31 protein-coding genes, 1 pseudogene and 1 other annotated feature are annotated in these 40,822 nt (G+C 28.4%); of the genes and pseudogenes, 26 read left to right on the forward strand and 6 right to left on the reverse strand.

The window, feature by feature from the left end; genetic code table 11:
• Together ACRCYC_RS13730 and ACRCYC_RS13735 are read left to right on the forward strand one after the other, a co-directional pair.
• Positions 1-407: pseudogene (locus ACRCYC_RS13730) on the forward strand (hypothetical protein); the annotation flags it as partial.
• Between the two features lie 10 nt (positions 408-417).
• Positions 418-1,875, forward strand: a complete 1,458-nt coding sequence (locus ACRCYC_RS13735; RefSeq protein WP_438619701.1) for an LlaJI family restriction endonuclease — start codon at positions 418-420, stop codon at positions 1,873-1,875.
• A 180-nt stretch (positions 1,876-2,055) separates the two neighbouring features.
• On the opposite strand, the gene ACRCYC_RS13740 is transcribed toward ACRCYC_RS13735, so the two are convergent.
• Entirely contained in the window at positions 2,056-2,364 is a 309-nt protein-coding gene (locus ACRCYC_RS13740; protein ID WP_438619702.1) for a phosphoribosyl-ATP pyrophosphohydrolase, read from the reverse strand.
• A gap of 135 nt (positions 2,365-2,499) precedes the next feature.
• On the opposite strand from ACRCYC_RS13740, the gene ACRCYC_RS13745 reads away from it, so the two are divergent.
• From ACRCYC_RS13745 to ACRCYC_RS13760, 4 genes are all read left to right on the forward strand, one after another.
• Positions 2,500-4,476 carry a DEAD/DEAH box helicase family protein gene (locus tag ACRCYC_RS13745; RefSeq protein WP_438619703.1) on the forward strand — a complete coding sequence of 659 codons (1,977 nt, stop codon included), beginning with the start codon at positions 2,500-2,502 and terminating at the stop codon, positions 4,474-4,476.
• Positions 4,477-4,509: 33 nt separating this feature from the next.
• Entirely contained in the window at positions 4,510-5,055 is a 546-nt protein-coding gene (locus tag ACRCYC_RS13750) for a hypothetical protein (protein ID WP_438619704.1), read from the forward strand.
• A gap of 82 nt (positions 5,056-5,137) precedes the next feature.
• Positions 5,138-5,500: an HIT family protein gene (locus ACRCYC_RS13755; RefSeq protein ID WP_438619705.1), complete on the forward strand. Its 363-nt coding sequence runs from the start codon at positions 5,138-5,140 to the stop codon at positions 5,498-5,500.
• A 175-nt stretch (positions 5,501-5,675) separates the two neighbouring features.
• Positions 5,676-6,722 carry a YHYH domain-containing protein gene (locus ACRCYC_RS13760; protein WP_438619706.1) on the forward strand — a complete coding sequence of 349 codons (1,047 nt, stop codon included), beginning with the start codon at positions 5,676-5,678 and terminating at the stop codon, positions 6,720-6,722.
• A gap of 202 nt (positions 6,723-6,924) precedes the next feature.
• Here ACRCYC_RS13760 and katG read toward each other — a convergent pair whose 3' ends face one another.
• Positions 6,925-9,108 (reverse strand): catalase/peroxidase HPI, encoded by a 2,184-nt coding sequence (gene katG, locus ACRCYC_RS13765; protein ID WP_438619707.1) that lies wholly within the window; start codon positions 9,106-9,108, stop codon positions 6,925-6,927.
• A 284-nt stretch (positions 9,109-9,392) separates the two neighbouring features.
• On the opposite strand from katG, the gene ACRCYC_RS13770 reads away from it, so the two are divergent.
• Positions 9,393-11,321, forward strand: coding sequence for an FUSC family protein (locus ACRCYC_RS13770; RefSeq protein ID WP_438619708.1), 1,929 nt, complete (start codon positions 9,393-9,395; stop codon positions 11,319-11,321).
• Positions 11,322-11,392: 71 nt separating this feature from the next.
• On the opposite strand, the gene ACRCYC_RS13775 is transcribed toward ACRCYC_RS13770, so the two are convergent.
• Positions 11,393-11,866, reverse strand: a complete 474-nt coding sequence (locus tag ACRCYC_RS13775) for a DUF4825 domain-containing protein (protein WP_438619709.1) — start codon at positions 11,864-11,866, stop codon at positions 11,393-11,395.
• Between the two features lie 217 nt (positions 11,867-12,083).
• Here ACRCYC_RS13775 and ACRCYC_RS13780 point away from each other — a divergent pair, with 217 nt between their 5' ends.
• Entirely contained in the window at positions 12,084-12,941 is an 858-nt protein-coding gene (locus tag ACRCYC_RS13780) for a hypothetical protein (RefSeq protein ID WP_438619710.1), read from the forward strand.
• Between the two features lie 61 nt (positions 12,942-13,002).
• Here ACRCYC_RS13780 and ACRCYC_RS13785 read toward each other — a convergent pair whose 3' ends face one another.
• Entirely contained in the window at positions 13,003-13,509 is a 507-nt protein-coding gene (locus ACRCYC_RS13785; RefSeq protein WP_438619711.1) for a tryptophan transporter, read from the reverse strand.
• Positions 13,510-13,651: 142 nt separating this feature from the next.
• Positions 13,652-13,865 (reverse strand) — a binding site (T-box leader).
• Positions 13,866-14,044: 179 nt separating this feature from the next.
• Here ACRCYC_RS13785 and ACRCYC_RS13790 point away from each other — a divergent pair.
• The 5 genes from ACRCYC_RS13790 (at position 14,045) to ACRCYC_RS13810 (ending at position 21,031) form a co-directional block, all read left to right on the forward strand.
• Positions 14,045-14,782, forward strand: coding sequence for a LytR/AlgR family response regulator transcription factor (locus ACRCYC_RS13790; protein WP_438619712.1), 738 nt, complete (start codon positions 14,045-14,047; stop codon positions 14,780-14,782).
• 158 nt (positions 14,783-14,940) lie between these two features.
• A complete protein-coding gene (locus ACRCYC_RS13795; RefSeq protein WP_438619713.1) occupies positions 14,941-16,359 on the forward strand; it encodes a carbon starvation CstA family protein in 1,419 nt (472 codons plus the stop codon).
• Between the two features lie 251 nt (positions 16,360-16,610).
• Complete coding sequence (locus tag ACRCYC_RS13800; RefSeq protein WP_438619714.1) at positions 16,611-18,035, forward strand: carbon starvation CstA family protein; 1,425 nt, start codon at positions 16,611-16,613, stop codon at positions 18,033-18,035.
• A gap of 206 nt (positions 18,036-18,241) precedes the next feature.
• Positions 18,242-19,951, forward strand: coding sequence for a methyl-accepting chemotaxis protein (locus ACRCYC_RS13805; protein ID WP_438619715.1), 1,710 nt, complete (start codon positions 18,242-18,244; stop codon positions 19,949-19,951).
• 324 nt (positions 19,952-20,275) lie between these two features.
• A complete protein-coding gene (locus ACRCYC_RS13810) occupies positions 20,276-21,031 on the forward strand; it encodes a L,D-transpeptidase family protein (RefSeq protein ID WP_438619716.1) in 756 nt (251 codons plus the stop codon).
• 120 nt (positions 21,032-21,151) lie between these two features.
• Here ACRCYC_RS13810 and ACRCYC_RS13815 read toward each other — a convergent pair whose 3' ends face one another.
• Positions 21,152-22,273 (reverse strand): AI-2E family transporter, encoded by a 1,122-nt coding sequence (locus ACRCYC_RS13815; RefSeq protein ID WP_438619717.1) that lies wholly within the window; start codon positions 22,271-22,273, stop codon positions 21,152-21,154.
• Positions 22,274-22,463: 190 nt separating this feature from the next.
• On the opposite strand from ACRCYC_RS13815, the gene ACRCYC_RS13820 reads away from it, so the two are divergent.
• The 3 genes from ACRCYC_RS13820 to ACRCYC_RS13830 all read left to right on the forward strand — a co-directional run bounded on the left by ACRCYC_RS13820 (position 22,464) and on the right by ACRCYC_RS13830 (position 27,168).
• Positions 22,464-24,239, forward strand: a complete 1,776-nt coding sequence (locus ACRCYC_RS13820; RefSeq protein WP_438619718.1) for a BglG family transcription antiterminator — start codon at positions 22,464-22,466, stop codon at positions 24,237-24,239.
• A gap of 114 nt (positions 24,240-24,353) precedes the next feature.
• Complete coding sequence (pfkB, locus tag ACRCYC_RS13825) at positions 24,354-25,271, forward strand: 1-phosphofructokinase (RefSeq protein WP_438619719.1); 918 nt, start codon at positions 24,354-24,356, stop codon at positions 25,269-25,271.
• Positions 25,272-25,275: 4 nt separating this feature from the next.
• Positions 25,276-27,168 carry a PTS fructose transporter subunit IIABC gene (locus tag ACRCYC_RS13830; RefSeq protein ID WP_438619720.1) on the forward strand — a complete coding sequence of 631 codons (1,893 nt, stop codon included), beginning with the start codon at positions 25,276-25,278 and terminating at the stop codon, positions 27,166-27,168.
• Between the two features lie 50 nt (positions 27,169-27,218).
• Here the strand turns inward: ACRCYC_RS13830 and ACRCYC_RS13835 are convergent, their stop codons facing one another.
• Positions 27,219-27,785: a hypothetical protein gene (locus ACRCYC_RS13835; protein ID WP_438619721.1), complete on the reverse strand. Its 567-nt coding sequence runs from the start codon at positions 27,783-27,785 to the stop codon at positions 27,219-27,221.
• A 335-nt stretch (positions 27,786-28,120) separates the two neighbouring features.
• Between ACRCYC_RS13835 and ACRCYC_RS13840 the strand changes: the two genes are divergently transcribed.
• From ACRCYC_RS13840 to ACRCYC_RS13885, 10 genes are all read left to right on the forward strand, one after another.
• Positions 28,121-30,739 carry a cation-translocating P-type ATPase gene (locus tag ACRCYC_RS13840; protein WP_438619722.1) on the forward strand — a complete coding sequence of 873 codons (2,619 nt, stop codon included), beginning with the start codon at positions 28,121-28,123 and terminating at the stop codon, positions 30,737-30,739.
• 82 nt (positions 30,740-30,821) lie between these two features.
• Positions 30,822-31,733, forward strand: a complete 912-nt coding sequence (locus tag ACRCYC_RS13845) for a hemolysin family protein (RefSeq protein ID WP_438619723.1) — start codon at positions 30,822-30,824, stop codon at positions 31,731-31,733.
• Between the two features lie 139 nt (positions 31,734-31,872).
• Positions 31,873-32,964 (forward strand): DUF871 domain-containing protein, encoded by a 1,092-nt coding sequence (locus ACRCYC_RS13850; protein ID WP_438619724.1) that lies wholly within the window; start codon positions 31,873-31,875, stop codon positions 32,962-32,964.
• A 63-nt stretch (positions 32,965-33,027) separates the two neighbouring features.
• A complete protein-coding gene (locus tag ACRCYC_RS13855) occupies positions 33,028-33,174 on the forward strand; it encodes a hypothetical protein (RefSeq protein WP_438619725.1) in 147 nt (48 codons plus the stop codon).
• A 149-nt stretch (positions 33,175-33,323) separates the two neighbouring features.
• Complete coding sequence (locus tag ACRCYC_RS13860) at positions 33,324-34,667, forward strand: M20 family metallopeptidase (protein WP_438619726.1); 1,344 nt, start codon at positions 33,324-33,326, stop codon at positions 34,665-34,667.
• A gap of 123 nt (positions 34,668-34,790) precedes the next feature.
• Positions 34,791-35,567 (forward strand): EFR1 family ferrodoxin, encoded by a 777-nt coding sequence (locus tag ACRCYC_RS13865; RefSeq protein WP_438619727.1) that lies wholly within the window; start codon positions 34,791-34,793, stop codon positions 35,565-35,567.
• A gap of 203 nt (positions 35,568-35,770) precedes the next feature.
• Positions 35,771-36,463 (forward strand): polyphosphate polymerase domain-containing protein, encoded by a 693-nt coding sequence (locus tag ACRCYC_RS13870; protein ID WP_438619728.1) that lies wholly within the window; start codon positions 35,771-35,773, stop codon positions 36,461-36,463.
• Positions 36,464-36,475: 12 nt separating this feature from the next.
• On the forward strand, positions 36,476-37,144 hold the full coding sequence (locus ACRCYC_RS13875; RefSeq protein WP_438619729.1) for a DUF4956 domain-containing protein: 669 nt from the start codon (positions 36,476-36,478) through the stop codon (positions 37,142-37,144).
• 10 nt (positions 37,145-37,154) lie between these two features.
• Positions 37,155-38,666: a CotH kinase family protein gene (locus ACRCYC_RS13880; RefSeq protein ID WP_438619730.1), complete on the forward strand. Its 1,512-nt coding sequence runs from the start codon at positions 37,155-37,157 to the stop codon at positions 38,664-38,666.
• A 15-nt stretch (positions 38,667-38,681) separates the two neighbouring features.
• On the forward strand, positions 38,682-40,754 hold the full coding sequence (locus tag ACRCYC_RS13885) for a hypothetical protein (protein WP_438619731.1): 2,073 nt from the start codon (positions 38,682-38,684) through the stop codon (positions 40,752-40,754).
• The last annotated feature ends 68 nt before the right edge of the window (positions 40,755-40,822 follow it).

A 40,822-nucleotide genomic window follows, 5' to 3' on the forward strand; every position in this document is an offset into this window, starting at 1 on the left:
TAGGTAAAAACAAAGAAAAAGTTAAGTGGAATGAATTAAGAAATAAAATAAATGATAAATTAATAAATCTTAACATAAATGAGGATAAATTATTAGGACCATTCTTCTTAAATTTAGAAGAACTACAAAGTGAAGAGAAGTTTGATAGAGCATTTAAGAGTAAGTTATTGATGTATTTATATGAAGATGTATTAAGACATAAAAAAGACGAATTTTTCAAAACAAGTCAAAATAGAAAATTAAATACAAGTACATATTCGAAACTAGTTAATTCATATGATGAATTTGGTGGAGATGTATTTGATTTTGAATTAGTATATGAAATACAGGAAAGTAATTATACTAAAGAAAATGTAGTTGGAAGTGGCCATACACATGTTGCAGATACTGAAGAAAAATACTTGTAGGAGCATGAAGATGAGCAAAGATAAAATAAAACATATTTATTTTAAGGAATTATATAGGTACACAAAGAATGAAATAGTTAATTTATTAAAAATAGAGTTAAATGAAACTCAGGAATTAATAGATAAATTAAGGCTAAAAGGAATAGTTAAAGAATATAACCCGAAAAAGATAGATGAATCTGAATACGAAGAAGATATGGAATATACAGATAGTGTTAAATATGAGAAAAAGTATTATTTTGATTATGTTGGCGTGATTATTTACAATAATATTGTAATAAAATGTTATCCTAAATATGTTAAGGAAGAAAATAAAGAAAATTGCTTGAAAACAATACTTAAAGTAATAAGAAAATACGGTAAAAATGAAACTATCTTAGAAAGTATGAATGGCGAGTCAGAAGATTTAGAGTTTAATTTGCTTTCAGTTATATTATTTATATTATATGATTTTACAGAGAATGGAGTATACTCTAATCATAAAGATATAATTACAATGAATGGCGATGGGGAAATTGATTGGGATAAGACAATAAATGATACTTATGCGATAATGAATAATGGTAAACCACTATATTTAGATTTTTATACAAGAGACTCTATAGATGACCAGTATAACTATTTTAGACAGCTTCACATGTATGTCATTACACAATGTTCAAAAATTATAAAAGAAGCTAAATTAGATAAATTATTTTCGTTACCAGTTTTTGAATTTGAAGTACAAGAACATAGATTTATGGATGATGAAGAGGTACTTAACAATATAGAAAAAGAACTAAATATACAGTTCATAACTAGAAAACAAATGTTATTAAACACAATACATACATTTATATCACGAAGAGAATCTATATCGATTGGACAAGGATTGAGCTTCTATGGCACTAAAAGTTTTAACCTAGTATGGGAGCAAGTATGCAAAAGTGTATTAGATGATAAGCTAAATGAAAAATTAAAGGATCTTGATTTAGAGTTAAATGAAGAATTTAAAGATAAAAAGAGAAAAACTTTACTTGAACTTATAGAAAAACCTTTATGGATTCCGTTATCAGATAATAATAAGAAGCATAAAGGTAGAGGTACATTAAGACCTGATATAGTTAGTATATATGAAAATGATTCTAGAAAATATTTTATTATATTTGATGCTAAGTATTATAATATAACTTTTGATATAGATGGTATAAGTGGAAATCCTAGAATTGATGATATAACAAAACAATATTTATATAATTTAGCATTTAAGGATTTCATATATAAACATAAATTTGATGTACATAGAAATGTATTCCTGTTCCCTGGAGATATAAAACAAATAGAGAATTTAGGTAACGTAAAAATGACTATGTTAGAAGAACTAGGATTAAATAGTATAATGGCTATTAAATTACCAGCAGAGTATTTATATAATATGTATCTTAATGGCAATAAAATAGATATTATTAAAAAATTTAAAATTGTATAACAAATATGTAAATATTAATGGATGAATATAAATGGGTAACTAAAAATATGCAACTATTATACAATAGTTAAAAATATAAAAATAAAATAATACATTATATGCATAATATGCATAAAAAGTAGATTAAATCAGTGAGAAAATATAGTTATTTAATCTACTTTTTTATGATGAAATTAAATATTAATAAGTTCTCTTCAAAACTAAATTATCATCAAACCCACCACGAGCATTTTTCTTTTCATTTCTCCTACCCAAAACCTCATCCTCACTATACCCATACTTACCCCCAATAGCAAACAACACCTCTAAACAATCAGCAATCTCATCCAAATTCTTATCCTCCAAAAGCTCACCAACTTCCTCATTAAGCTTCTTATAAAGATACTCTAAAGCCACATCATCACCAACAACCTCAACCTCACACTTATTCCCACAAGACTCTATAATCTCAGGAATCCTATCCCTAACCAACTTATCAAAAACCTTCATAAAAACACCTCCAAAACATAATCATACCTAAAATTATAAAACGTCATATATCCTTTGTCAAAACATGATAAAATATAAAAGTAAAAATATGTAAATAATAATTAATTATATATACAAACAGAAAGGATAATAGGTATGAACTTAAACTGTATAACAGGCAACAATGACCATTTGTACAAACACATAAAACAAAGCTTACACACAGCTAAATCAATAGATATAATAGTATCATTTCTAATGGAAAGCGGAGTAAAACTAATACAAAAAGACCTAGAGGAAATAGCCAACAAAAACATACCTATAAGAATCCTAACAGGAAACTACCTAAACATAACACAACCATCAGCCCTATACCTAATAAAAGATATACTAGGAGACAAGGTTGATTTAAGATTTTACAACGACACAAAAAGAAGCTTTCATCCAAAAGCCTATATGTTTGAATTTGAAAAAGGAGGAGAAATCTTCATAGGATCATCCAACTTATCAAAATCAGCACTAACTAGTGGACTTGAATGGAACTATAGAATAGATCAAGAAAAAAACTTAGAAGACTATAAATACTTTAAATCAATGTTTGAAGAATTATTCTACAACGAATCAATAATAGTGAATGATCAAGAACTAGAAAAATACTCAAAAACATGGAAAAGACCGAAAGTTTATTCAAATGTAGGAATTGACGATTTTAACAAAGAAACTAAAGAAGAAAGCAATGTAATTAGTATATTCGAGCCAAGAGGGGCGCAAATAGAAGCTCTTTATGAACTAAAAAAAACTAGAGAAGAAGGAAATGATAAAGGTTTAGTAGTTGCAGCTACGGGAATAGGTAAAACTTATTTAGCATCTTTTGACAGTAGAGATTTTAACAGAGTTTTATTTATAGCTCATAGAGAAGAAATATTAAAACAAGCTTATCAAACATTTAAAACAATAAGGTTAGATAAAAAAATTAATAATGAAACTATACAATTAGTTAATGAAAATACTCAAAGCTATGACTATTTACAAAATCAAAATAAAGAAAAACTTATAAATATAGCAGAAAATATACCTACTTCAAACAATAAAGAAGATAAATTTAACATGGGATTTTTTATGAACTCAAGAAGAGATAATGATAAAGATATTATATTTGCATCAGTACAAAGCTTAGGAAAAGATGAATACTTAAATGAAAAATACTTTGCAAAAGATTACTTTGATTACATTGTCGTTGATGAGTTTCATCATGCAGTATCTAAAAACTATCAAAATATAATCAACTATTTTGAGCCTAAGTTTATGCTAGGATTAACAGCAACACCAGAAAGATTAGACAACAAAGATGTATTTAGTGTATGTGATTATAATACTGTTTACGAAGTTACTTTAAAAAATGCTATTGATAAAGGATGGTTAGTACCTTTTAGATATTACGGCATTTATGATGATAGTGTAAATTATGATAAAGTAGAGTACAAAAATGGAAAGTACAATACTAAAGAATTAGAACAGGCTTTAAATATAAATAATAGAGCAGATTTAATATATAAACATTATAAAAAGTATAAATCAACTAGAGCCTTAGGTTTTTGTACAAGTAAAGCTCATGCTGAGTTTATGGCTAAGTTTTTTAGTAATAATGGAGTTAAGGCTTGTGCAGTTTATAGTGGAAACGAAGGAGAATACAATGAGGAAAGATTCGAAGCTCTTAGAAAGTTAAGAGATGAAGAAGTCCAAGTTATATTTTCTGTAGATATGTTCAATGAAGGGTTAGATATAAAGAGCATAGATATGGTTATGTTTTTAAGACCAACAGAAAGCCCAACCGTATTTTTGCAACAATTAGGTAGAGGGCTTAGAAAAGATAAGAATAAGAATTATTTAAACGTACTTGATTTTATAGGTAATTATAAAAAAGCTAATTTAGTTCCATATTTGCTAACTGGACAAAGTGTAGCTAGAGAAAAAGGAGCAGTTGATACTTTAAGTGAAGAAAATTATCCAGAAGACTGTTTTATAGACTTTGATTTTAGACTTATTGATATTTTTGAGAAAATGAGAAAAGAAAATCAAAAGATAGAAGATATTATAAGGGAAGAGTTTTATAAAATAAAAACTGATTTATGACATGTTCCTTCAAGGGTAGAGATGTTTACTTATATGGATGATGATATATATAGAAATATGAAGAAAAAGTCTAAGATAAATATTTTTAAAGATTATATGAAGTTTTTAGATGGTGAAAATGAGTTAAAAGAAGATGAAGAAGTTATTAAAAATAGTATAGGGTATGATTTTATAAAATTTATTGAAAATACTAGTATGAGCAAGACTTATAAGTTACCCGTATTGCTAGCTTTTTATAATGATGGAGATATGAGGCTTAGGGTAGATGATGATGATTTATACAAGTCATTTAAGCATTTTTATAATAAGGGATCTAATGCTGTAGATATGTTAAGAGACAAGTCTACTTATAATTTTAAAAATTGGAAAGAAAAGCAGTATGTAAGCTTGGCTAGAAAGAATCCAGTATATTTTTTATGTAAGAGTAGTGATGAATTTTTCTATTTGGATGGAGAATATGTGTGTTTAAATGAGGAGTTAGGCAAGTTTTTAGAAGAGGAAGCCTTTAAATTTAATGTTAAGGATGCAATAGATTTTAGAACTAAGGAATATTATAAAAATAGATTTGAAAATAAGTAAAATAAAAATTTGAAACGGTGTCGTGAAATACGACACCCACCCTACCTCGTGTTTCGCGAGAAGGTCAAGAAAGGAGTAATTTATGAGTTGTATATTTTGCGAAATAAAAGATTATATATTAGAAAATGAACTAGCGTATGCCATATTTGATAAATTCCCAGTAAACAAAGGGCACATGCTATTTATCCCAAAACGCCATGTAAAAGACTTCTTTGACATAACAAAAGAAGAAAGAGAAGCAATCTGTTCTCTTATAGATAAAGGTAAAAAACTACTAGATGAAAAATACTCACCAGATGGATACAACATAGGAGTAAACTGTGGGGAAGTATCAGGACAAACAGTAATGCATGTACATGTTCACCTAATACCAAGATACACAGGAGATACAAAGTGCCCAAAAGGTGGAGTAAGAGGAGTAATACCAGATAAAATGAAATATTAGAAAAAACATTAATAAATCTTTACTAATTTTAACTATATAAATTTCATATACACAAAATTAACAAATAACCATATGTCGAAAAATGAAATAAAATGTATTATGAAAGTTGTTTCAAGAATTATGCATATAATGGTAAAATTATTGGAGCGCAAAATTAGGGAGGATTTATCAAAATATGAAGAAAAGATTAGTAATATTAGCATCAGCACTTATGATATTTAGTCAATCACTAGCAGTAGACGCACACTCTGGGAGAACAGATTCATCTGGAGGGCATAAGGATAATAAAAATAAGTCAGGACTAGGATCATATCATTATCACTGTGGAGGAAACCCAGCACATCTACACAACAACGGTTGCCCATATCAAGGTGGAGGATCAGAAGGAAATACTTCAACAACTGAATCAACAGGAAGCACGCCTAAAACTCAAGTACCAAGTGGACCATCAAAACAAAGTATAGTAGATAAAGGCTCAAATAATGGATACAATGATGGATATGCAAACAATAGTAACAATGAATATTCATACTCAGGGAGCTACGAGCAAGAATATAGAGAAGCATACAATGAAGCTTTTTCTAAAGGTAGAGAAAAGTTCGAATCAGAAAAAGTAGAAGCAGAGCAAAAAGGATATAATGATGGAAAAGAAAACAAACATGATAATATATATAAGCAAGAGACAGTAGTAAAATCATATGAATCAAGTTTTGTTAAAGGAAATGAAGAATATAAAAAAGCAAAGATGGAAGAATACAAAGCACTTGGGATAAAAGATTGTGAACAAAATATAGTAGATAGAACTTTTGAGAAAGATGTTGATCCTACTTATATAGATGCATATAAAAAATCTTATGAACAAAAACATATAGAGCTTAAAAATGAAGAGTTTAAAGAAAAAGGTTACAATGATGGAATTATAAATAAACATAATAACAATATAGACTCAAAATACATAACTAGCTATGAAGATGGATATAAATCTGGTAGTGAAGAAAGAACAGAAATACTAGATGCAAGTTTCAATCAAGGATATGACGGTGAATCATTAAATTATGATGCAAAGTTTGAACCAATCAAATCTGAAATAGAAGCTAAGTATAACGAAGGTGCAAAAGAGAATAAAAAGAATACAGCACTAGGATTTGGAGCTTTAGGAGTTACAGGTGTAGTAGGTGTTGGAGTTGTCAAAAAAGTTAAAAGTAAAAAAAGAAATAAATAAGATATAGTTAGATTTTGATATACAGAAGGAGTAACAAAAAATGTTATGAATTCTATACAATTAAAATGACTATAAATTATTTGTAAAGGCAACGTATATCTAAAACACAGATAATAGTTAACCAAAAGTTAAAAATTCAGACAAACACTAAAAAAGAGGATGTAGATAGATTTGCATAAAAACAAATCTACCTACATCCTTTTTAATGATTCAACACATCAAACCTATCAGCATTCATAACCTTACTCCAAGCACATATAAAATCCTTTAAAAATTTAACCAAAGATCCTTCACTTGCATAAACCTCTGAAATAGCACGAAGCTGAGCATTAGATCCAAAAACAAGATCAACTCGACTCCCTTTCCACTTCAACTTACCAGTTAATCGATCACGACCATCAAATACTTGCTCACTAGAAGAAGTCGGTTCCCAAACCGTATTCATATCCAAAAGATTTACAAAAAAATCATTTGTAAGAACCTCTGGTCTATCTGTAAAAACACCATACTGAGATTTTTTATAATTAGTATTTAATACACGCATACCACCTATCAAAACTGTCATTTCAGGAGCAGTCAAAGTTAAAAGCTGTGCACGATCAATTAACAACTCTTCAGCACAAACTGAATAATCAGATTTTATATAATTTCTAAACCCATCATATTTTGGCTCAAGTACAGAAAATGACTTAACATCAGTATATTCCTGAGATGCATCTGTACGCCCAGGAATAAAAGGAACAGTAACCTTATATCCTGATTTTCTCGCTGCCTTTTCAATACCTACACATCCTCCAAGGACAATCAAATCTGCCAAAGAAACCATTTTAAAAGAACTAAAATCTGACTTTATTTTTTCAAAAACTTGTAAAACATCATTTAACTGTTCAGGCTCATTAACTTCCCAAGATTTTTGAGGTTCAAGACGAATTCTAGCTCCATTTGCACCACCACGTTTATCAGATCCTCTAAATGTAGATGCAGATGCCCAAGCTGTAGAAACAAGTTGAGATACTGATAATTTAGAATCTGAAATTTTCTTTTTAAGATATTTTATATCATCTTTATTAATAAGTTCATAATCAACTTCAGGGACAGGGTCTTGCCATATGAATTTTTCACTAGGAACCTCTGGACCAAGGTATCGTGATGTAGGTCCCATATCACGATGTGTCAATTTAAACCAAGCACGTGCAAAATCAGATGACAATTTATCTGGATTGTTTAAATAGTTTTTTGCAATTTTATTATATATAGGATCATAGAGAATTCCTAAATCAGCAGTTGTCATCATAGGGCGATGTTTCTTTGATGGGTCATGAGCATCTACAATCAAATCTTTTTCATCTACATCTTTAGCTAACCACTGATACGCTCCAGCAGGGCTTTTAACCAACTCCCATTGATGTTTAAACAATGTTTTTAAATATCCCATATCCCATTTTGTTGGATTTGGTTTCCATGCACCTTCAATTCCACTACTGATTGTATCAATGCCTTTGCCTGTTTTATAGCTATTTTTCCAACCAAGTCCCTGCTCAGAAATACTCGCATTATCTGGGGCTGGCCCCACATATGTAGCAGGAGCTGCACCGTGACATTTGCCAAATGTATGCCCACCAGCTATAAGGGCCACAGTTTCATCATCATTCATAGCCATACGAGCGAATGTTTCTCTAACATCCTTTGCAGATCCAACTGGATCAGGTTTTCCATCAGGCCCTTCTGGATTAACATAAATTAATCCCATTTGAACCGCAGCAAGTGGATTTTTAATTTCATTTGTATCACCAATTTTATTAGTTCCAAGCATTTGATCAGTTGATCCCCAGTAAATATCCTTTGGTTCCCAAATATCTATACGACCACCCGCAAATCCAATTGTTTTAAGCCCCATTGATTCAAGTGCACAATTGCCTGCTAATATCATAAGATCTGCCCATGAAATTTTATCACCATATTTTTGTTTGATTGGCCAAAGTAGTCTACGAGCTTTATCTAAATTAACATTATCAGGCCAACTATCTAATGGTGGAAATCTTTGAGAGCCATCACCTGCGCCACCTCGACCATCACCTATTCTATAAGTTCCGGCACTATGCCATGCCATACGAATAAATAGTGGTCCATAGTTGCCAAAATCTGCTGGCCACCAATCTTTTGAATCTGTCATTAAATTATATAAATCTTTTTTTAGAGATTCAAAATCAATTTTTTCAAATTCTTTAGCATAATTAAAGTTACTTCCCATTGGATTGCTCAAGTTTGAGTTTTGGTGAAGAATATTTAGATTTAATTGATTAGACCCGCAATTTTTATTGGAGTTTACAGATTCTGGTATAGTTTTACTGGATCTTCCAGTAACTGGACATTTCATTTGAACCATCTGATTATATCCCTCCTTATACTTTATAAAATTCAAATATGAATTGTTTAAATATCCATATTTCATTACATAATATGTAAATACAATATTGATTATGAACTATTTACAGTAAGAAGAGATGTACTTATGTTTGAACATTTTTAATCAAATCAAAATATTTAAAAAAAATAGAAAAATTTAAGGGAAATACAAAGTGGGTATATACTAGAAAAAAATACAAAAAAGTATTATAATTGTTTTATACTAAAATATTTTTAATTTAAACATTGAAGGGGATTATGTAAATGAGCATTAACAAGAAAAAAGTTTTACCTACAACTATAATGTTTTTAGTCATAGTAGGAGTAATAGTAAGTTTCAAATCTGCATTCGGGGCAGACAACACACTAGTTGGAGTAGCAGGAGTTACAGCAGCACTATCTTTAATGGGTACAGACTATACCATAAACCCAATAAAAAACACACTATACTTTATAGGAATAGAAGTAGGTCTAGGAATAGCAGCACACATAGCATCAACAAACGCTATACTAGGATTAATAATAACTTTTGTAGTAATATTTTCAATACTATATACATTTACCTACAATACTAAAAAACCTACATACGTAGCATTTACCTTAGGATATCTATTTATGTTATACACACCAGTAAGCATAAAAGAACTACCAACAAGACTAGTAGGTTTAGCATTTTGTGGATTAGCAATAATGGCATTACAAATGTTAGCAAACAAAAACAAATTACAAAAAGAAACTAAAAGTACTATAAAAAGTTCTATAAAATCTATAAATGAACAAATAGACTTAATGATAAACAATGAAAAACTAGACATAGTAAATGCTTTAAACAATGATACATACAAAAACATAAAAAATATAGTATCTGGTATATATAAAAGAATAGATAAAAATATAGAACTACCAACAAACATAATGGAATCTTTTTTCATGTGCAACTTTTTAGAAAGTATAAACTTAACTTTAGGAAAAATTAGAAACGACAAAAATTTTGACAAAGGTTATGAAGAATCATTAAATAAAATTAAAACTATATTAAACGACATAGAAAAATTCTCACAAGAACAAATGACAAATGATGAAATTATAAAAAGCATAATAAATTACTTACAAGAAAACAAAGAAATTAACTCAAAACACTATTTAACATATGAATTACAAGATGCAGCAAGTATTTTAAAATATGACTTAGAAGCTATAAAAAATGAAAGTATAGAAAATGTTCATAAAAAATACTTCACAAAAGACATATTAAACAACTTAAACGAGTTAAAAAATAACATGCACAAAGACTCACTTAAATTTACATTTGCACTAAGAGGAGCAATAGTAACAGGTTTAGGGGTATTTGTAGTGAGCGCATTTAATTTAGAATATGGTAAATGGTTAGTATTCAGTTTATCATCTATAGTTCAACCATACCTTGAAGCAAGTAAAACAAAAGGAAAAGAAAGAATTATAGGAACTATAATAGGATTAATATTATTTGAAATACTATTTTCTATAGTAAAAGATCCATCAGGAAGAACAATGATAATACTTATAGTTGGATACACAAGCAACTATCAAACAGTATACAAAAATCAAATGATATGCAACACTATATCAGCACTAGGAGCAGCAGCAATGACAGCTAATATGGGAACTGTATCTATAAATAGAATAATATTTGTATTAATAGGTACAGGATTAGCAATACTTGCAAACAATTTAATACTACCATACAAAATGAGTGATATAACTAAAAAAGAAGTAAATAAAATCATAAAACTTAATGAAGAAATACTAACTAAATTATACAACTTAGGAAGAAGCAATTTAATATTAGATGATGAAGTAAAAGAAATGTTAATAGTAAACGAACTTGCAATCAAAAAAGTAGATGCAAATAATGCAACATTATTATCTAAAAACATAGATGACTTTTTATATAATCAGCGTATATTTTCAAATGAATTACGCTTTTTAATAAACAACGTAAAACAACTTAAAAAAATAAGCAAAACAGAATTAGAACTGTGTTATGACATAGACTTACTACTTAACAAGCAAAATTCAAAAGAAGACACAGTAGAATTTTTAAACAACATAAATGAAAGTGCTAAAAAATTAATATTAATAGATGTATTAGAATTAAAAGACAACATACTAAATTCAAAACAAATATCAAAATGTATTACACAAGAACTATAAATATTAAAGCAAAAAGCTAGGTATGAACATATTCATACCTAGCTTTTTTTAACATCTATTTTAAGTAAGTTTTAACTAGTAGCAAATTCTTTCCAAGATTGTATATCATTAAGTATTTTATCAAAATCAGATCCATACCATTTTTCAATATCTGATTTTGTATAAGTATAAACATTTTCATTAATATTAAAATTTATAACATGAGCGTTTTCCACAAGTGAAAACATAACCAAAGCATTTTTTTTAGAAAAATCTTTTGAATTTAAATCCTCATAACTATTAAAATCATATTTTATATTTATTTCATAAGGTTTTTTATCAGTTTTTAAACTAAATCCTTCGTTGAAATTATTGCCTGGTAAATTATATATAATATTACCAACAGCACTATTATCGCCTACATAGGAATTATCAAACTCAATCAAATTACACAATTTAACCTCACTCATATTACTTATATCATTAAAAATACTAGCATTATCTATACTCTCACAACCAACTAAAAATAAGAAGCTTAGCATTAAGGGTATAATAAATTTAATCATTTTAATAATTCACCTCCTACTACAATTATATACAATATTTAACAATTGGGAATACGTTATGTTTAAAATTTACAAAATAATAATTAAAGATTAAACCTTAGCAATAACAACAATTACAGGCATATGGAAAAAATTTATAATTTATGCAAGAATCGACAAATTACGAAGTGCTACTTATGTATAATATACTTGATTATACTATTGGAGGAATTATTACATGAAGATCAACAAAATTATAGGATTAACACTAGGACTTATACTAATGGTTTCACTAGCAACTGGATGTTCAGATAGTGGTGAAACTAAAAAATCAGAGGAAAACAGTACAACTTTAAATCAAAAAACATCTAAATCACCTATTTCAGTAAAAGATATTGAATTTGTAGACTACAATATATTAGAACCAGATTCAGTAGGAAACAGATACTTTGAAACAAAGTTAAAAAACAACTCAGATAAAACTATAACTGGAATAACTGTAGAATTAGAACTAGACAATGGAGAAGATGCATACTTATCTACTTACGATACAATCAAGCCAGGGGAAACTAGTTCAAAGATAGAGTGTTTTGCACCAAAGACAGGTAAAGAAGAAGATATGAAAGCTAAAAAGATAAACTTAGTAGTATTAGATGAAGATAAGCAATTATACATAGATTATGATATTAAGTTAGATAAATATAGTGTAGTAGAAGGTGAAGTTGAAGAAAGTATAGACTCGCCAGTATTAGTAAATGACATTGAATTTGTAGATAAAAAAATATTAGAACCAGATTCAATAGGAAATATATATTTTGAAACAAAATTTAAAAACAATTCAAAAGTTCCAGTAACTAGCGTAACTGTAGAATTGGAATTAGATAATGGAGAAGTAGTATACTTATCAACATATGACACGTTACTTCCAGGAGATACAAGCTCTAAAGTAGAATGTTTTGCACCAAAAACAGGAAAAGAAGAAGATATGAGAGCAAAGAAGATAAACATAGTTGCATTAGATAAAAATAAAAAAGAAGTATATATAGATTATGATATAAAGTTAAATAAATACACAGTAATGGAAACTGTACAGTAATTATGAAAAAAAGCTTACTACATACTTAAAGTAAGCTTTTTTTATTTTTAATTTATTTAATTCAAAATGAAGAAGTTCTTTTAAGTGATAATTTAACTACTTTATATAAAAATAATCCTGCAAATAAATTAATGATACAAGCTGGAACAACCACAGTTAAAAACAAAGGCAAAAATGGAGCAGGAAGCCCTGCTATAATTTTAGCAAATCCTAAAAAAACAAAACCACTAATTAAAGTACCAATAGGAAGAATAATAAAAGGCAAAAATTTATCCTTTTTATTAAAAAGCAATATCAAAATATAAACACAATTAGCAGTAACAACCTTATCTAAAATATTGGGAAGCTGTCCTCCGGGAAATTTTGTAGTCAAAGCAGTAAACACACCAGTAACAATTGCACAAACCATACAAATTTTATAATCTTCTTTATTTAAAAGCATAATTACAAACAACATAGCCAAAGCAAAATCAGGTTGCATAGGAAGCCCCAAAGCTGGAGTGACTTGATGAAGTATAAGCCCTATAGCTAAAAGTATTGAATTTAATGTTAATTTTTTCGTTTTCATAATTTAAAATCCTCCTAAAATTATTTAATATTTTATAAAAAACCAACCAATGAGAGTCATCACCTTTACCTAAATCAACAGTTCACAACATCAAAATCACCTCCTTAAATTAAAAATTGCAATAAAAAAACTTCGCCCTAAAAAATAGGACGAAGATCTCTCCGCGATACCACCTAAATTGCAATCAAAACACAAATTGCCACTCACTAAAGTACAAACATACTTTGCCTGCTATAACGTGCAGGACACATAACCTCAAAGGCCCATTCATAAAGTTTTCTTATACCGGGATTCCACCATCCCCAGCTCTCTATAATAATCCAAACTTAACTACTACCCCTTATCAACGGTCAAATATTCGTTTTTATTATAATAGTATTAAATTTAAAAACTGTCAACTAAAAAATGAAAAATTGTGAAAATTGTGAAAAAAACATTATTAGAAAACAGACTATTAATACCTACATTGTTGTTTTAAAATAAAGATATGTATTAATAATAAAATATGTTACTAAAATAATAAAGAGGGTTGATTATGATGAAGGAGATAAAAGCAATAATTGTAGAGCCTGAATTATCTGCAAAGGAAGAACTTAGATTTATTATAGAAAATAATAGTGATATAAAAATATTAAGAGAATGTGAGGATGGTATGGAGGTATTAGAATTTATGCAAAATAATACTGTTGATTTAATTTTTTTAAGCATAAAAATACCAAAATTAGATGGAATATTATTGGCAAATATTATAAATAAGTTTGAGAATAAGCCAAAAATAGTATTTACTACAAAATACAAAGAATATGCAGCAAAAGCTCATTCTTTAGATATATACGACTATATATTAAAACCATACTCAGAAAAAAGATTAATAAATTTATTTAACAAATTGGAAAACGATTACTCAAATTATAATTACCACAAAATAACTGAAGGGGATGATATTTCAGAAAAGTTAAGTTTGTGGAAAAATAATAAAATAATAGTTGTAGATATTAATGATGTTTATTATTGTGAAGCTCATAAAAAAACTACATATATACATACAAAAAATGATAGATTTGAAATAAAAGAAGGAATTTCACACGTTGAAAATATGATGAAAAACAAAATGATTTACAGGTGTCATAGATCTTATTTAGTTAATTTAGGTAAAATAAAAGAAATAATACCTTGGATTAATAACACATATATTATAAAGCTAAAAAATAAACACGAACTAGAAGTTAGTAGAAGTAAAGTAAAGCAATTTAGAAAAATTATGCATTTGTAAAAGCAGTTAGTTCCTAAAAAAGCGCGCTTAGTTCCCTAAAAAATACAATTAGTTCCAAAAGCGACAAATAAATACAAAATATCTATATCATTATAAATAAGAAGTAAATATTTATAATGATATTATCAATACTTATTTTACCGAGGGGAGAGGTTAAGATGTTAAGTTTTTTAGGATCAATAGTACTGCTTTTATTAGGATATGCTTTTTATGGAAAGTTTGTTGAAAAAACTTTCGGAATAAATGATAACATCCAAACACCAGCAAATACACTTACAGATGGAGTAGATTATGTTCCTATGAAGTGGAATAAAATATTTCTTATACAATTTTTAAACATAGCAGGACTTGGACCAATATTTGGAGCAATACAAGGGGCATTATTTGGACCAGCAGCATTTGTATGGATAGTGCTTGGATGTATTTTTGCAGGAGGGGTACACGACTTCTTGTCAGGATATTTATCAATGAAAAATGAAGGAGCATCAGCATCAGAACTAGTAGGTTTATATTTAGGGGACAAAGTAAGAGCTGTAATGAGAGTATTTACAGTAGTACTTTTAATATTAGTTGGGGCTGTATTTATGACAGGACCAGCAGCACTACTTACTACATTAACATCAATAGATGCAAGTATATGGGTAGTTATAATAGTTCTTTATTACATAGCAGCTACAGTTTTACCAGTAGACAAGGTTATAGGTAAGATATATCCACTATTTGGAGCAGCACTTTTAATAATGGCAGTAGGAGTTGCAGGGGGATTAATATTTCAAGGATATGATATACCAAACATAACACTTCAAAACTTACACCCAAAAGGACAACATTTATTCCCATTCTTATTTATAACAATAGCATGTGGAGCAATATCAGGATTCCATGCAACACAATCACCAATGATGGCAAGATGTATAGAAAAAGAAAGTGAAACAAGAAAAGTATTTTATGGATCAATGGTAGCAGAAGGAATAATAGCATTAATATGGGCAGCAGCAGCTATGACATTCTTTGGAGGAGTACCACAGCTAGATGTAATGCTTACAGCAGGTGGGCCAGCAGCAGTAGTAACTACTGTATCTACTTCACTAATGGGAAAAGTTGGAGGAGCATTAGCTATAATAGGAGTTGTAGTTTGTCCAATAACAAGTGGAGATACAGCATTTAGAAGTGCAAGACTTACGATAGCAGATGCTATGAAAATAGATCAAAGTAGTACAAACAGCAGATTTATGATATCAATACCATTATTTATAGTAGGTATAGGATTAACATTTATAGACTTTGATATAGTTTGGAGATACTTCTCTTGGGCCAACCAAACATTAGCAATGATAATGTTATGGACAGGGTCAGTATATCTTGCAAAAGAAAATAAAAATCATTATATAAGTACAATACCAGCAATATTTATGACAATTGTAACTTTTGCATATATAATGCAAGCACCAGAAGGATTTAGATTGCCAGCAGGAATATCTAATATAACAGGTGTTATTGTATCAATAGTATTTACTGTATTATTTGCAATGAAAGTTAAAAAAATGAAAGCTAATAATTCTAAATTAGAAGCTTAATATATATGTAATTATTAGTTAAAAAGAAGCCTTTTAATAAGGCTTTTTTTAATTTTTTGAAATATAAATGAAAACGTTATATGAAAATTAAATGTGCATCAAATGCATTTAATGTATCAAAAAATGCATTTGATGCACATTTACATACATTTAACTCAATAAAAAACAAAACATTAACAAAGAGGAGTATTATTAAATTAATCGCAAAGCAATTATTTATTTTATTAAAAAAAGAGAAAGGGTGAACCTAAATGATAAGTTTCTTAGGATCAATAGCATTACTTATAATAGGGTATTTTACTTATGGTAAATTCGTAGAAAAAACGTTTGGAATTGACGATAGTATCCAAACTCCAGCTACAGCGCTTGAAGATGGAGTAGACTACGTACCAATGAAATGGAGAAAAATATTCCTTATACAATTTTTAAATATAGCAGGACTTGGACCAATATTTGGAGCAATACAAGGAGCATTATTTGGGCCAGCAGCATTTTTATGGATAGTATTTGGATGTATATTTGCAGGAGGAGTACACGACTTCTTATCAGGATATTTATCAATGAGAAATGAAGGTGCGTCAGCATCTGAATTAGTTGGAAAATATTTAGGAAACTCAACAAAAACATTAATGAGAATATTCACAGTTGTATTATTAATATTAGTTGGAACAGTATTTATGACAGGACCAGCAGCATTACTTACAACAGTAACATCAATAGATGCTAAAATATGGGTAGTAGTAATAGTACTTTACTATATAGCAGCAACAGTTTTACCAGTAGACACAGTAATTGGGAAAATATACCCACTATTTGGAGCAGCACTTTTAATAATGGCATTAGGAGTTGCAGGAGGATTAATATTCCAAGGATATGATATACCAAATGTAACACTTCAAAACTTAAATCCAAATGGACAACCATTATTCCCATTCTTATTTATAACAATAGCATGTGGAGCAATATCAGGATTCCATGCAACACAATCACCAATGATGGCAAGATGTGTTCAAAAAGAAAGTGAAACAAGAAGAGTATTCTACGGATCAATGATAGCAGAAGGAATAATAGCATTAATATGGGCAGCAGCAGCTATGACATTCTTCGGTGGAGTACCTCAACTAGATGTAATATTAGCAGCAGGAGGACCTGCAACAGTAGTAAACACAATATCTAATACTTTAATGGGACCAATAGGTGGAATACTAGCAATACTAGGAGTTGTAGTTTGTCCAATAACAAGTGGAGATACAGCATTTAGAAGTGCAAGACTTACAATAGCAGATGCTATGAAAATAGACCAAAGTAGTATAAAAAATAGATTTATGATATCAATACCACTATTTATAGTAGGAATTGCATTAACATTTATAGATTTCAATATAATATGGAGATACTTCTCTTGGGCCAACCAAACATTAGCAATGATAATGTTATGGACAGGGTCAGCATATTTAGCAAAACACAACAAAAATCACTATATAAGTACAATACCAGCAATATTTATGACAGCAGTAACATTTGCATATATAATGCAAGCACCAGAAGGATTTAGATTACATGCTGGAATATCAAATGCAATAGGAATACTTGCAGCAATATTATTTACAATATTATTTGCAATAAAAGTTAAAAAATTAAGAAATGAAAACAATGAAACAAATGAACTAAGTTAGCATTATTAATATTTAAATATATTAATTTTAAAAATAAAGCAAGGCGCTCTTCACACACCAACGAAGCTGCCTTGCTTTATTTATTTTTGCTTAGGAAAATATTTTCACTATATTAAGCATAAAACCTAAAGTATTTAAGCTGTTTATCCGTATAAAAAATAGTAATAACTATTTGGGGCTTAAAAAATATGAAGGGAGTAATATAGATGAAAAACTTAAAAATAGGAAAAAAGCTAGGGATATGCTTTACTATTTTATTAGTGATGATGACAATTGCAAACGTTAATACACTATATAACTTAAAAAAAGCAGGAAATCTAAGCAATGAATTACTTAAAGGACCATATGAATTAACAGATCAATCAATGGGAATACGTAGAGACTTAGTTGGTATATCAAGAAGAATCAATGGAGGATTTGCAGATAATGAACATATTCAAACAAGACAACTTGTTTTAGAAGAATTTGATAGTCTTAACACTAGAATTGATAAAATAAGTAACAATGAATCTCTAGAAAGTAAAGAAGTTTCTAAAGAAGTTGAAGATCTTGAAAGATATGTAGAACAATTAAGACAAGAATATGAAAAAATATATGCAATTACACAACAGCCAGGGTTTAAAGGGCCAATGACAGAAATAGATCTTACTGGATATGCTAAAGCATTTAAGGAATGTACAAACATATCAGAAAATATGTATAAAACTGCAAAAGATAGTGCTACTCAATTTGACAAAGACGTAAAATCAGCAGTAGCAAAATCAGAATTTATATCTACTACATTAAATATAGTTAGTATAATAGCTGGGATAATTATATCTATATACATTACAAAAAGCTTAAGAAATCCAATAGCAGAAATAGAAGAAGCTGCAAATAAAATGGCAGATGGAGATTATGACATTGATATTGAGTATGACTCACAAGATGAATTAGGATCTTTATCTAATAGTATGAGAAAAATGAGCAGCAAAACTAAAGAAATGGTAAACGATACAGTAATTGTATTAGGAGAGGTTTCAGAAGGTAACTTTAATACAAAACCTAAGGTAGAGTATATAGGAGTATTTAAAGATATTGAACAATCAATAGAAAGAATAACTAATGATTTAAGTGAAACAATGACACAAATAAATATAGCATCATCAGAAGTTGGTTCTGCATCAAATCAAGTTGCAAGTGGATCACAAATGCTATCTCAAGGAACTACAGAACAAGCAAGTGCAATAGAAGAATTATCAGCAACTATAGGAGAAATATCTGATAAAATTAAACATACAGCAGAAAATGCAAGAAAAGCTAATGATTTAATGGCAAACTCAAGCAACCAAGTTGAAGAAGGTAATGAACAAATGAAACAAATGATTGCATCTATGGAAGAAATATCATTTACTTCTAATGAAATAGGAAGAATAATAAAAACAATAGATGACATAGCATTCCAAACAAATATACTAGCATTAAATGCAGCAGTAGAAGCTGCCCGTGCAGGAGAAGCAGGCAAAGGCTTTGCAGTTGTTGCAGATGAAGTAAGAAACCTTGCTGCAAAATCTGCAGAAGCTGCTAAAAACACAGCAACACTTATTGAAAATTCAATAGAAGCAGTTGATAAAGGAACTAATATTGTAGACAATACAGCAACATCACTTCAAAAGATAATAAATACAACAAATAGAGCTACTGTATTAGTTAATGAAATAGCTAAAACATCAGAAGAAGAATCTAGTGCTATTGTTCAAGTTACTGTAGGAGTAGAGCAAATTTCAGATGTAGTACAAAACAACTCAGCAACATCAGAAGAAAGTGCAGCAGCTAGTGAAGAACTAAATGGACAAGCACAAATGTTAAAAACACTAATTGAAAACTTTAAATTAAAAGAATCAGATGATGATAGTAATAAAAGTATAAGCTTTTAAGAAAAAGAAAGTTAGCGAATATGAAACACTATCAAAAGACATTATTTATCAAAGTAAAATATTTAAATAATATATGATAAAACTAGATCTTTTAGTAGATGAAATTAATAATATAGTAGCAAGATACTAGAAAATGGACTTAAAAAGAAGCTTTTAAAAGCTTCTTTTTTTATACAACAAGAAACGAAAATGTAACTTAAATTACATTAATGACACCTAAATTAATACACCTTAGAAAAGCTTTTTATATATTATATATAGGGCTTAAAATAAAAGGAAGTGAGTGACATAAAAAAACTTATAGCTTTTTTAATTTCTATATTTATGATAACAACAAATACAACCTACTTATTTGCACATAGCAAAGAAAACAATAAAACCAATCAAAAAACAACTCAAACAAAAACAGTTCAAAGCAAAACTAAAATGAAAGTAAATGCAAGCACCTTAAACATAAGAAGTGGACCAGGAACAACTCATAAAAAAATTGGAAGCCTAAAAAAAGGAACTATAATTGAAACAACATCAAAATCGGGAATTTGGTACAAAGTAAAGTACAAAAAAACTTATGGATGGTGTAGTGGAGATTACCTAATACCAATCACAAACAACAACCAAACAAATCAAAACGACAATCTATCAAAAGGACATTATATAATAATCAAAACATCAAACAACAAAATGGCATATTACCAAGATGGAAAACTAATAAAAGAATTTACAGTAGCAACAGGAAGCAAATCCAGCCCCACACCAAAAGGACAATTTAAAATAGTAAACAAAATAATAAACAGACCTTACTACAAAAAAAACATACCAGGAGGGGACCCAAGAAACCCACTAGGAAACAGATGGATAGGACTTGAAGTAGGAAAAACTTACGGAACAACATACGCAATACATGGAAACAACAACGAAAACAGCATAGGAAAAAACGTATCAGCTGGATGCATAAGAATGTATAACAAAGACGTTAAATGGTTATTTGACCAAATACCAAAAGGAAGCAAAGTAATAATAACTGGCTCTGATAAAAGTTTCAAAGAAATCGGAAACTCCTACAACCTAAACCTAGAATAAATAAAATTCTCAACAAAAAAGGCGAAGGGTTAATATATAAGTTGTAGCCACATTTAAAGCATTTTTCCAGCTTTGGTCGCAAAACTTATATATTAACCCTTCACCTAACAATTGGGACTTTTATTTATTAGCATAACCCTTTTTCTTAGCAATAAATCTATTCACATAAATTATAATAACCCCTGCAATAGGAACAGAAAGCATCATACCTAAAAAACCAGTATACTTTCCAGCCAACGTAACTGCAAGAATAGTAATAATAGGAGGTACCCCAACTTGCTTTCCTACAAAATGAGGCTCTAAAATAGCACTCTCTAACTGTTGAACCACAACCATAACCACAAGCACAATAAGTGCCTTATCAAATGAGAAGAACAGGTTTATAAACACAGCAACAATAGTACCGATAATTGGACCAAAGAATGGAATCATATTTGTTATACCAATTATTATTCCCACAAACATAGGATAATGAGACTTTAATAAAACAAGTATTATAGTACAACAAGTACCATAAATTAAAGAATCTATAAACTTTGCAATAATATAAGAACCTATATTTTTATCAAGGATTTGTCCAAACTCCTTAACCTTTAAATAAACTTGTCCAAACATACATTCACATAAATCATTAAAAATCTCTATACATTTTTCCTTAGATAATAATAAGTATATAGAAATTACAATTCCTAAGAAAATATTTACAGTATAAGTTACAGCTAAACCTATAACCTCAAGTAAAGTTTGACTAACAACACCAGCAATAGAAGTAAGTGTAGGTATAACTGAACTTGATATAAATTCTTTTATCTGTAAAACTACATCTGGACTTTTCATATTTATTTTTAAATTTGAAAGTATAGAATTAATCATATTTTCGACTTCACCTATGTTATGAGGCATAAATGAATATAAATCAGCTATATTTGTTTGAATAATTGGAACTATATACAACCAAATAAAAACTAAAACAGTTAAAAGTACTCCATAAATTATAAGAACACTAATACCCCTACTTAACTTAAACTTCTTTTGTAAATACTTCATAGGTTTATTAAGTATATATGCAATTAAAAAACCTATTACAAAGGGAGTTAAAACCCCAGAAATTATAGATAAGTTCGTTTTAATAAACGACAATATGTTATTGAAATTTTTAAAAATGATAACTCCTATAAAAAACACTATAATAGGAATTATATATCTTATAGATTTTGAGACTTCATCTAAAAACTTTTTCATAAATCCTCCTTTAATTCCCCGAATCTGTAAAATTAATATTCTAAGTAGTATAACATTTTAACAATAATTTGTAACTTAAAAAATAAATAAAATCAAATAAAATTTAATTATAAAGTTTATAATTGAAAGAATAAGAGATAATGTAGTAAAATGAAATTAACTATAAACAAATACGTAAGGGTTGATAACATTGGAGTATATTTTAAACACAAGACAATCAAAAATAGTTGAAATACTAAAGCAAAGTACACAGCCTATAAGTAGTAAAGCTTTAGCACAAGAAATAGGTTGTTCTACTAAAACAATACAAGTAGAAGTAAAAAATATAAATTCAACACTAGAAAATGTAAAAATAGACTCAATAAGAGGTATCGGATATAAATTAGTTGGGGATATAAAGTCTATAAAAGAAATAAAAGATGAAACAAACAATAATGATATAAACAGAATAAGCTACATATTAAAAAAAGTAATTTTTTTATACAAAGATAAGACATTAAAAATAGAAAACTTAGCAGATGAAATGTATGTAAGTTTATCTACTATAAAAAATGACTTAAAAGAAGTAAAAAATATATTACACAACTATAATTTAAAAATAATATCAAAACATAAACAAGGTGTAAGTATTGATGGAGATATAGAAGATTTAAAAAAATGTATTTTAGAAAGTTCAATAAACTACAAAGACATAAAACTAGAAGACTTTTTTAGTGAATATATAAAAAAAAGCATACCACAAATAAAATCAGAAATACTATATAACCTAGAAAAAGAAAATAGCATACTTACAGATTATGAATTTAACAATATATTTAATTACATATTAATATCACTATCATTAGAAGATAATAAAAATTATGAAGAATATATAAATCATTATATAAAAAACTACAAAGACAAATTTAAAAAACAAGACAACAAAGACTTTCAAGAAAAGATACTTCAATCAATAAATAGATTTACAAAAAACTTAAAGCTGGCAACTTCTATAGATATAAGTGAAGATGAAGTATTTAAAGAATATTTACACAGACATATAAGTAGCTTTTGTATAAAAAAAGAAATTAACGTAAACAATCAAAATGTAATAGCAAATGATATAAAAAGCAAATACCCATTTGCTTTTGAACTAGCAACTATTGCTAAAAACACACTAGAAGAAGATTTAGGCATAAATATAGACGAAAGTGAAACTGCAAATATTGCTATACACATAGGAGGAGCACTTCAAAGGTCATCTTACAATGACAATGACAAAGTACTAAAAACTATAATAGTATGCGCTTCAGGAGTTGGAACATCTTTGCTTATAAAAGCAAAGCTAGAAGCTAAATTTGATAAAAAACTAGAAATACTAAAAGTTATACCATCTTACTTAATAGATTATATAGGAGTTTTAGATGTTGACTTTATAATAGCTACAGTACCTATAAAACTAGAAAACATACCTGTAATAAACGTATCACCATTTTTAGACGACAAAGAAATAAAAATAATAGAAAAATTTATAGATACAGGAAAAATATATTACAATATTAATGTATCTGAAATATTTGACAAAGACTTGTTCTTTACAGACCTAGATTTTGAAAACAAATATGATGTAATAAAGTATATGTCACAAAAATTATTAGATAAAAATTATATAGATGAACAAATGAAACACTCTTATATAGAAAGAGAAAAAATAGCTACAACAGAAATAGGAAACATGGTAGCAATACCTCATGGAGCTAAAGGTGAAGTTTATAAAAACTCCATAGCAATAGGAATACTTAAAAATAGTATAAATTGGGAAGTAGGACAAGTAAGACTTGTAGTAATGCTATGCTTACAAAAAGAAAGTATATTAAATTATGAAGACTTATTTTCAAATATATACAAAAGAATAGACTCAATAGCTAAAGTAATAAGTATATGTGAATCTAAGAAATACGAAAAATTTATAGCTATGTTTAAATAAGTAAATATACAAATCGACAAATTTCTCTTTTAACCAAGAGAAATTTTTTGTCTTTTAGGAAAACATATTCAAAGGTATTATAAGTATATAAGATAACACTAACGAGGTGATAATATGATTTACACAGTAACACTTAACCCATCAATAGATTATGTAATTAAATTAGATAATTTAAAAAATGGAGAAGTAAATAGGACAAATGAGGAATACGTATACCCAGGAGGTAAAGGATTAAACGTATCATTAATATTAAAAGAACTAGGACACAACAACAAAGCATTAGGTTTTGTAAGTGGATTTACAGGTGCATATATAAAAGACACATTAACAAGTAAAGGTTTAGAAGAAGACTTTATAAACCTAGAAAATGGATTTACAAGAATAAATGTTAAAGTAAAAAGTAGTGAAGAAACAGAAATAAATGGACAAGGTCCAAATATAGACGACTTAGCTTTAAACAAGTTATATGAACAACTTGATAAGCTACAAGAAAATGATATATTAGTTTTAGCAGGTAGCATACCAAATACACTAGATTCTTCTCTTTATGAAAATATAATGGAAAGACTAGCAAATAAAAATATAAAAATAATAGTAGATGCTACAAAAGACTTATTAATGAATGTATTAAAACACAAACCATTTTTAATAAAACCAAACAATCACGAATTAGAAGAATTGTTTAATGTTAAATTAAAAAGCGTTGAAGATATTATAACTTACGCTAGCAAATTAAAAGAAATGGGTGCTAAAAATGTATTAGTATCGATGGGAAAAGATGGAGCATTATTAATAAATGAAAATGAAGAAATATTTATAAGTAATGTAGCAAAAGGAAAAGTTAAAAACTCAGTAGGAGCAGGCGATTCTATGGTAGCAGGTTTTATTGCAGGGTATTTAAATTCAAATTCTTATGAAGAAGCTTTAAAACTAGGAGCAGCTAGTGGAGGAGCAACAGCTTTTTCTAATGACTTAGCAAAAAAAGAAGACATATACAAATTAATAGATGAAATAAAAGTTGAAAGGAGATAAATTTATGAGAATAATAGACTTAATAAACAAAAAATCTATAAGCCTTAACTTAAAAGCAAAAGACAAAAGTGATGCTATAGACAAATTAGTAGATTTAGTAAATAACAGTGGAAACTTAAACGATAGAGCAGAATACAAAAGTGCAGTAATAGCTCGTGAAAATCAAAGTACAACAGGTATAGGAGAGGGAATAGCAATACCTCATGCTAAAACTAAAGCAGTTAAAAATCCATGTTTAGGTGCAGCAGTTTCAAAATCCGGTATAGATTATGAATCATTTGATGGAAGCTTATCAAATTTATTTTTCATGATAGCAGCTCCAGAAGGAGCTAATAATACTCACTTAGAAGTATTATCTAGATTATCTACAATACTTATGGATGAAGAATTTAGAGAAAAATTAATAAATGCAAAAAATGAAGATGAGTTTTTAAACTTAATAGATTACAAAGAAAAAGAGAAGTTTCCAGAGGAAGAGAAAGAAGAAGTTGTAGTTAAAGAAAGTAAGTCTTCAAAATACCCTACTGTTTTAGCAGTTACTGCTTGTCCGACGGGGATTGCACATACTTTCATGGCAGCAGAAAGCTTAAACAAGCAAGCTGATAAAATGGGAGTAAACATAAAAGTAGAAACTAATGGTTCATATGGGGCTAAAAATGTTTTAACTAAAGAAGAAATAGAAAATGCAACAGCAATAATCGTTGCAGCAGATAAAAAAGTTGATATGGCTAGATTTAATGGAAAAAAAGTTATAATAACTAAGGTTGCAAATGGAATACACAAAGCAGAAGAGTTAATAACTAAAGCACAAAATGGAGATGCACCAATATATAATCATGGTGGAAATGTAGAATCAAGTGAAGAAGTAGAAAATGAAACTGCATTTAGAAAAGTATATAAGCATTTAATGAATGGAGTTTCAAATATGCTACCATTTGTTGTAAGTGGAGGTATATTAATAGCTTTAGCTTTCTTATTAGATAATTATGCTATAGACCCATCAAACTTTGGTTCAAATACACCTCTAGCAGCTTTCTTTAAGTCAATAGGAGATACTGCTTTTGGATTTATGTTACCAGTACTTGCAGGATATATTGCATTTAGTATAGCTGATAGACCAGCTTTAGTAGTAGGTTTTGTAGGTGGAGCATTAGCAAATACTGGTGGTTCAGGTTTCTTAGGAGCTTTACTTGCAGGTTTTCTAGCAGGATATTTAGTACTTGGACTTAAAAAGGTATTTAGTGTTTTACCAGATTCATTAGATGGTATAAAACCAGTGTTACTTTATCCTTTATTTGGAACACTTTTAATGGGGATTATAATGACTTTCGTAATAATACCTCCAGTAGCAGCACTTAACGTTGGTATTACTAATTTCTTAAATAGTCTTGGAACTAGTTCTAAGTTAGTTCTTGGTTTAGTATTAGGTGGTATGATGGCAATTGATATGGGTGGTCCTATAAATAAGGCTGCTTATGTATTTGGTGTTGCAGCTCTAGATTCTGGTCAGTATGAGATAATGGCAGCAGTTATGGCTGGTGGTATGGTACCTCCTTTATCTATAGCACTTGCTACTACTTTCTTTAAAAATAGATTTACTAAAGAAGAACAAGAATCAGGTAAGGTTAATTATGTTATGGGATTATCATTTATTACAGAAGGTGCTATACCATTTGCGGCAGCGGACCCGTTAAAGGTTATACCAGCTTGTGTAGTAGGTTCGGCAACGGCTGGGGCTTTAAGTATGATGTTTAATGCAACACTTAGAGCGCCTCATGGTGGAATATTTGTTGTTCCAGTTGTTGGTCACCCACTAGCTTATTTAGGCGCTATAGTTATCGGTTCTGTAGTTGGGATGATACTTTTAGCAGTTCTTAAAAAACCAGTAAATGAGTAATATATATGGGATGTCTTTAAGTTATTTGTAAACTTAAAGACATCCCATTTTTAGTTTATATTATATTTTCGAATATAGTAAATTAACATTAGGAAAGCTCCACTAGATGCATACATCATATCTTGCATGGTATCTGTTAAGCCTCCAGATTGTGTTTTCATATTTAGGTATGTATCAAGTAAGTACTCTACTATTTCACATAGCCCCGATATTCCTAGGCTAAAGAAAAATACTACTATGAAAAATAATAGCTTATCTAGTGAATTTCGAGGGGGGGCTACAAATATATATCTAAGTATATTTAAACCAATTTTTAATGTTATAAATCCACTTATAAAGTGAAGGATGCTGTCATATGGTTTAAAGATATCATACATTTTATAGCAAGATCCTATTAAAAATGATGCTAAAACAAATAGATTTCCTACAATGTATAAGGGCTTATCTATTACAGTAAAATTTTTAAAATAAAGTTTACTTAGTATAAAAGTTATAGTTAAACATAAAAAGGATATAAAGGCCTTTCCACCTTGATGTATAGCAAAGAAGTAGATTATAGATAAGATATATATAATATAAAGTAGCCACTTAAATAGTTTTAAATTTTTATCTTTCATAAGATTACCACCTTAAAGATTTTTATAATTAGTATGTGCATTTTTTAGAAAAATATAACTTGAAAATAGTTCCTAGATTAATGTTAAATATATGTTAAATATATATAAATTGTTGCAAAATAATTTCAAAGTTATATAATAGATATATAGATAAATAAGTACTCCTTGAAGGGGAGTAGCTTTCGTATATGCGATAATCAATCGTCAATTTCGGATTAACATCCCGGTTGATTAGCAAGATAAAACCTTGTTAGCGAGACCTTCAAGCAAATTTTAACTTTAAAGTTTGCTTGGAGGTCTTTATTATTTAAATAAATTTTTTTCGGAGGTTAAGTATGTTTTATAAAAAAAGTATCGATGAAACATTAAACCAATTAAACTCTAGTTTAGATGGCTTAAGTTCAGACACAGCACAAAAATTACTAACAACACATGGATACAATGAACTAAAAGAAAAGGATAAAACTCCAACGTGGAAATTATTTTTAGAAACTTTTAAAGACCCTCTAGTTATAATTTTATTAATAGCAGCTTTAGTTCAAGTATTTTTAGGTGAAGGTACAGAAAGTTTAATAATATTTGCAGTTATTGCGCTAAACTCGGTGTTATCAGTAGTTCAAACTAAAAAAGCGGAAGGTTCTCTTGAGAGTCTTAAAAAATTATCAGTTCCAAATGCAAAAATTATAAGAGATGGTATTAAGGTTACTGTAGCTTCAAGAGATATTGTTCCTGGAGATATTGTAATACTAGAAGCAGGAGATTATATACCAGCAGATGGTAGAGTAATAGAATCTCAAAATCTTAAAGTTGTAGAAGGTATGCTTACAGGTGAAGCAGAACCAGTTCTAAAGCATGAGGAAGTAATAAATGAGGAAGCTGCACTTGGAGATCAAAAGAACTTAGTATTTAGTGGTTCTATGGTGGTTTACGGAAGAGCTTTATATGTAGTTACAAACACTGCTATGGAAACGGAAATGGGTAAGATAGCAGATTTATTAGAAAATGCAGAGAATAAACAAACACCACTTCAAGTTAAACTAGATGAATTTAGTAAAAAACTAGGAGTTGGAATAGTTGCATTAGCTGTTTTAATATTTGGTATAGAAGTAATGAGAGGTGGAGATTTAGTAAACTCATTTATGTTTGCAATAGCAATAGCAGTTGCAGCAATACCAGAAGCATTATCTTCAATAGTTACAATAGTTTTAGCAGTTGGAACAAACTCTATGGCTAAAAAACAAGCTATAGTAAGAAAGTTACCAGCAGTTGAAACATTAGGTTCTACTAGTGTTATATGTACAGATAAAACTGGAACATTAACTCAAAATAAAATGACTGTTGTAGATACTTATGTATACAATCCAGAAAAAGTTTTTGTAGAAGATGGTTGTTTAGAAGTTGCAGCATCAAAATCAATAACTCAACAAGAAAGTTACCTTATATTAGGATCTTCACTTTGTAATGACTCGGATATAACAAGTGAAGGTGTTGAAATAGGAGATCCTACAGAAATAGCACTTATGAATTATGCTAACAGTAAAGGATTTGAGTATAATGAAATAAGAGATATAAATACTAGATTAAGCGAATTACCATTTGATAGTGATAGAAAACTTATGTCAACTGTAAATAATGTAGAAGGCGAAGTTGTTATGTTTACTAAAGGAGCACCGGATGTAATCTTTAGTAGATGTAAATATGCACTAGTTGGTGATGAAGTTGTTAAAGCAAGTGATGAAGTAATAAATGAATATAAGAAAATGAACGAAGAATTTTCTAATAAAGCATTAAGAGTTTTAGCATTTGCAACAAAGCGTGTTAAAGATGAAAGTTTTGTTCCAACAATAGAAGATGAATGTGATTTAACATTAATCGGACTTACTGCAATGATAGACCCACCAAGAGAAGAGGTTTATGAAGCGGTTGAAAATGCAAGAAAATCAGGTATTAAAACTGTTATGATAACAGGAGATCACAAAACAACAGCAAAAGCTATAGCAATAGATATAGGAATATTTGAAGAAGGCGATATGGCACTTACAGGTAGCGAGTTAGATGCTTTAAGTGATGAAGAATTAGATCAAAACTTAGAACACATATCAGTATATGCTAGGGTTTCACCAGAAAATAAAATAAGAATAGTAAAAGCTTGGCAAAGCAAAGGTAAGGTTTGTGCAATGACAGGTGATGGTGTTAATGATGCACCAGCTTTAAAACAAGCAGATATCGGTATAGGTATGGGAAGTGGAACAGAAGTTGCAAAAGATGCTTCTGATATGGTTTTAGTAGATGATAACTTTGCAACAATAGTTAAAGCAGTAGAAGTAGGAAGAACAGTTTATACAAATATTAAAAAATCAATAATGTATTTATTCTCAGGAAACTTAGGTGGAATAATTGCTATATTATTTGCAGTATTTGCAGGACTTCCTAATCCATTTACAACTATACAATTATTATTTATAAACTTAGTAACAGATTCACTACCAGCAATAGCGCTAGGTCTTGAAAAACCTGAAAAAGGTGTTATGAATAATCCTCCAAGAGACAAAGATGAAAGTATATTCTCAAAAGGAACTATTGGATTTGTATTGACTAGAGGGCTTATAATAGGTATAGTTACTATAACAGCACAATTAATAGGTATGAAGCATTCAACAGAACTTGGTGTTTCAATGGCATTTGCTACACTTACATTATCAAGAATAATACAAACATTTGCAGCAAGATCAAACTCAGAAACAGTATTTGAGTTAGGATTTAAAAGTAATAAGTATGTATTAGGAGCAGTTGTAGTATGTTTAGGGATGTTCTCATTAACATTACTACCATTTATGAGAGAAGTATTTACAATGCCAGATAGCTTTAACTTTACTAATTTAATGATTTCTTTCGGGTTAGCTATAACTTCAACATTATTAATGGAAGTTAGCAAACTTATAAAAAGAAAATAATAAATTAATTTAATTAAGAGTGTAGTCAAAACTACACTCTTTTAATATATATATAATAAGTTTAAATTTTAAGGAGGAATATATGATAAGTTTAGATCCGGACCCCGAGGGGATACTCTCAAAGAGGACTTTAAGAGTAAGTTTATTTAGCAGAGCAATTGCAATGCTAAAATCATTTGTATTAAAGGTAGTAGGAGTAAAAAACTATAATGAATATGAATGTGCATCAGAGGAAAGTATTAAATCTTTAATTGATAAGTCAAAGAAAGATGGTTTAATCGAAGCTGATGAAAAAGATATGTTGTGTAAGGTATTTGAATTTAATGACAGATTAGCAAAAGAAATTATGACTTCTAGAAGTGATACTTTCTTGATAAATATTGAAGATGATTTTAAAGATATATTATCTGAAATATTAAAATTAAATTACTCGAGAATACCAGTTTACAGAGATAATGTAGATAATATTATTGGAGTATTATACGTAAAAGACTTATTAGCCGAAGCTAGCAAAGTAGGTTTTGATAATATAAATTTAGAAAAAATACTTCATAATCCATATTTTGTTCCAGAAATTAAAAGAACAAATGAGCTATTTAAGCTTTTAAAAGAAGCTAAAATACATCTAGCCGTACTATTTGATGAATATGGTGGTTTTTCAGGAATCGTCACTATGGAAGATTTAGTTGAAGAAATCATGGGCGATATTGAAGATGAATATGATATAGCTGATGAAGTAAATCAAATAGATACAAATACTTTTATAATAAAAGGATATTTAAGTGTAAATGATTTTAACGATCGATTTAACATGAATATAGAAGAAGGCGATTATGACACTTTAAATGGATATTTAACAGAAGCTCTTGGAAAAATACCAGATGAAAACGAAGTAGTTGAGCTAGATAATGTTAAGTTCACCGTTTTTAAGGTTGAAAATAGAAGAGTTGAAGAAGTAAAAGTAAACATATTAAAAGTTAGTAATAAAGCATAATATAAAAGTATAAGGGCTGTCTTTAAAAAAGAGAGCTCTTTTTTGTATGCAAATATAAAAAAACTTATATATAAGTTTAATGTTTGGAAATTTATGGGTATATATAATAAAAAGTATTTAAACAAAGGAGTGATATGCTATGGGAAGATTGGGAATATCAATATATGTAGACAAATCTAATGAAGAAGAATTAATAAAATATATTGATACGGCGGCTGAAAATGGATTTAGTCGTATATTTTCATGTTTACTATCTGTGGATGATACCAAAGAAAATATCTTAAATAAATTCAAGCAAATAAATGAATATGCTCATTCAAAAGGTTTTGAAATAATACTTGATGTTAGTCCCAAAGTTTTTGATGACCTGGGAATAAGCTATGATGATTTAACATTTTTTAAAGAAACGAGTAGTTATGGCATAAGATTAGATATGGGATTTACAGGTCTTGAAGAATCTTTAATGACCTTTAATCCTCATGATTTAAAAATAGAAATAAATATGAGTAACTACACTAAATATATAGACACTATAATGGATTATCAACCTAAAAAAGATAATATCATAGGATGCCATAATTTCTACCCACATAGATACAGTGGACTCACATTAGAACATTTTATGAAATGTACAGATAAGTTTAAAAAGTATGGCTTAAAAACAGCTACCTTTGTAACAAGTCAAAATCAAGATACATTTGGACCTTGGCCTATTACAGAAGGATTGCCAACACTTGAAATGCATAGAAGCTTGCCATTAGATGTACAAGTAAAACATTTAATAGCTCTAGGGAATATAGATGACATTATAATATCAAATTGTTATCCATCTATTGAAGAACTTGAAAAAGTAGGAAGAATAAGAAAAGATGTAGTTACTTTTGATATTAACTTAGTAGAAAATTTACCAAAAACAGAAAAAGATATAGTTTTAAAAGAACTACATTTTAACAGAGGCGATGTATCAAGTAACATGATAAGATCAACTCAATCAAGAGTTAAATATAAAGATCATAACTTTGAACTGTTTAATGCTCCTGAAGTTATAAGAAGAGGAGATGTAGTAATTGAAAGCAGTGAATATGGAAATTATGCAGGAGAGCTACAAATAGCACTTTGTGATATGAAAAATAGTGGCAAAACCAATGTTGTAGGACGTATAAGAGAAGAAGAAATATTTATACTAGATTACATAAAGCCATGGCAAAAGTTTACCTTTACTACATTTTAAAAAATATAATATAAAATTTAAAACTTCATATAATGTATAAATAGATAATTTGGAGGAATTTACATGTATGAGTTTATAATAAATATAATGTCAACACTTATACTTTTAGCACCACCAATATTTATAAAACATTTGATGAACAATTTGATAAATACAATTAAGTTTTATATTTGCTTAATACAATTAACTAAATTATCTTTAGAAATATAGTAAAAAATAGTGCTTATGATAACGTTTTATAGTTTTCATAAGCACTATTTTTTATTATATTTAAATTTGGGTATAAATATAGCAAGAAAAAATATAAGTTGATATAATTTAATTAAGACCTGAATTAAAAACAAAAGGGGGACAAGAGGATGAGAGAACAAATTATAAAAAGTGTAGGAAATCTTCAAGAAGAAATGATTAATTCAATAATTGAAAGTGTAGAAATTCCAAGTGTGATAGGTGAAGAAAGTAGTCAATATCCATTTGGAAAAGATATAGATGATGCGCTAAATCATATGTTAAACTTATGTGAAAAACTAGGATTTAAAACATACAAAGATAAAGAAGGTTATTATGGATATGCAGAAATAGGAGAAGGTGAAGAATTAGTAGGGGTACTAGGGCATCTAGATGTAGTTCCAGCAGGAGATTTAAGTGCGTGGAATGTAGACCCATTCAAAGGAACTATAATAGATGGAAAGCTTTATGGAAGAGGAACTCAAGATGATAAAGGTCCTACAATAACAGCTATATATGCAACTAAAGCTATATTAGATGCAGGTCTTAAATTAAATAAAAGAGTAAGATTTATATTTGGAACAGATGAAGAAACACTATGGAGAGACATGGCTAAGTATAATGAAAATAAAGAAGAAATACCGAGCTTTGGATTTACACCAGATAGTGCCTTCCCATGTATAAATGCTGAAAAAGGACTATTACAATGTATATTAACATCAAACAAGCCTTCAAAAGTTAATATAAAAGCAGGAGATGCATTCAATGCAGTTCCAAGCAAAGCTACATACAATAGTATAAAAATGGAAGAATTAGAGCAAGAATTAAAAAAACTAGGATTTGAATATAAAAAAGAAGATAACTCTATAACAGTAATGGGTAAAAGTGTACATTCTCAAAAGTGTAATGAAGGTATAAACTCAATAGCTAGACTTTGTATAGCTCTTAAAAATATAGGAATAGATACACCTGCAATAGACTTTATAGCAGATGTTATAAAAGAAGATGCACATGCAACTAGTATATTACCAAACTGTGAAGATGTATCAGGAAAATTAACATTTAACTTAGGTAAAATAGATTTTAATGAAAAAGATGAAAAAATATATCTAGACGTTAGAATACCAGTTACAGTAGAAAAAGATACTTTTGTTAATGCTTTAATAGAAAAATCTAAAAAATATGATTTAGAATATAGTGAATATGATTGGGCTAAATCTATATACATACCAGACAATCATTTTTTAATAAAAACATTAAGAAAAGTATATGAAGAAGAAACAGGATGCGACTCAACTCCATTAGCATCAGGAGGAGCTACATATGCAAGAGCCATAGACAACTGTGTGGCATTTGGAGCCATATTCCCATGGGGGAAAAAGACAGAGCATCAACCAAATGAGTATGTGGAAATAAAAGATATGGTTAAAGCTATGGAAATTTATGCTTTAACATTGTATGAATTAACAAGATAGTTTTTTAAAAGGTGCATTCTTCACTTATCTGGGATGCACCTTTTTTATTTTGTAGATATAAATGTTGATGGAACTATAATATAATTAATAAAGGATGTTAAATAAATATTAGGAAGTGATAATGTGATAAAAAATGGAGCTGTTATATTTTTTTCAGGAACAGGTAATACAAAATATATAGCTAAGCTTTTTAAAGATAGTTTTAAAAAGGAAAATATAAATGTAGATCTTATAGATATTCAAAGAGAAGATAGTTTAAATAAAGAATATGATTTTTATATTTTTGGGGGACCTATTCATGCGGAAATGATACCAAAAATACTTGTGGATTGGGTAAATAAAAATATACCTAATGAAAGTAAAAAGTGTTTAGTATATCATACTCTAGCTTCTGAGAAACATAGTCCAAGTAGAATTTATTTAGCTAAGGTGCTTAATAAAAAAGGCTTAGATGTAATTATAAATACTTCTATACAAATGCCAAATAATTATTATCATAAGTTCTTTAAAAGAGATACAGATGAAGAAATTGCAAGGGTATTAAGTTTAGCTCCAAGTAAAGTTGATGAAATAGTGAAAGATTTTATAACTAACAATAAATATGAAATAAACTTTAAAAAGAGCACTATTGGAGCAAAAACTGTGTATGATGGATTTTTAATTTATGCTAAAAAGTATGCCAAAAGAAATTTTTCACTAGATGAAAGTAAGTGTATAAATTGTAAGATATGCGAAAATGAATGTCCTACTAAAAATATATCTATGAAAGATAAAAAACTAATATTTTCAAAAAAATGTATAGGGTGTGAAAAATGTATTCACAGATGTCCAACGAATGCTATTTTATTTGATAAAAAGCCATTTACACCTTATAAAATAGAAAAATATTTAAATAAATAAAATAAATTTAAAGATCCAGAGGCTAATAAATTTAGAAGAAGGATCTTTTTTATTTACTAGGATAAGCAAATAAAGAACTATTTTTGCACGATTTTCAAAAATAAATTGTCAATAATGTCGAAAATGATAAAAGTAAGTTGTTTTATGTTAAACTATATAAAGAATTTTGTAAAAGCTTAATATATACAAAGGAGGGGTATAAATTGATAGTAAATAGAAGAGAGCTTAAGTATCCAATAGGAGAAATGGATTACTACAAAGTAAATGAACTATTCAAAGAAGTATTAACTCCAGACCCAAACAACAAAGATTATGGGTATAGGATAAGGAGTTTATACTTTGATAGTTTAAATGATGATGATTACTATGCAAAGGTAGACGGAGAAGAAATAAGAAAGAAGATAAGGTTAAGGATATACGATACTAAAACTGATAAAGTAAAACTTGAAATAAAAAGAAAAATGAATATAAGTCAAAGAAAAGAAACAACTACTATAAGTAGAGAAGATGCAATAGCTCTTATAAATAAAGATTATAGTGTACTTTTAAAGTATGATAATAATACAGCTCAATCTGCTTACAATATTATGACTATAGGACAATACAGACCAGCAGTTCTTGTAGATTACAATAGAAGGGCTTATATACATAATGAAAATAATATAAGGGTTACCTTAGATAGTGATATAAAATCTAATGAATTTGATTTTGATATGTTTAATGAAGATGTAGTAATGACCCCAATAGTTGATTATTACAACGCAGTTTTAGAAGTGAAGTTTGATGGTGAACTATTTTGTTGGATATCCCAAGCTTTAACAGGACTTGATACAACTAACAGATCACTTAGTAAGTATTGTAGTTCAAGAAGATTTTTCGAAAATTATATGTTATAAGGAAGTGGTAAAATGAAGGAAACATTATACAAATATTTAACAACGCAAAGTGGTACAATAACGGCTTTAGGTGCATTAGAAACAATGTCTATAGCTCTTTTATTATCCGTAGTAGTATTTTGGACATACAAAATAACTTTTAGTGGGGTAATGTATAATAGAAAATTTAACGTTTCTTTAGTAATGCTTACATTAGTAACTACTATGGTTATGATAGTTATTGGTAGTGATATAGCACTATCTTTAGGTATGGTTGGTGCATTATCTATAGTTCGTTTTAGAACAGCTATAAAAGATCCAAGAGATACAGGATATATATTTTGGTGTATAGCAATAGGACTTAGTACAGGTAGTTCAAATTATATGGTAGCAATTATAGGCTCATTATTCTTATTTGCAGTTTTAACTATGTTTAGCTTTAGTGGATTTGGAAAAGAAGACAGATACATACTTATAATAAGAGGTCTTAGAGAAAAAGAAGAAGAAATAATGAGATGTGTATTCAATTCTTTTAAAGGAAGTCAATTAAGAGCGAAAAACTCAGTAGGAAGCAACTTAGAAATTATATACCAAATAAAAATGAAAAATAATGAAGATAAAAATATAATAAGTGATTTATATAAAATAGAAGGTGTAAGCACTGTAAATATAGTTGCTCAAAATGGAGAAACCATAGGTTAGGTGATATATTATGAAAAAAGATATATTTAGAAGCTTTGTTGCACTTGCATTTTTATTTTTAACTTTGTTAATTGTAGCAAATTTAAACAATATAAAAGAATTAGCAAAGAAAGAAAGCGAATCAATTAAACAAAAAAACTTTGAATCCTATAACCAAGAAGCTGAAATAAATAAAGATTACAACCTTCCTATAGTAGTTATAAACACAAAAGGAAATGTAATCAATAGGGATGAAAAAGTAAATGGAGAAATTCAAATTTACAATAAAAAAGATGGGTTAAATAAATTAAGCGATACCCCTCAACTTGTAAGTAGAGCAAGCTTTAATATAAGAGGAAATAGTACAAGTAAGTATCCTAAAAAACAATATAGTCTAAAACTTTTAAACAAAAAAGGAAATGAACAAGAAGAAAGCATTCTAGGAATGCCAAAAGATTCTGAATGGGTGTTAAATGCTCCTTTTGCAGATAAATCGCTTATGAGAAATTATATAGCTTTAAATGCATCAAAAAATATAATGGGATATGCTCCGAGAGTAAAGTTTTGTGAAGTGTTTTTAGTAGATGATAACAACTTAAACTTAAACCAAGCAGATTATCAAGGTGTATATATGATGATTGAAAAAATCAATAGAGGTGAAGACAGAGTAGATATAACTAAAACTTTAAAAAATATGGATGAAAGTAGTTTTATATTGGCTAAAGATAGACAGAAAAAAGACGACATCGAAGTTAAAAGTTATGGAAAAGAAATTTCACTATATAACAATGGACTTAACATTAAATATCCTAAAAAAGATTTAACTCCAGGCAAATATGAATACATTCGAAAGTATATAAGTGAATTTGAAAGAATGCTTTACTCTGATAAATTCAACGACCCAGCTATTGGATACAATAAATATATTGATGTAGATTCATTTGTAGATTTTTATATAATAAATGAATTTTTCAAAAATACAGATGCAGGAATTTACAGTACTTACATGTACAAAGATTATGAAGAAAAAATGAAGGCAGGCCCAGTATGGGACTTTAACCAATCCTTAGGAAATCATACAGAAGATATAGGATATCCATTTGAATATGAAGGATTCTTTATGAACCAAAGACCTTGGTTTGATAGATTAATGCAAGATAAAAACTTTGCAAATAAAGTTGTACAACGATATAAAGAATTAAGAAAAACTTATTTAAGTGATGATTACTTAATAGGAGAAATAGATAAAGGAAAAAACATATTAGGAGATTCAGTCAATAGAAACTTTAAAAAATGGCCTATAAACTTATGCAATCAAGCTGAAGCATTTGAAGAAAATAGTTTTGAAGTATTTGAAGAGAAAAACATCAAAACCGTACAGGACTATGAAAAGTTTTTAAAACAACATCCACATTTAGTAAAGTCTGTATCAGGAAGAGCAAAGTCTTATGACGAGGAATTAAATTTAATGAAAAACTTCATAAAAAACAGAGGTAAATGGATGGATGAAAATATAGACAGTCTTAGTAAGTGGGCAAGCTAATAGGAGTGAAATAATATGAAGAGATTTTTAGCTATTTGTATAGTGATATTTGTACTAATAGTAATTGGAATAGAAAATATTGCTACAAATAAGTCTGTACCAAAAGATAATACTTATTTTACTAAAACTAACGGCAAGGATATTTATATAGTTAAAGATAGTAAGTGGGAAAAGTTAGATATAGTGGGTGTAGATTTAAACTCAACTAAGCCAGGGGTATTTCCAAGTGAAAATAAGGTAAGTGAAGAAGAGTATTTAAGATGGATAAATTATATTTATGATATGGGAGCAAATTGCATAAAGGTTCCAAACTTAATGAGTGAGAATTTTTATAATGCTTTATATAAATTTAATAAAGATAAAAAAGAACCAATTTATTTAATGCAAGGTATATACTTTGATGAAAAACTACTTAAAAATGGACAAAATCCAGAGGGGAAAACTCCAACTGAGAAGTTTAAAAATAACATGAAGCTTATAGTAGATTCAGTTCATGGAAACCCATATAATTTCAACAAGCCAGATATACTTCAAGTATACAAAACAGATGTATCAAAATATGTAATAGGATATAGCTTAGGAATAGAATTTGCAAAGCATGATTTAATATATGCAGAAATTATGAATAGCAAAAAAGCATATGATGGCAAGTTTATGTACACAAATGAGGATGCATCATCATTTGAATCTTATATGGCTAAAATGGGAGATTATATAGCAGGCTATGAACTTGATACATATAAAAAACAAAGTTTAATAAGTTTTATAGCAACATCTCCATATAGTATAGTCAATAATACGAAACCACAAGTTGAAAAAGATAAAATGAAAGATTATATAGATGTAGAAAATATAAAAGCTAAGACAAAATTGAAAACAGGAATAATTGCTAGCTATAATATATATCCATCTTTTTCAGAACTAAAAGAATATCAACAAAATATAGATGAGTATTTTAAAAAGATAAATAATCATTATAAAATACCTGTAATAATAGGTGAAATGGGTATTCCTTCAAGCAGAGCCGGAGGAGATTTTAACAAGGATATAAATAAAGGATATATAAATGAAAAAGAACAAGGGCAAGAATTAGTAAATGCATACAAAGCTATAAAAGCATCTGGTATCGCAGGATGTTTTATATTTGAATTTCAAGATAGTTGGGATGCTTCAGCCTGGAATACAAAACAAAGTAAGATACTAGATAGATCTGCATATTGGAGCGATGCACAAACTTATAGTCAAAGCTTTGGACTTATGACGTTTGAACCTGGAAAATCAGAAGCTACTCCTTACCCAGATGATAGTTTAAATGATTGGAAAGATGAAAATATCATAAATAAAAATAAGGATTTAAGTTTATCTGTAAAAAGTGATGAAAAATATTTATATTTTATGTTAAAGAGTTCAAAAAAACTAGACTTAAAAAAAGATGAGATGTATATAGATTTGGATGTAACTCCTAAATCAGGAACAAATAAAAGTACTCAGTATAATTTAGAGTTTGATAATCCGGTAGACTTTATAATTAAAATAAACGACAATGATAATTCTATGGTAGCAGTACATGAGTATTATAATAGATTTGATTTTTATGAAAATAAAACAATGTATGAAAAAAGACCAGATTTAATGAAAAATACACCAAACATGGACTATTTCTCACCTGTATATATAGATACAAGACCAAAAATGTATAGTAAGTCATTAGGTACTACAGTAGATAAATTAAGCTATGAAACAGGAAAGTTAGTTAAAGGAAATGCTAATCCAGATAGTAAAGACTTTAATTCTGTTGCAGACTATTATATAGGTGAAGATTATGTAGAAGTACGTATACCATGGGGGCTTTTAAACTTTATGGACCCTTCAACTAAGCAAATACAAGATGATTTTTATAAAGAATTTAAAACTAAGCCTTTAATGATTAAAGATATAAAAGTAGGAGTAACTGTAAAAGAAGGAGATAAAACTATAAATAGATTAAATAGTAATGCCTATAATTTAGAGGGATGGGATTTACCTAATTATCATGAAAGATTAAAACAGTCTTATTATATAGTTAAAGATGAGTTAAGTAAAAAGTAAAGAGGAAAATCTTATGAAAAATGTAGCTAATATATATTTAGTTTTAAGCTTTTTTATTTATATGATAG

Source organism: Paraclostridium sp., from assembly GCF_051657365.1.
Taxonomy (GTDB): Bacteria; Bacillota; Clostridia; order Peptostreptococcales; family Peptostreptococcaceae; genus Paraclostridium.

Bases quoted from the DNA above. Each gene is read 5' to 3' on its own strand.
- ACRCYC_RS13740 (WP_438619702.1), bottom strand. From the start codon at position 2,364: ATGAAGGTTTTTGATAAGTTGGTTAGGGATAGGATTCCTGAGATTATA.
- ACRCYC_RS13815 (WP_438619717.1), bottom strand. From the start codon at position 22,273: ATGAAAAAGTTTTTAGATGAAGTCTCAAAATCTATAAGATATATAATT.
- ACRCYC_RS13845 (WP_438619723.1), top strand. From the start codon at position 30,822: ATGATAAGTTTAGATCCGGACCCCGAGGGGATACTCTCAAAGAGGACT.
- ACRCYC_RS13755 (WP_438619705.1), top strand. From the start codon at position 5,138: ATGAGTTGTATATTTTGCGAAATAAAAGATTATATATTAGAAAATGAA.
- ACRCYC_RS13850 (WP_438619724.1), top strand. From the start codon at position 31,873: ATGGGAAGATTGGGAATATCAATATATGTAGACAAATCTAATGAAGAA.
- ACRCYC_RS13760 (WP_438619706.1), top strand. From the start codon at position 5,676: ATGAAGAAAAGATTAGTAATATTAGCATCAGCACTTATGATATTTAGT.
- ACRCYC_RS13785 (WP_438619711.1), bottom strand. From the start codon at position 13,509: ATGAAAACGAAAAAATTAACATTAAATTCAATACTTTTAGCTATAGGG.
- ACRCYC_RS13875 (WP_438619729.1), top strand. From the start codon at position 36,476: ATGAAGGAAACATTATACAAATATTTAACAACGCAAAGTGGTACAATA.
- ACRCYC_RS13770 (WP_438619708.1), top strand. From the start codon at position 9,393: ATGAGCATTAACAAGAAAAAAGTTTTACCTACAACTATAATGTTTTTA.
- ACRCYC_RS13855 (WP_438619725.1), top strand. From the start codon at position 33,028: ATGTATGAGTTTATAATAAATATAATGTCAACACTTATACTTTTAGCA.
- ACRCYC_RS13750 (WP_438619704.1), top strand. From the start codon at position 4,510: ATGGATGATGATATATATAGAAATATGAAGAAAAAGTCTAAGATAAAT.
- ACRCYC_RS13790 (WP_438619712.1), top strand. From the start codon at position 14,045: ATGATGAAGGAGATAAAAGCAATAATTGTAGAGCCTGAATTATCTGCA.
- ACRCYC_RS13735 (WP_438619701.1), top strand. From the start codon at position 418: ATGAGCAAAGATAAAATAAAACATATTTATTTTAAGGAATTATATAGG.
- ACRCYC_RS13835 (WP_438619721.1), bottom strand. From the start codon at position 27,785: ATGAAAGATAAAAATTTAAAACTATTTAAGTGGCTACTTTATATTATA.
- ACRCYC_RS13795 (WP_438619713.1), top strand. From the start codon at position 14,941: ATGTTAAGTTTTTTAGGATCAATAGTACTGCTTTTATTAGGATATGCT.
- ACRCYC_RS13810 (WP_438619716.1), top strand. From the start codon at position 20,276: ATGATAACAACAAATACAACCTACTTATTTGCACATAGCAAAGAAAAC.
- ACRCYC_RS13780 (WP_438619710.1), top strand. From the start codon at position 12,084: ATGAAGATCAACAAAATTATAGGATTAACACTAGGACTTATACTAATG.
- ACRCYC_RS13800 (WP_438619714.1), top strand. From the start codon at position 16,611: ATGATAAGTTTCTTAGGATCAATAGCATTACTTATAATAGGGTATTTT.
- ACRCYC_RS13885 (WP_438619731.1), top strand. From the start codon at position 38,682: ATGAAGAGATTTTTAGCTATTTGTATAGTGATATTTGTACTAATAGTA.
- ACRCYC_RS13745 (WP_438619703.1), top strand. From the start codon at position 2,500: ATGAACTTAAACTGTATAACAGGCAACAATGACCATTTGTACAAACAC.
- ACRCYC_RS13860 (WP_438619726.1), top strand. From the start codon at position 33,324: ATGAGAGAACAAATTATAAAAAGTGTAGGAAATCTTCAAGAAGAAATG.
- ACRCYC_RS13880 (WP_438619730.1), top strand. From the start codon at position 37,155: ATGAAAAAAGATATATTTAGAAGCTTTGTTGCACTTGCATTTTTATTT.
- pfkB (WP_438619719.1), top strand. From the start codon at position 24,354: ATGATTTACACAGTAACACTTAACCCATCAATAGATTATGTAATTAAA.
- ACRCYC_RS13830 (WP_438619720.1), top strand. From the start codon at position 25,276: ATGAGAATAATAGACTTAATAAACAAAAAATCTATAAGCCTTAACTTA.
- ACRCYC_RS13805 (WP_438619715.1), top strand. From the start codon at position 18,242: ATGAAAAACTTAAAAATAGGAAAAAAGCTAGGGATATGCTTTACTATT.
- ACRCYC_RS13840 (WP_438619722.1), top strand. From the start codon at position 28,121: ATGTTTTATAAAAAAAGTATCGATGAAACATTAAACCAATTAAACTCT.
- katG (WP_438619707.1), bottom strand. From the start codon at position 9,108: ATGGTTCAAATGAAATGTCCAGTTACTGGAAGATCCAGTAAAACTATA.
- ACRCYC_RS13775 (WP_438619709.1), bottom strand. From the start codon at position 11,866: ATGATTAAATTTATTATACCCTTAATGCTAAGCTTCTTATTTTTAGTT.